A 57,671-nucleotide genomic window follows, 5' to 3' on the forward strand; every position below is an offset into this window, starting at 1 on the left:
GTGGAAGTGGGGTCACCTTCGGGTGGCCCCACTTCTGCATTTCCGTGACCATCCGTTGGTGGTCCATGGCCATCAGCCGTCCACAGGGCCCCGTCTGCCGGCGTCCTCCACAGCCGCCGTGCCGTCGCCGGCGCTGCTGTCGCACCTGACGACGAGGGTCGTCGCAGGAGGTGCACTGTGACGAAGACACAGAACAGCAGAGACGACGATGGCGACGTCGTCGCCAACGAGGTACGACTAGTGGGCCGGATCAGCGGCGAGCCGACGACGGTCGAGCTGCCGAGCGGCGACACGCTCGTGACGTTCCGGATCTCGGTGCCGCGTGGCGCCGCGGCGAAGGGACCGGCGGACCCACGCGCAGGCGGGCCGGCCAGTCGTTCCGCGGCACGCAGGGTGGACTCGGTGCCCTGCACCGCCTGGGCCCCCCGGCTGCGTCGCAGCATCGCCACCTGGCGCGCGGGGGACCTGGTGGAGGTGACCGGCGCCGTGCGCTGTCGCTTCTACCAGGCGGGCGGAGCGACTCGCTCCCGCGTCGAGGTCGAGGCGACCGCCGCGAGGATCATGCGTCGTTCATCGGCCGCATCATGACGCCCAGGCTCGGCTTGGGCTGGAAAGACGTGGCCTTCTCGGGCAGCAGCCCGCCGGACTCGACGAGTGCGCGCACCTGCTCGAAGTCGGGGCTGGGCAGGAGCACCGCCGGCGCGGTGGGCGACGCAGCCTCGAGCGCCTCCTCGACGCTGTGGTGGTGCTGGATGCGGGTGACCGGCACGGCGAGACCGGCCAGGACCCGGTGATGGAGCCAGGACACGGCGGCCTCGCGCTCCAGCTCGAGCGGTTCCACGGTGCGCCAGGTGTCGCCGTCGGTGATCACGAGGTGCGTGCTGTCGAGCGCGTTCAACGCCTCGTGGCGGTCCTGCGCCGCCACGACCGCGCCCGCCCCCTCCGCCGCCGACGTCAGGTCGTCGACGGAGGTGCCGGGCAGCGTGCGGTGGATCGCGCCGAGGAAGAGCGGTGTGTCGCGCTGGTCGACCAGCATTGCGAGACCGGCGTCCCAGGCGGTGCCCGGGTGCTGCTGCTGCAGGCGCAGGTAGGCGGCGTAGCGGTGGTGCCCGTCGGCGAGCAGGCAGCGGGTCTGGGCCAGCAGGTCGCAGACCGTGGCGATCAGCGCGTCGTCGCGGATCGCCCAGATGCGCTGTCGCTGACCGGTGCGGTCGAGGAAGCGCCAGTCCGGCGCCGTGCGAGCCACCTGCGCGACGATGTCGCGGAGGCCCTGCGGTCCGTCGTGCACGAGCAGGATCGGCGCCGGGTTCAGCTCCATCTGGAGCATCCGGTCGGCGAGCTCGCCGGCCTGCTCCGGATGGATCGCCTCGTGTGGCCACACCGCTCGGTCAGCGAGGGTCTCCGCGCGCGCCGACACCCGCAGCGCGCCGACGAGACCACGCACCGTCAGCCCGCCGGACGTGTACTCGTGCAGGTAGAGGGCAGGCGCGCTGTCCGCGCTCGCGAGGCCGCGCTCGATCCACTGCGTCAGCCGCGCGGCGACGTCGCGATAGGGTCGCGCCAGGGCCCGGGCGGAAGCCGGGTCACCCACGCGCGCCGGAGCGAGCATCAGCGCGCGGAACGGGAGGAGCTCCAGCGGCTTCGCCACGTAGGGCGGCACGACGGTGGAGTCCATCGGAGCATCGTAGGGGGACGCTCGTCACGGTCCGGGAAGGGGTGGAGCATGCTCGAGGAGTCCACGACCCCTCTCGTGCAGGCGCACGACCTGGTCATGTTCGACCTCGACGGGGTCGTCTACGTCGGCGGTCACGCCGTCGACGGCGTGGGTGAGCGCATCGACCGCATCCGGCGCACCGGCCGGCACGTCGCGTTCGTGACCAACAACGCCTCACGCACCCCTGACCAGGTGGCGCGAAAGCTCCGCGGCGTGGGCGTCGAGGCGACGGCGAGCGACGTGGTGACGTCGGCACAAGCCGCCGCCCGCCTGCTCGCCGAGCAGCACGGCACAGGCGCGAGGGTGCTCGTGCTCGGTGGCGAAGGGCTGCGGGTCGCGCTCGTCGACGCGGGCCTCGAACCGGTCACGGACGCCGACGGTGCTGTCGCGGTGGCGAGCGGCTACGGCCCCGACGTCCGGTGGCGCGACATCATGCGGGTGGCGACGCTCGTGCGCAACGGGTTGCCCTACGTGGCCAGCAACGCAGACTTCACGGTACCGACGCCCGACGGCCTCGCGCCGGGCCACGGTGTGCTCGTCCGGGCGATCACCGGCTTCGCCGGCGTCGCGGCCACGGTCGCCGGCAAGCCGGAGCGGCCCCTCATGGAGGAGACGGTCCGGCGCGTCGGCGGCGAGCGGCCGATCATGGTCGGCGACCGCCTCGACACCGACATCCAGGGCGCGCACGCGGTCGGGATCCCGTCGCTGCTCGTGCTCACCGGAGTGACGTGGCTGGAGGAGCTCGCCGCGGCCACTCCCGGGCTGAGGCCGACCCACCTGTCGCCGACGCTCGAGGGGCTCTTCGAGCCGCACCCGGTCCCCACGGTCGTCGACCGCGACGTCCGGCTCGGTGGGTGGAACGGAAGGGTCGAGACGGGCCGCCTTCACGTCACCGGTGACGGCGACGACGCCGACTGGTGGCGGGTCGCGGTGACCGCGTGCTGGCTGCACCTCGACACCACCGGGACGCCGGCCGACGTCTCCGACACGACTCCGCCCGCACCGGTGCGGACGTTGGGCGCCGAGTAGGCTCGCCGCCATGGACGACCGCGACGAGCCGACGTACGCCGAGGGGGCGGGCCCCGTCGGTTCCGGGGGGGCTGCCGCCGCCGGTGCGGGCGCGGCCGACACCGTGGGCGGCTCCGGTCCCCGCGCGATCGACCACGAGCCCACGGGCGTCGAGGCGGTGGACCGGGTGCTCGCCGACGTCACGTCCGTCGTCGACGCGCCGGTCGGCGACCACGTCGCGGTGTTCGAGCGGGCCCACGAGGAGCTGCGGCGCGCGCTCGACGCCCGCCCCGACGCGGCGCGCCCGGGGTCGGGCGCCGACCGGGACGCCTGAGCCGTCGTGCCGCCGAGACGACTGCGCCTGGACCAGGAGCTCGTCCGCCGTGGCCTCGCGCGCTCGCGCGAGCACGCCAGCGAGCTGGTGGCGGCCGGCAGGGTGAGCGTCTCGGGCGCACCGGCGACCAAGCCGGCGACCGGGGTCACGACCGACGTGGCCATCGTGGTGCGCGAGGACCCGACGACGGTGGACTACGTGTCGCGCGGCGGGCACAAGCTCGCCGGCGCCCTCGAGGCCTTCGCCGCCCACGGCCTGCGCGTCGAGGGCAAGCGCTGCCTCGATGCCGGCGCGTCGACGGGCGGGTTCACCGACGTGCTGCTGCGGGCCGGTGCGCGCGAGGTCGTCGCCGTCGACGTCGGCTACGGACAGCTCGCATGGTCGCTGCAGAGCGACGACCGGGTGCAGGTGCACGACCGGACCAACATCCGCGAGCTCACCCTCGACGTCGTGGGGGAGCCCGTGGACCTGGTGGTCGGCGACCTCTCGTTCATCTCCCTGGCCCTGGTGCTCGACCCCCTGCTGTCGGTGACCCGCCCCGACGGCGAGCTGGCGCTGATGGTGAAGCCGCAGTTCGAGGTCGGCAAGGACCGGGTCGGGAAGGGCGGTGTCGTGCGCGACCTGGGCCTGCGCGCCGAGGCCGTCACGACGGTGGCTGAGCTCGCCGCCCAGCGCGGCTGGGGCGCGGTGGCGGTGACGGTGAGCCCGCTCCCGGGACCCTCCGGCAACGTGGAGTTCTTCCTGCTGCTGCGCCGCGGCCCGGCGCACATCGGGGCGGCAGACGTGCGCGCCGAGGTCGAGCGCGCCGCCTCGCTGGGGGTGGCGGGTGAGAGGGTGGAGCAGTGACCACCCAGAGCCCCCCGCGGCGCGTCCTCGTGCTCGCGCACACCGGTCGGGCGGACGCACGTGACGTCGCGCAGGCCTGCGTGCAGGCACTCACCACCCAGGGCATCGCCGTCCGGCTGCTCGAGGACGAGGCGGCCGACCTCGGCCTCGAGCCGTGCGACGGGCTCCTGGAGGTCACCCGGCACGACGACGCCCCCGGGGAGGGTTGCGAGCTGGTGCTGGTCATCGGCGGCGACGGGTCGATCCTGCGTGCCGCGGAGCTGACGCGCGAGACCAGCACCCCGCTGCTGGGCGTGAACCTGGGCCACGTCGGGTTCCTGGCCGAGGCCGAGCAGGACCACGTGGACTCCACGATCAGCTCGATCGTCGACCGCGACTACACCGCCGAGGACCGGCTGACCCTGGACGTGCGGGTGCTGGTCGGCAACGACGAGAAGTTCGCGACCTTCGCGCTCAACGAGGCGAGCGTGGAGAAGGCCGCCCGCGAGCGGATGCTCGAGGTGGTCGTGGAGGTCGACGGCCGTCCGCTCTCGAGGTGGGGCTGCGACGGCGTCGTGTGCGCGACCCCGACGGGCTCGACCGCCTACAACTTCAGTGCCGGCGGACCGGTCGTGTGGCCCGAGGTCGAGGCGCTGCTGATGGTGCCGCTGAGTGCGCACGCGCTGTTCGCGCGGCCGATGGTGGTGGCCCCGACCTCGGTGCTCGCCGTCGAGGTGCTGTCCAACACCGAGGGGTCCGGCGTGCTCTGGTGCGACGGCCGCCGTACGGTCGACCTCCCGCCCGGCGCGCGCATCGAGGTGCGCCGCGGGGCCCGTCCGGTGCGGCTCGCGCGCCTGCAGCAGGCGCCGTTCACCGACCGCCTGGTCGCGAAGTTCGACCTGCCGGTCGAAGGCTGGCGGGGCGCCGCCGAGCGCCGGCGCCGCGACGGAGGGGAGAGCGATGCTTGAGGAGCTGCGCATCAGCCAGCTCGGCGTCATCGAGTCGTCCACGCTGGAGCTCGGGCCCGGCCTCACCGTGATCACCGGCGAGACCGGCGCGGGCAAGACGATGGTCGTCACCGCGTTGGGCCTGTTGCTCGGCGGCCGGGCCGACTCGGGTGCCGTGCGCTCGGGCGCCCGGCAGGCGCGGGTCGAGGGCGTGGTGGCGACCGGCTCCCTCACCGGGTTCCGGGAGGCGGTCGAGCGGGCCGGGGGCGAGGTCGAGGACGGCGGCGTCGTGCTGGCGCGCAACGTGGCGGCGCAGGGCCGCTCGCGCGCGTGGGTCGGCGGGGCGTCGGTGCCGGTGACCACGCTGGCCGAGGTGGCCGAGCCGCTCGTGGCGGTGCACGGCCAGTCGGACCAGCACCGGCTGCTCAGGCCCGGGGCGCAGCGCGCCGCCCTGGACCGCTTCGGTGGCGCGGCGCTCGCCGAGACGGCGGCGGCCTACGGCCACCGGTGGGCCGAGCTGGCCGCGACCGAGCGCACGCTCGCCGAGGTCGTGGGCTCGGCGCGCGAGCGGGCGCGCGAGGCCGACCAGCTCAGGTTCGGGCTCGGCGAGGTCGAGGCGGTCGACCCGCGACCGGGCGAGGACGCCGAGCTCGCCGCGGAGGAGACCCGGCTCGGGTTCGCCGACACGCTCCGCAGCGCCGCCGAGACCGCGCGCGAGGCCCTGTCGAGCGAGGACGGCGCGACCGACGCGCTGGGCACCACCAGTGCCGCCCGCCAGGCCCTCGAGGGCGTGCGCGAGCACGACGCCACGGCCGGCGAGCTCGCCGACCGGCTCGCCGAGCTCGGCCACCTGCTCGTCGACGTGGCCGGCGACGTGGCCTCCTACGCCGCCTCGCTGGAGACCGACCCGGCCCGCCTGGCGGCCGTGTCGGAGCGGCGGGCGGCGCTCACCGCGCTGACCCGGAAGTACGGCGAGACGATCGACGAGGTGCTCGCCTGGGCCGAGGAGGGCGCCAAGCGTTTGCTCGACCTCGAGGACACCGACGGCCGGATCAGCGAGCTCCAGGCGCGGCGCGACCGGCTGCGGGCCGAGCTGGGTGACCTGGCGTCGACCTTGTCGCGGCAGCGCGCTGCGGCCGCGGAGCGGCTCGGCGCAGCCGTCAGCGACGAGCTCACCTCCCTCGCGATGCCCCACGCCGTCGTCACGGTCGCGGTGACCCAGCAGGAGGCCCCGGCCCCGGAGGTGCCGGCGGGTCCGCAGCTGCTCGTCGAAGGCCGCTGGGTCCGGGCGAGCGCGCACGGCGTCGACGACGTGGAGCTCCTCCTCGCCGCCAACACGGGCGCCGACCCGCGGCCGCTGCACAAGGGCGCGTCGGGCGGCGAGCTCTCGCGGGTGATGCTCGCGCTCGAGGTGTCGCTGGCCGAGACCGGGTCGGTGCCGACGTTCGTGTTCGACGAGGTCGACGCCGGTGTCGGCGGCAGGGCGGCGATCGAGGTCGGCCGGCGGCTGGCCGCGCTGGCCCGCACCTCCCAGGTCCTGGTCGTGACCCACCTGCCGCAGGTCGCGGCGTACGCCGACCGCCACGTCGTGGTCCACAAGGCGAGCGACGGTTCGGTGACCACCTCCGGGCTGGTCGCCCTGTCCGAGGAGGACCGCGAGCGCGAGCTGTCACGGATGCTGGCCGGCGTCGAGGACTCCGACAGCGCCCGGGCGCACGCCCGGGAGCTGCTCGACGCCGCCGCGCCCGAGCGGGCGTGCCTCCCCGAGGGGCGGGGTCGCGGCTGAGACCATGGCGCGGTCATGAAGTTCGCAGTCCGCTCCCGCCCAGCCCCCGGCCGCCCCGGCGTCCAGGGCCCCGCCCGGATCCACCGCCGCACGGCCAGCGTCCTCGGTCGTGTGCGCGCCGGTGACGTCGCGGTCCTCGACCACCTCGACATGGACCGCGACACCGCCCAGGCGCTCGTCGACGCCGGCGTCGTCGCGGTGGTCAACGCCGGCCCGATGATCTCGGGCCGGTACCCCAACCTGGGGCCACGGCTCCTCGTCGACGCGGGTGTCGTCGTCGTCGACAGCGCCGGCCCCGAGATCTTCGACCGGGTCAAGGACGGCACCCGCCTCCGCATCGACGGGGGAGTGGTGCATGCGGGGGACACGCTGGTCGCGCCAGCCCGCGAGCTCACACCCGACCTGGTCCGCTCCGAGATGGACAAGGCGCGCTCCGGCCTCGCCGCCCAGCTCGAGAGCTTCACCCACAACAGCACCGAGTTCCTCCGGCGCGAGCAGGACCTGCTGCTGCACGGGCACGGGGTGCCGCAGATCGCCACCGAGATGGCCGGTCGACCGGTCGTCGTGGCGGTGCGCTCCCACGGCTGGGAGCAGGAGCTGCGCGGCATCAAGGCGTTCGTCCGCGAGCAGCGTCCGGTGCTCGTCGGCGTCGACCGGGGAGCCGACGCCCTCGCCGGCGCCGGGCACCGGCCCGACGTGGTCGTCGTGACCGGGGGCACCGACGACCTGCCGGCCGCGTCGGTGCTGCGCAAGGCACGCGACGTGGTCGTCCTCGTCGAGCGCGGCGCCCCCCGCAGCGCCACCGAGCAGTTCGAGCGGCTCGGCATCCGTCCCCTGCGCTTCGAGACCACCGCGACCACCGAGGACGCCGCCCTGCTGCTCGCCTCGGCGCGCGAGGCGTCCCTGATCGTCGGCGTCGGGATGCACGCGACCCTCCACGAGTTCCTCGACCGACGCCGCGCCGGCCTCGCCAGCACGTTCCTGACCCGCCTCAAGCTCGGCCCCGACCTCGTCGACGCCGCCGCCGTGCCGCGCCTGTACGACGGCGCGGTGCGCCCGCGCCACCTGGCCGGCGCGCTCGCGGCGGGCGTGCTCACCCTCGCGGCGGCCGTCAGCGTGACCCCGGTCGGCCAGCAGTGGGTCGACGAGGCCTCGCCGGCCGTCACCCGCACCACGTCCGACCTGATCGACAACGTCCGAGGAATCCTCCCGTGATCACCCTGCGCCACCACGTCCTGACCATCGTCGCCGTCTTCCTCGCGCTGGCCGCCGGGATCGTGCTCGGCGGCGGTCCGCTCTCCGACGTCGGAGCGACGGTCGCGACCTCCCGGAGCGACACCGACGCTCCGCCCGCCGAGGACCGCTCGGGCACCGACTACACCGAGAGCTTCGTCTCCACCCTCGGCCCGTCGGTCGTCGCGGACCGGCTCGCCGAGCGCTCCGTCGCCCTCGTGACGGTCCCCGGCGCCGACGAGCAGGTCGTCACGGCGCTCGCCGGGCAGGTCGAGGCCGCGGGCGGGACCGTCAGCGCTCGCTACGACCTCACCGAGGACATCGTGGACCCCGGCCAGAAGTCGCTGGTCGACACGCTCGGCAGCCAGCTGCTCACCCAGCAGGCCGACGGCGACGTCGCCCCCGACGCGTCGACGTACGACCGGGCCGGGCAGCTGCTCGGCCTCGCGATCGCCACGAAGGAGCCCGAGGGCCAGGAGGTCAACGGCAAGGCCCGCGCCGTGCTCGACGCGGTCACCGGCGCCGGCCTGGTCGCCGGACCCCACGAGGTGCCGCAGCGCTCGCCGCTCGTGCTGGTGGTCCTCGGGACCGACGCCGGTGACGAGGGGTCCGACGCGATCCTCGCCGGACTCGCCCAGGGCCTCGGCGCCCAGGCCCTCGGGGTGGTCGTCGCCGGGACGACCCAGGACGGCCGGTCCGGGCAGCTGACCCGCTTCCGGGCCGACCCGGCCACCGCGGGCGTGGCCACCCTCGACGGCGTCGACACCGTGGCCGGCCGGATCGCCACGACGCTCCTCCTGCAGCGCTCGCTCAGCACCCAGGGCGGCGCCTTCGGTGCGGCGGGTGCCGACGGACCCGTCCCCCTCGGGTAGGATCGAAGTCCGTGAAGAGCCGTACGCCGACCAAGCACGTATTCGTGACCGGGGGCGTCGCCTCCTCCCTCGGCAAGGGGCTCACCGCCTCCAGCCTGGGCAACCTGCTGAAGGCGCGCGGACTGCGCGTGACCATGCAGAAGCTGGATCCCTACCTCAACGTGGATCCCGGCACGATGAACCCGTTCCAGCACGGCGAGGTCTTCGTGACCAACGACGGCGCGGAGACCGACCTCGACATCGGTCACTACGAGCGGTTCCTCGACACCGACCTCAACCAGGTCGCCAACGTCACCACCGGTCAGGTGTACTCCCGGGTGATCGCCAAGGAGCGGCGGGGCGACTACCTGGGGGACACCGTGCAGGTGATCCCGCACATCACCAACGAGATCAAGGACCGCATCCTCGCGATGGGCGGGCCCGACATCGACGTGGTGATCACCGAGGTCGGCGGGACGGTCGGCGACATCGAGTCGCTGCCGTTCCTCGAGGCGGCGCGGCAGACCCGCCACGAGATCGGCCGGGACAACTGCTTCTTCATCCACGTCTCGCTGGTGCCCTACATCGGCCCGTCCGGTGAGCTGAAGACCAAGCCCACGCAGCACTCCGTCGCCGCGCTCCGCTCGATCGGCATCCAGCCCGACGCGATCGTGTGCCGTGCGGACCGCGAGCTGCCCGAGGGCATCAAGCGCAAGATCGCGCTGATGTGCGACGTCGACGACGAGGCGGTCGTCACCGCCGCGGACGCCCCGTCGATCTACGACATCCCCAAGGTGCTGCACCGCGAGGGCCTCGACGCCTACGTGGTGCGCCGCCTCGATCTGCCGTTCCGCGACGTCGACTGGACCGACTGGGACGACCTGCTCCGCCGCGTGCACCACCCCACCGAGGACGTCACGGTCGCGCTGGTCGGCAAGTACATCGACCTGCCCGACGCCTACCTCTCCGTCAGCGAGGCGCTGCGCGCAGGCGGCTTCGCCCACGACGCGAAGGTCCACATCCGCTGGGTCGCCTCCGACGAGTGCCAGACCGAGGCGGGCGCGGCCAGGCACCTCTCGGACGTCGACGCGGTGCTGGTGCCCGGCGGCTTCGGGGTGCGCGGCATCGAGGGCAAGCTCGGCGCGCTGCACTACACCCGCACGCACGGCATCCCGACGCTCGGGCTGTGCCTGGGGCTGCAGTGCATGGTGATCGAGTACGCCCGCAACGTCGCCGGGCTGACGAAGGCGGGGTCGACCGAGTTCGACCCCGACACCGTCGAGCCGGTCATCGCCACGATCGAGGAGCAGAAGAAGTACGTCGAGGGCGCGGGCGACCTGGGCGGCACGATGCGGCTGGGCCTGCAGAAGGCCGACCTGGCCGAGGGCAGCGTGGTGCGGGCGACGTACGGCGCGGCCACCATCGAGGAACGGCACCGCCACCGCTACGAGTTCAACGACGCCTACCGCGAGACGCTCGCCCGGGCGGGCCTGGTGTTCTCCGGCGTCAACCCCGAGCTGGGGCTGGTGGAGTTCGTCGAGCTGCCGGCCGACGTGCACCCCTACTACGTCGCCACGCAGGCCCACCCCGAGCTCCGCTCGCGCCCGACCCGACCGCACCCGCTGTTCGCCGGTCTCGTCGGTGCCGCCATCGAGCGGCAGCGCTCCGAGCGCTTCCCGCTCGACGAGTCGGGGCTGCGCCGCCGGGACGACGCCGCCGAGGACTGACGTCCCCGGCCGAGGACCTGGGTCAGAGCCAGGTCAGAGCCGGGTCAGAGCCGGCGCGCCCGGAGGATGCGGCCGAGCACGAACGAGTTCGACCGCAGCTGGTTGCGCGCGTAGGCCATGAGCCGGGTGTCCTCGGCGGCTGCCTCCGCGGCGGCGAGGAAGTCCTCGTCGCCGGCACCGAGCGGGTACATCGCCCGGATGGTCAGGCCCTGGTTGAGCAGGCCGCCCTTGAGCGTGTGCAGCTCCTCGAGGTAGCGGTGCGCGAACGGCGCGAGCAGCTCGGCCTGGCGCGGGCGCCAGAACGTCGAGCCGAGCACGAGCGTCTCGCGGCTGGCGGGCACGGCGTAGTCGACGAAGAACGCCCGCCACACCTCCTCCTTGGCCTCCACGCTCGGGTGCGCCGCGAGGACCGCCAGGCGGCGCATGCCGGCGTCGGGGTCGGGGTCGGACTCGAGCAGCCGAGCCACCGCGTCCTCGTCGTAGTCACCGAGCTCGGAGCGCCGCACGGCCATCCGCCACGCGAGGTCGAGATCGGTCGCCTGCTCCGCAGCGGCCTCGAGCACCGACCAGTGCGCCTCGGTGGACGCCGACGCGGCGAGCGTGCGCAGCGCGGCCTGCCGGGCGTCGGGCAGCTCCACGAGCCCGACGACGGCGTCGGCCAGGGCGCTGAGCAGGCCGGGGGACTCCGGGGCGGGCGCCCAGCGGTCCGCGACCTGCAGGGCCTGCGCGAGGAACGGCTCGACGAGCGCGGGGCTGGTCTCAGTGGACAGCGCACGGGTGAGCGAGGCGGCGACGTCGCGCGGCGCCACGTCGCCGAGCAGCAGGAGCTGCCCCGCCGTGGCCGCGACGAGCGCCCGGTCGAGCGGGTCCGCCAGCTGCTGCACCCGCTCGAGCATCGCGGTCAGCGACGCGGGATCGGGCTTCACCGCGGCGAAGGTGTGGTCACCGGCGTTCACCAAGCGCAGCCCCCCGGCGGGCAGGTCGACCGGGGTCCGCCGGCCCGTGACCTCGTGCGACGTGCGGCCCACGGGGACGAGGTCCTCGCCGGAGGTGTCGAACACGGCGACGTCGAGCCGGTGCGGGCGCGGCTCCTGGTCGTCGGCGGGCTCCACCACGAGCTCGTCGCCCACCAGCGAGATGACGTCGGTGCCCGCCTCGTCGAGCCACGCCCTCGTCCACGCGGACAGGTCGCGGCCGGCCGCGCGGGAGTAGCAGTCCATGAGGTCGTCGAGCCGGGTGTTGGCGTAGGCGTAGCGGCTGAAGTAGTCACGCAGGCCCTCCACGAAGGCCTCCTCGCCGATGTAGGCGACGAGCTGGTGCAGGACGCTCTGGCCCTTGACGTAGGTGATCGCGTCGAAGTTGGACATCGCGGCCGACACGTCCGGGACGTCGCTGCGGATGGGGTGCCGCGCCGGGCTCATGTCCATCTCGTACGCGGTGCGCTTGGACGCGGCGAGGAACGTCGCCCACTGCTCGGTGAACTCGGTCGCGCGGGCCATGCCCCAGTTGGCCGCCCACGACGCGAAGGCCTCGTTGAGCCAGAGGTCGTCCCACCACTGCATCGTCACCAGGTCGCCGAACCACATGTGGGCCATCTCGTGCAGGACGAACTCGGCGCGCACCGCACGCTGGGCGTGCGTCGGGGGAGTGCGGAACAGCTGCCCGTCGCCGTAGGTCACGCACCCCCAGTTCTCCATCGCACCGCCGAGGTTGGGCACGAAGACCTGGTCGTAGCGCTCCTGGGGGAACGGGAAGCCGAAGCGCTCCCCGAAGAAGGCCAGGCCCTGCCGGGTCAGCGTCACGAGCTCATCGAGGTCGCGCTCCAGCACGGGCGCGAGCGACTGGCGGCAGTAGAACCCGAGGTCGTGGCCGTCGTGCCGCCGGCGCACCTCGTGGAAGGGACCGGCGTTGACCACGACGACGTACGTCGACAGGCGGGGGGTGTCGGGGAAGGTCCACACCCGCGCGTCGGCCCCGTGGGCGTCCTCGACCGACTCCGGCGCGCCGTTGGAGGTCACCAGCCACGACGAGGGGGCGGTGACGACGAAGCGGTGCGGCGCTTTGAGGTCGGGCTGGTCGAAGCACGCCCACACGCGCCGTGCCTCGTCGGGCTCGAGGCTGGTCCACACGTAGACCAGCTTGTCGGTGGGGTCGACCGTGCGGAGGATGCCCTCACCGGTGCCGGTGTTGGTGGTGCTGGCCTCGACGACCAGGACGTTGTCGGCCGACAGCGGGGGCAGCGGCAGGCGGCCGTCGGCGGCCGCGGAGACGTCGACCGGCTGACCGTTGAGCGTCGCGCTCCTGACGTCCATGGCGACGTCGACGAAGGTCGTGGCGCCGGGCTCGGAGCAGGTGAAGGCCATCGTGCTCACCGACGACCACACCTCGTCCTCGAGCAGGCCGGTCATGTCGACGGCGATGTCGTAGCGCTGGACCTCGAGGAGCGAGGACCGCGCGGCGGCTTCGGACTTGGTGAGGGTCGACAACGTCATAGGGGCGACCGTACTCATCGTGTCCATTCGCTAGCGTTCGAGGCATGCCCGATGCGCACGAGGACCGCCCCGCCGCACCGATCGCCGACCGGCCGATGTCGTGGCCGGTCGTGTCCAGCCGCGACCTGCACCGCGACGACTGGGTCGTCGCCCTCCGGGAGGACCGGATCACCCGTCCCGGGCACTCCGAGCAGTTCACCCGGCTCAGCCTCGAGCACCCCGGCGCCGTCGTCGTCCTGGCGGTCGACGAGGAGGAGCGGGTGATCTGCCTGCGGCAGTACCGCCACACCACCCAGCACGAGTTCGTCGAGCTCCCTGCCGGGCTGCGCGACGCCGGGGACGAGCCGGCCGTGGAGACGGCGAAGCGCGAGCTGCGCGAGGAGGTCGAGCTCGAGGCCGCGCAGTGGCGGCCGCTGCTGAGCACGTACGCCAGTGCCGGGATCACCGACGAGGTGCACGAGATCTTCCTCGCCCGTGGCCTCACCCACGCGCCGCGCGGGGACTTCGAGATGCGCCACGAGGAGGCCGAGATGGAGCACTTCTGGGTGCCCATGGCCGACCTGCTCGACGCCGTGCTGGGGGGCCGGGTGCGGCAGGGTCCGCTGGTGCAGGCGGTGCTCGCCTACGAGGTGCACCGGCAGCGCGGCACCCTGGAGGCGGGGTAGGCGCCGCCGGGAGTAGTCTCGCTCCCGCTGTGAGGCGAGCCACACCGTGGTGGCCCCCTGACCCCTAGGAGCAAGGCATGAAGGTCGGCGTACCCAAGGAAGTCAAGAACCGCGAGTACCGCGTGGCCCTGACCCCCATCGGCGTGCACGAGCTGGTCCAGCACGGTCACGAGGTGTTCGTGCAGGCGACGGCGGGCGCCGGCTCGCTCATCCCCGACGAGGAGTACGTCGCCGCGGGCGCCACGATGCTCGACACGGCCGACGACGTGTGGGGCACCGCCGACATGGTGCTGAAGGTCAAGGAGCCGATCGCCGAGGAGTACGACCGGATGCGGGAGGGCCAGACCCTCTTCACCTACCTCCACCTCGCCGCCGACAAGCCGCTGACCGAAGAGCTGATGGCGCGCAAGGTCACCGCCATCGCGTACGAGACCGTGCAGCTGCCCTCGGGCGGGCTGCCGCTGCTCTACCCGATGTCGGAGGTCGCCGGCTGCCTCGCGCCCCAGGTCGGCGCCCACGCCCTGCTCAAGGCCAACGGCGGCCGCGGCGTGCTGATGGGCGGCGTCGGCGGGGTCGCCAACGCCAAGGTCGTCATCATCGGAGCCGGTGTGTCGGGCCAGAACGCCGCCAACATCGCCCTCGGCATGGGCGCCGACGTGACCCTGCTCGACACCGACCTCGACAAGCTGCGGATGTCGTTCTGGCGCTACAACAACCGGGTGCACGGCCTGGCGTCGTCGAAGCTCGCCATCGAGCAGCAGGTCATGGAGGCCGACATGGTGATCGGCGCGGTGCTGATCCCGGGCGCGGCCGCGCCGAAGCTGGTCAGCAACGACCTCGTGTCGCGGATGAAGCCGGGCTCGGTGCTCGTCGACATCGCGATCGACCAGGGCGGCTGCTTCGAGGACTCCCACGCCACCACCCACGACGACCCGACCTACGAGGTCTACGACTCGGTGTTCTACTGCGTGGCCAACATGCCCGGAGCGGTGCCCAACACCTCGACGTACGCGCTCACGAACGCGACGCTGCCCTATGCCGTGGCGCTGGCCGACAAGGGCTGGGAGCAGGCGCTGCGCGACGACAGGAGCCTCGCGCTCGGCCTCAACACCCACGCGGGACAGCTGACCAACGCTCCCGTCGGCGAGGCGGTCGGCATCGAGTCGGTGGGCCTCGACACCGTCCTGGGCTGAGCGCCGGATGACCTCGGGGGTGGCGCTGGGCCGGGCCGTGCGCACGTACCTCGACCACCTCGCGGTCGAGCGCGGCCTCGCCGCCAACACGCTCAGCTCCTACACCCGTGACCTCGGCCGCTACGCCGAGTTCCTGGCCTCCCAGGGGATCGACGACCTCGACGCGGTCAGCGAGGCGACGGTGGCCGCCTTCCTCGTGAGCCTGCGAGAGGGCGGCCAGGCACACCCGCCGCTGAGCGCGACGTCGGCCGCGCGGACGGTCGTGGCCGTACGAGGCTTCCACAAGTTCGCCGTGTCCGACGGCCTCGCCGCGGCCGACCCGGCTGCCGCGGTGAAGCCGCCGACGCCGGCCAAGCGGCTGCCCAAGGCCCTGCCGCTCGCGGACGTCGAGGCGATCCTCGACGCGGCCGGGGCCCCGGACACGCCGCTCGCGCTGCGCGACCGGGCGCTGCTGGAGCTGCTCTACGGCACGGGCGCCCGGATCTCCGAGGCGGTCGGCCTCGACGTCGACGACCTCGACCCGGTCGACGGCACCGTCCTGCTGAGCGGCAAGGGCGGCAAGGAGCGGCTCGTCCCGGTCGGCGGGTACGCCCGCGAGGCCGTGGCGGCGTACCTGACCCGCGCCCGCCCTGACCTCGTCGGGACCGGCCGCGGGGGGCCGGCGATGTTCCTCAACTCGCGCGGCGGCCGGCTCTCGCGGCAGAGCGCCTGGGCGGTGCTGGTGAAGGCCGCCGAGCGGGCCGGCGTGACGGCGTCGGTGTCGCCGCACACGCTGCGCCACTCCTTCGCCACGCACCTCCTCGACGGTGGCGCAGACGTGCGCGTGGTGCAGGAGCTGCTCGGCCACGCGTCGGTCACCACGACGCAGGTCTACACGCTGGTCACCGTCGACAACCTGCGGGAGGTCTTCGCGACGGCCCACCCGCGGGCGCAGGGGTGACCGCCGCCCGGGCCCACGGTCCTGGTCGCCGAGCCGGCGGTTGCGCGCCCCCTCCGCGCCTGGGACCGGCGGGTGGTTGGATCGACGCATGCCCGCTGCAGCGCGCCTCGACACGAGGGTCCCCACAGGCGCCGACCCGGACGCGGTGTACGACGCCTTCTCGGGCTGGGTGAGCGACCAGGGGCTCGACCTGTACCCGCACCAGGACGAGGCCGTGATCGAGCTGCTCGGCGGCAACCACGTGGTCCTGGCGACGCCGACCGGGTCCGGCAAGTCGCTGGTCGCCATCGGGGCGCACGTGGCAGCGATGGCCCGCGACGAGGTCAGCTTCTACACCGCCCCCATCAAGGCGCTGGTGAGCGAGAAGTTCTTCGCGCTCATCGAGGTCTTCGGGGCCGACAACGTCGGGATGCTCACCGGTGACGCCGCGGTCAACCCCGACGCCCCGATCATCTGCTGCACCGCGGAGGTGCTCGCCAACATCGCGCTGCGCGAGGGCCGCTCGGCCGACGTGGGGCTCGTCGTGATGGACGAGTTCCACTTCTACTCCGAGGGCGACCGCGGGTGGGCCTGGCAGGTGCCGCTGCTCGAGCTCGTGGACGCGCAGTTCCTGCTGATGTCGGCCACCCTGGGTGACGTCTCGTTCTTCGTCGAGGACCTGTTGCGGCGCACGGGGCGGGACACCGCTGTCGTCGACGACGCCGAGCGCCCCGTGCCGTTGAGCTTCCGCTGGTCGATGGAGCCGCTGGACGACACCCTCGAGGAGCTCGTCGTCACGGGTCAGGACCCGGTCTACGTCGTGCACTTCACGCAGGCGGCCGCGGTCGAGCACGCCACCAACCTCCTGCGGCACCCGCCTGCCAAGGTCGACAAGGACGCGATCGCCGAGCGGATCGGTGCGTTCCGCTTCGGTGCCGGCTTCGGCAAGACCCTGTCGCGGCTGGTGCGCAACGGGATCGGCGTCCACCACGCGGGCATGCTGCCGAAGTACCGCCGGCTGGTCGAGACGCTCGCCCAGGCCGGGCTGCTGCGGGTCATCTGCGGCACCGACACGCTGGGGGTCGGCATCAACGTGCCGATCCGCACGGTGCTCTTCACCGGCCTCGCGAAGTTCGACGGGAACAGGCAGCGGGTGCTGCGGACGCGGGAGTTCCAGCAGATCGCCGGCCGGGCCGGGCGTGCCGGCTACGACACCGCGGGGTACGTCGTGGTCCAGGCGCCGGAGCACGTCATCGAGAACGAGCAGGCCAAGGCCAAGGCGGCGGCGCGTGTCGCGGCCGGGAGGAAGAAGTCCAAGGCGCAGCTCAAGAAGGCGCCCGAGGGCACGGTCGTGTGGACCGAGCAGACCTTCGACAAGCTGGTCGCCGGTGTGCCGGAGCGGTTGACGAGCCGGATGAAGGTGGACAACGCGATGCTGGTCAACGTCGTGTCCCGCGAGGAGGACGCGTTCGCGGTGATGCGCCGGCTGACCACCGACAACCACGAGGACCCCCGCGGCCGCGCGCGCCTGGCCCGTCGCGCCCTGCGGCTCGCGCGGTCCCTCGTCCGCACCGGCATCATCACCCGCCTCGACGAGCCCGACGAGCACGGCCGGCGCTACGTGCTGACCCTCGACCTGCCCGAGGACTTCGCGCTCAACCAGCCGCTGGCGCACTTCGCGCTGGCCGCCTTCGACGTGCTCGACCCGGAGTCCGAGACCTACGGCCTCGACGTGGTCTCGGTGGTGGAGGCCGTCCTCGAGGCGCCGCGCCAGATCCTGATGGCCCAGCAGCACGCCGCCCGCGGCGCGGCGATCGCCGAGATGAAGGCCGACGGCCTCGAGTACGACGAACGGATGGCGCTGCTGGAGGAGATCACCTGGCCGCAGCCGCTGCGCGAGCTCCTCGAGGCCCTCTACGCCACCTACCGCGAGACCCACCCGTGGCTTCCCGACGACGCCCTCGGGCCGAAGTCGGTCGTGCGCGAGATGTGGGAGGACGGCATGGGGTTCACCGACTTCGTCGGTCGCTACCAGCTGGCCCGCTCCGAGGGACTCGTGCTGCGCTACCTCACCGACGCCTACCGCACCCTGAGGCAGACGGTGCCGGAGGCGCACCGCTCACCCGAAATCGACGACGTGATCGAGTGGCTGGGCGAGACCGTGCGGCAGACCGACTCCTCGCTGCTGGACGAGTGGGAGGCGTTGTCGGACCCCGACCACGCACCCAGTGCCGTCGCGCACCACGAGCCGCCGCCCCCGCCGCGACCCCTCTCCCGGCAGGAGCGGCCCTTCCGCGTCATGCTCCGCAACGCCATGTGGGCGCGCGTCGAGGCCGTCGCACGCGACGACCTCGACGGGCTGGTCCGTCTCGAGCGCGCCGCTGCGGACCGCACCGACCCGCCTCGCCGGGTCGTCGTCGGCCGCTCCGTGTGGGACGCCGCCCTGGAGGACTACTACGCCGAGCACGACACGGTCCTGACCGACGCCGACGCCCGCGGCCCCGACCTGCTGGTCGTGGGGGAGGAGCGGACCGGCGAGGCCGTCGGCGCCGAGGACGGCACGACGGCGCGGCTGCGCGACGTACGCCAGACCCTCCACGACCCCGAGGGGCACCACGACTGGGTCATCGAGGCCGTCGTCGACTGCGACGCGACCGACGAGGCCGGCGAGCTCGTGCTCGCGACGGTCGCCATGAGACGTCTCGGCTGATCGCCACGCCGGGCGCCCCAGCCCTCTCTCCGCGCCGGTCCTCGGAGGTCCGACGTCCCCGATTTTGGGGGAGCGGAGGGCGGAACCGGGACGTAGCGTGCGAGGAGACGACCGCTCTCCGGGGGTGACAGGCATGCGCGACGAGCAGGACGACCGCCAGCACGACGAGCAGGACGAGGTCTACGAGCACGACGAAGCGCGCGACCCCGACGAGGCCTACGACGGCGCCGGTGCGGACCCAGCCGGAGCGACGTCGTCCGACGAGTGGCGCGACGGCGACACGGCAGAGGACGGCTGGACTACTCCAGCCGGCGGCACGAGCCGCGGGGCACTCGTCGCTGCGGGTCTCGTCGGCGTGGCCACCACCGTGGCCCTGGTGCTGATCTGGAGCGCCCTCACCGGAGGAAGCGACGACCCGGCGCCGACCGCGGACGCCGAGTCCGTGTCGGCGGAGGTCCAGGGAGAGGCTGAGGCGACCGATTCGACCGTCCGCACCGTCGCTACCCGGCTCTCGCGCTGCGTCAGTGCCGAGCAGTCGCTTCGCAACCCCCTCGAGGCGGCCCAGCCCGCGCTCGACCAGTGGGCCGTGCACGTCGGGGCGATGAACAAGCTGGTGCTCGGCGAGATCACCCTGCAGCAGGCTACGGAGTTCTGGGAGAGGACGCGGCTCGGCGCCCAACGACGCGTGCGAGCGTTCGACGCCGCCGTGGCAGAGGCGCGCCAAGAAGGCGTCGACTGCCCGACTCCCGGACTGCTGGCCCCCGGCGCCGAGGAGCTCCCGGGGTGTGCGCGGGACGTGCAGGCGGCGATGGACGCCCTCACCGCGGCCCAGGTGTCGGTCGGCACGTGGAGGGAGCACATCCACCACATGGACATGCTGCGCCTGGGCCAGCTGACCCCGGAGGAGGCCACCAGCATGTGGCTGGACAGTTGGGAGCGGGGAGTGCGGGACCTCGACGCCTACGAGGCGGCCGTCGCGCGGGCGCTGCGGCTCGACGGGTGCACCCGGGTCAGCTGACCGACTGCACCCCGCGGCGGCCCTCGGGGCCAGTCGTCTCGCGCGCGCACGTACCCGGCGCCGCCGCAGTGCGGTGTTCGCCGCTGCGCTGCGCTGCGCGTGCGGCGCTGCGCCCAGGTCCGGCCGGCCGTCGGGGCGGGACGAGAGGTGTGCGCCCACTCGGCCGCGCGCCCTGGAGCTGGCGCGAAATCGGTCGCGGAACTGTCGACGTGTCGACAAAGCGGGTGGCCCTCGGCGTGGTCCAATCGGTGCCTGGAATCGATGCGTGCGCGAGCGCGAAGGAGCTGACACATGAGCGGTGCGGGACTTCCTGGTCCGGACGGCGGCAGCGCCCCCGAGATGCCACCGCTCGTGCGACCACCGCAGCCGGATCCAGCCGCCCAGCCCCGCCCGACGCCTCGAGACGAGCACACCGTGACCCAGCCGATCCCCTTCGAACGCCCCCTCGAGAGCCCGTCCGCCGGCCCTGCCGCCGACGTCGCGCTCGGCCCGACCGGGCGGCCGATGCCGCTCTTCCCCGAGCCGGGCCCGGTGGCCGAGCACGGACGCGCGCGGGTGATCGCGATGTGCAACCAGAAGGGCGGCGTGGGCAAGACCACGACCACCATCAACCTCGGTGCCTCGCTGGCCGAGTTCGGACGGAGGGTGCTGCTGGTCGACTTCGACCCGCAGGGGTCGCTGTCGGTCGGCCTCGGCCTGAACCCGCACGAGATGGACCTGACCATCTACAACCTGCTCATGGACCGCGAGGTCACCCTCGACGACGTCGTGGTGCCGTCCGGGATCCCGGGCATGGACCTGCTGCCCTCCAACATCGACCTCTCGGCCGCCGAGGTGCAGCTGGTGCACGAGGTGGCCCGCGAGCAGACCCTCCAGCGGGTGCTGGCGCCGGCGCTGGACCGGTACGACGTCGTCCTCATCGACTGCCAGCCCTCGCTGGGCCTGCTCACGGTCAACGCGCTGACCGCCTCCGACGGGGTCATCGTCCCGCTGGAGTGCGAGTACTTCGCCCTGCGTGGCGTGGCGCTGCTCAAGACGACCATCGACAAGGTCCGCGAGCGGCTCAACCCGAAGCTCGAGATCGACGGCGTGCTGGGGACGATGTTCGACGGACGGACGCTCCACAGCCGTGAGGTCATGGAGCGCCTCGTGTCAGCCTGGGGCGACAAGGTGTTCCACACCGTCATCCGCCGGACGGTCAAGTTCTCCGACGCGACGGTCGCGGGCGAGCCGATCACGTCGTACGCCTCGTCCTCGACCGGCGCCGAGGCGTACCGCCAGCTCGCCAAGGAGGTGTTGACCCGATGGCCCGCCGCGTGAGCATGCCGGCCGCGGACGACCTGTTCCGGCCGACCGTCGACCCGACCGACGCCGGCGGCGGCAGCGACGCCTCGGGCGCGGCCGGTGCGGCCGGCGCGAGCGAGGCCGGGTCGTCGGCCGGCGGGCAGCGATCGCGGCGGGTGCGCGCGGTCGCCGACGCCGCTGAGCCTGCCGGGCCCCGCAGGCCGAGCGGCCGGGTCCGCCACGACGAGAAGATGACGGTCTACGTCACCTCCGACGAGCTCCTCGACATCGAGCACGCCCGGCTGACCCTGCGTCGCTCGCACGGCCTGGCCGTCGACCGGGGCAGGCTGGTGCGCGAGGCGCTGGCCCTCGTGCTGGCCGACCTGGAGACCCGCGGCGCGGACAGCGCGCTGGTGCAGCGGCTGCTCGACGAGTGAGCCCCGCACCCCGACTCGTCACCGGTCCCGCCGACGCCCCGCTCGAACCGGGCAGCGACCCGCCGGCGTTCGCCGTGCGCCTGGACAACTTCGAGGGACCGTTCGACCTGCTGCTCGGGCTCATCGCCAAGCACAAGCTCGACATCACCGAGGTCGCGCTGTCGCAGGTCACCGACGAGTTCATCGCGCACGTGAAGAACCTCGGCGACGCCTGGGACCTCGAGCAGACCACGTCGTTCCTCGTCGTCGCAGCGACGCTGCTCGACCTCAAGGCCGCGCGCCTGCTGCCCCGGGGCGACGTCGAGGACGAGGAGGACCTCGCGCTCCTGGAGGCTCGCGACCTGCTGTTCGCCCGGCTCCTGCAGTACCGGGCCTTCAAGCAGGTGGCCTCGGTATTGGAGGAGCGGCTCGCGGCGGAGTCGCGGCGCCACGCCCGCGCGGTCGGTCTCGAGGAGCGCTTCGCCTCGCTCCTGCCGGAGGTGCTGATCGGCATCGGCCTCGAGCAGTTCGCGCAGCTGGCGGCGAAGGCGATGGAGCCCAAGCCGGTGCTCGAGGTGTCGCTGCAGCACATCCACGCCGCCAGGGTCAGCGTCCGCGAGCAGGCCCAGCTCGTGGTCGACCGGCTGCGCCGCGGCGGCACGATGACGTTCCGCGCCCTGTGTGGGGACTCACCCGACCGGCTCACCACGGTCGCGCGCTTCCTGTCGCTGCTCGAGCTCTTCCGCGAGGGTGCCGTGTCCTTCGACCAGGTGACCCCGCTGGGGGAGCTGACGGTGCGCTGGACCGGCGCCGAGGAGGGCGACGTCGAGATCACCGACGAGTTCGACGGCGCGGCGCCGGACGACGAAGATGGACAGGCACGTACGCCGCCGGCGACCGCCGGCGAGCCCGAGGAGGACCAGTGACCGAGCAGCCCGACCCGTCCCGCGAGGCCGAGGTCGACGCACCGCCGGCGCACGAGGACGCCGACCAGCACATCGACACCCTGGCCGTCGCCGTGGTCGAGCTGCGTCCTGCCCTCGAGGCGATCCTCATGGTCTCTGACGAGCCCCTCAGCACCGTCCGGCTGGCCTCGGTCGTGGGGCACCCGGTGGACGAGGTCGCCGCAGCGCTGGAGGCGCTCGCCGCGGAGTACACCGCGCAGGGCCGCGGGTTCGACCTGCGTGCAGTGGCCGGGGGCTGGCGCTTCTACTCCCGCCCCGAGCTCGCCGGGGTCGTGGAGGCCTTCGTCCTCGACGGCCAGCAGGCCCGCCTCACCCAGGCGGCGCTCGAGACGCTGTCCGTCGTCGCCTACAAGCAGCCCGTCTCCCGGGCGCGGGTGTCCGCGATCCGCGGCGTGAACGTCGACGGCGTCATGCGCACCCTGCTGAGCCGCGGGCTGGTGGAGGAGGCCGGCCGGGACGAGCAGAGCGGGGCGAACCTGTACCGGACGACGTCGTACTTCCTCGAGCGCATCGGGATCACCTCCCTCGAGGAGCTGCCCGAGCTGGCGCCGTACCTCCCCGACATGGACGACCTCGAGGACGAGCTCGCGAGCGTCGCGGCCCTCGACGCGCCCGCAGCCACCGAGCCGGTGCCCGGGCGCGCCCGCGCCGAAGCTCCGTCGTCGTCCCCGGCGGCGCCGACCCGGGACGGACACCACGCGTCCCCGCACAGCGGTGCCGGCACCGAGCCCGACGGCGGGACGGAGATCGCATGAGGCCCCACGACGCACCCGACAACGACCAGCCGGCCTCGCAGCGTCCGGACACCGACGACGACGGGCTCATCCGCCTGCAGAAGCTCCTCGCCCGGTCCGGCGTCGCGAGCCGCCGCAAGTGCGAGGAGCTGATGCTCGACGGCCTCGTCGAGGTGGACGGCGAGGTCGTCACCCGGCTCGGCACCAAGGTCGACCCGCGCACCGCCGTGATCCGGGTCGACGGCAAGCGGCTGCCGCCGATCAGCGACAAGGTCTACCTCGTGCTCAACAAGCCGCGCGGGGTGGTCTCGACGATGTCGGACCCCGAGGGGCGGCGCACGCTGGGCGACCTGGTCGCCGACCGGCCCGAGCGGCTCTTCCACGTCGGTCGCCTCGACACCGACACCGAGGGCCTCATCATCCTCACCAACGACGGCGACTTCGCCCAGCACCTCGCTCACCCCTCGCACGAGGTGGACAAGACGTACGTCGCCGAGGTCGAGGGCGAGGTGCACGTCCGCACCGTCCGCCAGCTCCTCGCCGGCGTCACGCTCGACGACGGTCCGGTCACGGTGACCCACGCGCGCGTCGTCGGGGGCGACCCGCGCCGCGAGGGCAGCCAGCGCTCCATCGTCGAGCTCACCATCCACGAGGGGCGCAACCGGATCGTGCGACGTCTGCTGGCCCACGTGGGGCACCCGGTCCGTCGGCTGACCCGCACGCAGATCGGTCCGATCACCCTCGCCCGGCTGCGCTCGGGGGAGATGCGCGAGCTCACGGTCGCCGAGCTCGGCGAGCTGATGGACAGCGCGCGGCTCTGAGCCGGCGAGCCCGTAGGCTCGTGGCCGTGGCAGTGAGGGCAGTGCGCGGGGCGACCCAGCTCGAGGTGGACACCCGCGAGCACATGTTGGACCGGGTGGCGGAGCTGGTCACCGACGTGATGGAGGCCAACGGCCTCGAGGTCGACGACTTCATCTCGATCATCTTCACCGCGACCAGCGACCTGACCAGCGAGTTCCCCGCGTACGCAGCGCGCCAGCTCGGCTTCTCCGACGTCCCCCTGGTCTGCGCCCGCGAGCTGGAGATCGAGGGGTCCATGCCGCGCGTCGTGCGGTTGATGGCCCACGTCGAGACCGACCTCGCGCGCTCGGACATCACCCACGCCTACCTCCACGGCGCCGCCAACCTGCGCCGGGACCTCGCGCGGACGACCAGCCATGACTGAGGACGACCTGCCCGCGCTCGTCGGGCCGGTCGAGGTCGTCGGCGCCGGCCTGATCGGCACGTCGATCGCGCTGGTCTGCAGCCGCCTCGGCATGGAGGTCGTGCTGCGCGACACCTCCGCCGAGAACGTGCGCACCGCCCACGGGCTCGGTGCCGGCCGGGCGGTGGCCTCGACCGACCGGCCGCAGCTCGTCGTCGTGGCCGTGCCGCCCGCGGCCGTGGCCGACGCCGTCGTCGACGCGCTCGGCCGCACCGACGCGGTCGTCACCGACGTCGGCAGCGTCAAGGCGGCCCCGCTCGCGGCGGTGTCCGCCCGGGTCGGCCCGACGGAGCTCGTCCGGTACGTCGGGTCCCACCCCATGGCGGGCAGCGAGCGCTCCGGCCCGCTGGCTGCCAGCGCCGCGCTGTTCGACGGGCGTCCGTGGGCGATCACCCCGCACCCGTCGTCGTCGCCCGACGCGGTGGGGCTGGTCGAGGCGCTCGTGCTCGAGTGCGGCGCCGCGCCGCTGCGGATGGACCCCGCCGAGCACGACCGGGCGGTGGCCCGCACCTCCCACCTGCCGCACCTCGCCGCGGTGCTGGTCGCCGGTCGCCTCGCAGCGGCACCGGCCGAGCACCTCGCGTTGTCGGGGCAGGGCGTGCGCGACGTCACGCGCGTGGCCGCCAGCGACCCAGCGCTGTGGCAGCAGATCCTGGGTGCCAACAGCGAGGCCGTGCTCGACCTGCTGGGCGAGGTGCGCTCGGACCTCGACGCCCTGATGGCGGCGGTGGCCGCGGGCGCGGAGACCGGCCTCGTCGAGATCCTCACCCGGGGCAACGCCGGCACCGCGGCGATCCCCGGCAAGCACGGCGGCCCCGCCCGGCCGACCCGGTCGGTCTTCGTGGCCGTCCCCGACCACCCCGGGGAGCTGGCGCGCCTCTTCGGCGACGCCGGCGAGATCGGCGTCAACATCGAGGACGTGCGCATCGACCACGACCCGGCACGTCCGGTGGGCCTGACCGAGCTGGTCGTCGAGCGGGGGAGCGCGGAGCGGCTGCTGGCGGCGCTGGAGTCCCGCGGGTGGACGACCCACCGGTAATCTTCTCGCCCGTGACCCACGCCGACACCCCGTCCCTCGTCATCGCCGTCGACGGCACGTCCGGCTCCGGCAAGTCGAGCACCTCGCGAGGGGTCGCCGAGCGCCTCGGCCTGCGCTACCTCGACACCGGCGCCATGTTCCGGGCGCTCACCTGGTGGCTGCTGCGCGAGGGCGTCGACGTCCGCGACGAGGCGGCGGTCGCCGCCGTCGCGCACCGGCCGGCGATCGAGTCCGGCACCGACCCGCTCGCCCCGACCATCACCGTGGACGGCGAGGACGTGTCGGTAACCATCCGCGGGGAGGACGTGACGGCAGCCGTGAGCCCCGTGAGCGTCGTCCCCGAGGTGCGGGCCCGCCTGCTCGCCCTCCAGCGCGAGGTCATCGGTGACGGCGGCATCGTCGTCGAGGGTCGCGACATCGGCTCGGTGGTGTGGCCCCAGGCCGAGGTGAAGGTGTACCTGAGCGCCGACCCCGACGCGCGCGCCCAGCGGCGTACGGCCGAGCAGGGCGGCACCGACGTCGCCAGCACGCAGCAGTCGCTCCTCGAGCGCGACCGGATCGACTCCGGCCGGGCGACGGCGCCGCTGACGGTGGCCGAGGGCGCCGTGCACGTCGACAGCACCCACCTGACGCTCGCGGAGGTCATCGACCGCATCGTCGGCCTCGCGTCGGAGGCTGGCCGGGCGTGACGCGTGCGGAGCTCCCGGCGAGCGCCGACGCGCACCCGCCGACCCGCCCGCTCCGCGCGGTCCGGCCCGTGGGCGCCTGGCTGGTCCGCCGGCTCTGGCGGGTGCAGGTGCACCACGCGGAACGGGTGCCGGCGACTGGCGGGGTGATCCTGGCCGCCAACCACCTCGGCGTCGTGGACGGCCCCCTCCTCGCGGTCGTCGCGCCGCGAGCGGTGCACGCGCTGACCAAGGCGGAGATGTTCGCCGGACCGCTCGCCGGCCTCCTGCGGCGCACGGGGCAGATCCCGCTGGACCGGTTCCACCCCGACCCGGGTGCGGTCCGCTCGTCGCTGCGCGTGCTCCGCGACGGGGGAGTGCTGGGCATCTTCCCCGAGGGCAGGCGCGGCGACGGCGAGCTGCACCGGTTCCACCACGGTGCGGCCTACCTGGCCCTGGTCACCGGCGCGCCGGTCGTGCCGGTGACGCTGGTCGGCACCCGCCCGCCGGGCGGGGGTCTCGGCGCGCTCCCGCCTCGCGGCGCGCAGATCGACGTGGTCGTCGGTGAGCCGTGGCGCACGACACAGCAGCCCTGGCCGCGCACGCGGGAACACGTCGCCGCCACCTCGGTGTTGCTCAAGGGGCACATGCTGTCCGAGCTGGCCCGAGCGCTGGCCGACACGCGCCGATCCTTGCCCGGGCCCCTTCCTGCGGGACAATCCCAGGACGACCCCGACACCGGGCTCGTCGAGCCTTCCAGAGAGCTGTGAGCACCATGACTGAGCACGACGCCGCACGCGTCGAGTCGCCGTCCGCCGGCGGTCCCGCCGGCGCCGAGCACCCGACCGGCCCGACCCCCGTCCTGGCGGTCGTCGGCCGGCCCAACGTCGGCAAGTCCACGCTGGTCAACCGGATCATCGGACGCCGCGAGGCGGTCGTCGAGGACCGGCCCGGCGTCACCCGCGACCGCGTCTCCTACGACGCCAACTGGAACGGCCGGGCCTTCACCGTCGTCGACACCGGCGGCTGGGACCCCGACGCCCGCGGACTCGCCGAGCGCATCGCCGCCCAGGCCGAGGTCGCCGTCTCGCTCGCCGACGCGGTGCTGTTCGTGGTGGACGCGACCGTCGGGATCACCGACTCCGACGAGGCGGTCGTCCGCATCCTGCGCAAGTCCGGCAAGCCGGTCGTCCTGGCCGCCAACAAGGTCGACGACCAGCGCACCGAGGCCGAGGCCCACGGCCTGTGGAACCTCGGGCTCGGGGAGCCGTTCGCGGTGTCCGCGCTGCACGGCCGGGGCTCCGGCGACATGCTCGACGCGATCCTCGAGGCCCTGCCCGAGACGCCTGCGGAGAGCTTCGACGAGGTCGGGGGACCGCGCCGCATCGCGATCGTGGGCAAGCCCAACGTGGGCAAGTCGTCCCTGCTGAACATGCTGGCCAAGGAGGACCGGGTCGTCGTCGACAACGCAGCCGGCACCACCGTGGACCCGGTCGACGAGCTGATCACCCTCGGTGACCGCACCTGGCGCTTCATCGACACCGCGGGGATCCGCAAGCGGGTCAACCAGGCATCGGGCCACGAGTACTACGCCTCGCTGCGGACCTCCACCGCGATCGACCGGGCCGAGGTCGCCGTCCTGGTGCTCGACGCCAGCCAGACCGTCTCCGAGCAGGACATGCGGATCATCCAGACGATCCGCGACGCCGGCCGCGCGATGGTCATCGCCTTCAACAAGTGGGACCTCGTCGACGAGGAGCGCCGCTACTACCTCGAGCGCGAGATCGAGCGTGACCTCGTGCAGGTGCGGTGGGCGCCGCGCATCAACTTCACCGCCCGGACCGGCTGGCACGTGGACCGGCTGGTGCCGGCCATCGACAAGGCCCTCGAAGGCTGGGAGACCCGCGTCGGCACCGGTGCGCTGAACACCTTCCTCGGCCGCCTCGTCTCGGAGCACCCGCACCCCGTGCGCAGCGGCAAGCAGCCCAAGATCCTGTTCGCCACCCAGCCGTCGACGGCTCCGCCGACCTTCGTGCTGTTCACGACCGGCAAGCTCGACGCCGCCTACGAGCGCTTCGTCGAGCGGCGGCTGCGCGAGGAGTTCGGCTTCGTCGGCACCCCGATCGTCATCCAGCAGAAGCCGCGCGAGAAGCGCAAGCGCTGATCCTCGCGGCCCGCCGCGTCAGGGCGTGAGCCCCTCGGCCCGCAGCCAGTCGGCCGGGTCGACGGGGCTGCCCCCCGCCGGTCGTACCTCGAGGTGCAGGTGCGGCCCGGTGGAGTTGCCGCTCGAGCCGACGCTGCCGATCACGTCGGCGACCGCGACGGACTGGCCGGTCGTGACCGTGGCGTCGCTCTGGTGGCAGTACCAGACCTCGGTGCCGTCGGGGAGCGTGACGATCGTCCGCAGCCCGTACGGCCCGGCGTCGGCCACCTCGGTGACCACGCCGGCGGCCACCGCGACGATCGGCTCGCCCGCCGCCGCGCCGAAGTCCTGGCCCCCGTGCTCGGCCTCCCACAGCGGGCCGGTCAGGCCGAAGCCCGCCGACAGCCGGTACGACGCCAGGGGCAGCACCGTGCGCGCCCGGTCGGGGTCACCGGTGTAGCCGTAGGTGGCGAGGACGGCCTGCCGCCCGACGAGCGCCCGGTCGTGTGCGTCGGCGCGGCGGTTGAGCGCGAGGAGCGTGCGCTGCCGCTCACTCAGCTGCAGCGCGAGCCGGACGGCCTCCGCGGTCCGCGCGTCCTCACGTACGGCGACCTCGGGCGCGGCGTCGGCGCGCGGCGCGGTCGCTCCGAGCCCGGCAGCAGCCGCGATGACGGCCGCCACCAGGCCCGCTCGGTGCGGCATCGGTGACACGTCCACCCCCACAGGTCGATGACCCATCGTGGGGCGGTGGGCGGTTGCGGCGGCGGCGAACGGCTGCAAATGGCCCGCTCGGACTACCGCGACCGGCCCGTCGGGACCCGCCGACCGGCGGCATCGCGTCCGCGGGCGGGTCGATTCCGTGCCCGTGCCGGGCCTGCGGTAGTGTTCCCCTCGCTCCGCGGGCCTCGTGCCGGGGGCACTCGGGCTGTGGCGCAGCTTGGTAGCGCACTTGACTGGGGGTCAAGGGGTCGCAGGTTCAAATCCTGTCAGCCCGACCGAGAGAACGCCCCTGACCTGCGGAAGGCGGGTCAGGGGCTTCTCGTTCCCGGCCCTTGTGTCGTCGCGGCGGGCTCGTGGCAGCAGAGCGGACGATGAGCCGTTCGCGCCTGAGGTCGCTTGCCTACTCGTATCCGTACCGGGCGAGAAGCGGCTGCTGCAGCTGGGTGACGCGCGACACCACGCCGTCGTCCATCGCGGAGAGCCAGGTCTTGTTGCGGTCCGGGAACTGCAACCTGTCCAGCTCGTCCCGCCAGACCGAGCTGACTGGCAGGTCACCGAAGTCGGCAACGCGTCCGAGGACGGCCAGCGGGTCGGCCATCATGTCCTCGTACCGCAGTTCCATGCGTTGCTCGCTCGGCACATGGGAGAGACCGTCCTCTACTGCGCGAACCTCTTCCACCCAGTGCCGGGCGCACAACGTCCAGGGATCCCCGCCGTGCTCGGCCCACGCTCGCGGCGTCGTCCGTTGCCACCACACCTCGGAGTCGAGCCACCAGTCCACACGTGACAAGGAGTGGGCAACCGCCCTGCCGTCGCGCACCAGGTACACGAACTTGGCCGACTCAAAGGCACTGGCGAGCAGCGGGATGCGCAAGTTGTGCGCGATCCGCTTGCTGATGAGCACCCGCCCACCCGCTGCGGTGCTGACCACGTGGAACGTGCGCCGCAGTCGGTCCAGGTCCGGGGTACTGCCTGGCAGACAGCCGCCGGGTACAGCGTCGATCCCGCAGCGGGTGAAGACTGGCTCTCCCTCCACCGGCGCGGGAAACGCGCGACGCACCGCCGACCTCGGGCTGCCGTACACGTAGGCGTTCGTGCCGTCCCCGAACCACGCCTCCCGGCGCATCGTCGGCAGGATCGGCGGAATGCGGTTGAGCACACCGAGTGCAGGCAGGGCGGGGAAGCGACGAACCCAGTTCGACAGGTACGCCACGTCCGGGTGGAGGCACAGTGCCTTGTAGAGCAGTGACGTGCCTGACCGAGGTGGTCCCACGATGAAGAGGGTCTCGACCACGTCATCCGCCCACACTCAGGTGAACAGCACGGCGCGAGGTCGCCGGCTCACGGACGAGCTCGAGGTAGATCTCGCGCATCTGTCGGGCGGCCGTGTCCCAGCAGTGGTCGGCGAGCACGCGTTCGCGAAGCCGCGCCGCGGCCGCACGCTCCGCCTGGCCGCCCGCCAGCACCCGCAGGAGTGCTGCGGCCAAGGCCTCCTCGTCCCCAGTGCGGAACAGCCGGTAACCCGCCTGCTCGCCGGCGATCTCCCGGTTCGGCGCGATGTCGCTGGCGACGACGGGTAGGCCATAGGAGACCGCCTCGAGCAGGGTGAGCGCCATGCCCTCGAGGTTCGAGGGGAGGACGAAGGCTGCGGCGTTCGAGTACAGCTCCGCCAGCCGGTCGCCGTAGACATACCCGGAAAGCACCACCCGCTGGTCCCGCCGGGCGAGTCGGTGGAGCGAGGCGACGTAGTCGTCGGTGAACGAGGAGCCTCCGGCGATCACGAGCCGCAGGCCGCCCGGGACACGTCGGTACGCGCGGATCAGGAGATCCGCGGCCTTCTCCGGCACGAGCCGTCCGACGAAGAGCAGGTATCCTCCGGGCCGGAGCCCGTACTGCGCCAGAGCAGCACCCGACGGGCAGGGTGACCGGGGTACGACGCCGTTCGGCACGTACACGGCCTCCCTGCCGAACTCGTGCGCGTAGTGCTCGACGAGCGCGTGTGACACCGCGACGGTCACGTCCGGCACGCGTGCGCTCATCCAGTGCGCGGCGCCCAGAGCAGCACGTGCCGCCCCGCTCCACTTCGACCGTTCGTTGTCCAGCCCATGCACCGTCAGCACGACCCCCGCGCGAGACAGCATCCGCGGTGCCGGCGCGAGGAGGCCCGGCCCGAGAGCGTGGTAGTGCACGATGTCGGCGTGCATGTGCATCGCCGCGGCAGTCGATGCCGCGCTGTGCGTGATGGCGTCCAGGTGCTTGGTCCCGAGCGCAGCCACAGGACGCAGGTGCATGCCACGGTAGGTCCCGTCCGTGGCGACGCCGTCGACCCCACCTCCATGCCCGTCGCCCCAACGTCCCGTGTAGCTGGAGCGGCAGTAGACGGTGACGTCGTCACCCAGGTCGGCGAGGCGGGCACCGATCTCCTCGACATGTCGCTCCACGCCGCCATGCGTCGCGGGGAGGCCCTTCTGTCCGATCATCGCTATCCGCAGCGGACGTTCCCCGTCACTCGTCGGCCGGCGACGCCGCTGCAGAGCCGGGAAGCTGCCGTTGCGCGGGTTGACAATCATCAGACCTCCTCTCGCCGGATAGGAGCAGGCCGAACTCCGCTCAGATACGGCGTATCTGACCGCCGTTTCGCGGCCTCTTCTCCTTGAGGGACACGTGTGCGAGCCTTGAAGAGGGAGAATTGTGGAGATCGTCGACTACCTGCGGATCGCGAGGCGCAATCTGTGGGTCCTGGCGGGAGTTCCGCTCCTGGCGTCAGAGCTCGCCCTCGCCTACGTCCTGGTGACCCCTCGGCCGTCCGTCGCCGCCGTCCACGTGTCGGCGCCGTCGTTGATGGGCAGCCAGTACGGCACGTACCCAGCGCAGGGGGCAAGCCAGTTCGCAGGCAACTTCGTCGCGCTGGCGTCCTCACCCGAGGTGCAGGACGCCGTGGCGGAGGAGACGGACGTGAGCGTGGGGGACCTACAGGACGGGCTGAGCATGGAGCAGGTGGGCTCCAGCTCCGTGGTCGCGCTCACCTACACCAACAGTGACTCGTCCACGACAGGTCTGGTTGCGGCCGCAGTGGCGAGGCAGACGCTGACGGCCATGTTCGGCAGCCAGGTCCCATCCGCCCAAGCTGCCGTCGACGCGGCCAAGGACTCGGTGCACGACGCGAACGCCGCCCTCGCCGCGTTCGCCGGGAAGCACGGCAACCTGCCCCTCTCCGAGCAGTACGAGACGCTGACGGCGCAGATCACGGCGCTCGAGAACGACGAGGCGCGATACGCGGCCGAGGGTCTGGCCGGAAGCGCGGACGTGCTCTCCCAGAAGCTCACCAAGCTCAGGAGCAGGGCTGCCCAGCTGGCGCCCCTCACCACCGAGCAGGCGGACCTGCTCGCCCAGCAGCAGGCCGCCATGGGCGCTCTCACGACGAGCCAGCAGGTGCTGGCGCAGGCTCAGGCGCAGCTCGCAGCCGCCGACCCGAACCAGGTGCAGGCGCCGGCTGTCAAGAAGATCCCGCTTGGTCGTCTCATCGTGATGACCGTGCTTCCCGCTGCCGCGGTCGGCGTCTTCCTGGCCATCGCGCTCGTCGCCCTCCTCGAGCTGATCGCCCAGCGGCGTGCCGCGACAACTCGCAACCGCCTGCAGCTGCGCCACGAGTCCCCGGTCGGGGCGCCGGCGGCGGCCGCGGCTGGTGGGCGGACGCCGCGTGGGGACGTGAAGCGCAGGTCTCGTGTCAGTGCGCCCGCGTCGGAGGCGGCCGGCAGGCCGGCGCCGCGTGAGGAGGTGAAGCGCGGGTCTCCGGCGAAGGCGCCGGCGACGGCCGCGGCTGGTGAGCCGGCGCCGCGGGAGGAGGTGAAGCGCGGGTCTCCGGCGAAGGCGCCCGCGACGGCCGCGGCTGGCGCGCCGGCGCCGCGGGAGGACGTGGAGCGCGAGTTCCCGGCGAAGGCGCCCGCGACCGCCGCGGCCGGCGCGCCGACACCGCGTGAGGACGTGAAGCGCAGGCCCACGCCCAAGACGGTCGGGGTGAGCTCGGCTCGCAGGCCGATGCCGCCGGATCGTCCGAGAGCAGCGAAGTGAGCGACACGACCCTGCCGCTGAGCGGGGGTCGCGTTTCGGTGACGGTCGCCACCACGGCCGCAGCCGTGTGTTGCGGCATCGCCGCGGCACTCACTGCTGTTGGCATCGCAGGTCGATCGACGCTCCTCGCGTTGGTGCCCGTCGTCGTCTGCGCGGGGATCATCATCGGCGCGATAGCGCTCGCCCGGTTCGCGGTGTTCGTGCTGCTGATGCTCCTGATCCGCGCCAGCATCGACGCGTTCCAACTCTCGCCGGGCGCCGGCTCGCGGCTGTTGACCCCGTCGACGATCGTGGGGGTCTTCTTCATCGCCGCGGCCGCACTGTGGCTCGTCGTGGCCTACAGGCAACGGGGCGGGTTGCCGGGTTCGCGACTGCGTACAGCGCTGGTGGCGCTGGTGTGCGTGAGCCTCGTCAGCGTCCCAGGTGCCGTGAATCCGCAGATGAGCCTGACCAGCGTCATGCGGCTGCTTGCCATCGTGCTGATGTTCGCCGTGCTCGAGCAGCTCATGGTCGATCCGAGGATGATGCGTCGCGCTCTGGTGGTCGTCTTCTGCTCAGCGATCTTCCCGATCGCCTACACGGTCGCCGGTCATGTGACCGGCAACCCGCCCGTCGAGGTCAAGGGAGACGTCACGAGACTCGTCGGTACGTTCGCGCAGTCGAACGCGTTCGGCGCCTACCTGATGCTGCTGATCATCATGGGCGTCGCCGTCTTCTCGCACACACCGGGCCGGATCCGAGCCGGGCTGTCGCTGCTGCTCGCCGCGTGCGCGGTCTGCCTCGTCCTCACCTACACCCTCGCCGCGCTGCTGGGCGTGCTCTTCGGGCTCATCGTGGTGGGGATCAGGCAGAGCAGACGGCTGCTGCTCTGGGTGGGGACGGTCCTCGGGCTCGCCGTCATGATCGTACCCACGCTGTCCGACCGGCTGGGCGCCGTCGCGGCTTCGTCGACGTACGCCGCGCAGGGGTCGGCCCACGCCGGCAACTCGCTGGCGTGGCGACTGTCGTACTGGTCGGAGATCGCCCATCTCGCGGACAGGAACCCGGCTACCGGCGTCGGGTACGGCATGACGTCGCACCTCACCCAGGAGGGCAAGCAGCCGCACAACGACTACCTGCGCGCCTACGTCGAGACCGGAGTGCTCGGTCTGCTGGTGTACCTCGCCGTCATCGTCCTGCTGATCCGCCTCGGGTTGGGCGCCGTGCGGAAGGCGCCGCCAGGCACGTTGGACCGTGCGATCGCGGTCGGCTACCTCGGCTGTGCGGTGGCCCTGGCCCTCACCAGCGTGGCCTCCAACAAGATCAACGGTGTCGCCCAGCTGTGGTACTTCGTCACGTTCGCCGCCGCGGCGAGTGCGGTGCTCCGCCGAGGGCCCAGCGCACCGACGCCGGAGCACGAGGCGACCGCACGGGAGGTCTAGGTGCGGGGAAGGACGAGGAGCGAGCGCGAGTCGGCGTACGGACCGGCCCATGAGGCGATGTCGGCAGCCGCCCGTCGAGGCCTGCTGGAAGCGCTCGCGGTCGTGCTCTGGCTGGCGTTGATCTCCGGCTGCACCGCGGCCCGGGAACCCGCGGGCGCGCCCACCCGCTCGGACGGGACGCTGAAGCCGATGGGAGCCGGGCTCTACTTCACCGGGGAGCCGCAACCGGGCTTCGACGCGATCGATCACTCAGTGGTCGGCGGCGCCTGGGCCGACTTCGAGCCCCTGCCGGGGGAGTTCTCCGGGCCCGGATGGGACCGCGTCGATGCCGCACTGCGCGAGCGGCCCGACCATGCGTTCCGGCTGCGCATCCTCGCGGGCCGGATGGCGCCGGAGTGGGCCACGGAGCTCGGCGGCGGCTGCGTCGAAATCGAGGCGCCCAGCAGCCAGATCGCCGCGTGCGTCCCCCGCTTCTGGACCGACGAGTTCCTGGCGGCGTACGAGCGACTGATGGCGGAGGTGGCCCGCCGGTACGACGACGATCCCCGGATCCTGGACGTCGTCAACTCGGCCTGCACGACGACATGGGCCGAGCCGTTCATCAGGAGCGGCCACAACCCGGCCGCCAACAAGGCACTCTGGGACGCAGGGCTCAACCCGGAGAGCGATCAGGCGTGCTTGGAGCGGAGCGTGGAGATCATGGACGCGGCGTTCACCTCGACCAGGATCTCCCTTGCCACGCATGGGGTGTGGCAACTGGTGGTCGGTCCGGACGGCGCTCCATCGGGGATGCAACCGTCGTGGGCGAAGCAGCGTGCTCTGCTCGAGCAGCTGCGATCGCGCTACGGCGCCAAGCTCGTGCTCCAGAACAACGGCCTGGGCGGCGACGAAGGCTGTTCGGACGGTGGACCGCTCGCCGGGACCAGCCCGATGTGGTGCTGGATGGCCTCGCTGCCTCCGCCGAAGGGCTTTCAGACCGAGGGCGGGCTCAAACTCCGAGCGCGCGGGTTCGTGGTCCACGACGCCGTGCGGCGTGCAGTCGACATGGGCGCGTGCTTCGTCGAGCACGACGAGTTCGGCGACGACCCGGCGGCCGCGGCAGAGTTCGACCTCCAGCTCAAGGCGAACTGCCCCGAGCCACCGTGAGCGCGGGCGCGTAGGAGGCCCGGGACGCGGGCCTAGGGCGTGGTGTACACCTTCACGTCGTCGACGTAGGCGGTGGTGTCCCAGGCCCGCACTCCGATTCGACCGTGGGTGTACGTCGAGTCGTGGACGCTGCCGAGCGTCGTGTAGGTCGCGCCGCCGTCGGTGGAGATGGCTGCTGTGAGCAGGCTGCCCTGCATGTCGAGCCTCAGCCGATACTGCTGGTTCGCCACCCACGGGTACTGGCCGAACGCGAGGTCGACCCAACCGCCGCCGGCGCCATCCCTGCGGTGGATGAACCACCCGTGGGTCCTCCGGTACTGCTTGAGCTGGAGCATGTAGAAGTGGTTGTTGTCCACGGCACGGCCGATGATCGCGATGCCACCATCGATGCCCGTGACCTCGACGGTGGCCTCGACGCTGTAGTCAGCCCAGTTCCCGGCACCTGCGGGGTTCGCGAAGGTCTTCGGATACGCGGCGCTGTCGCTCACGCAGAAGGCGAGGTCCTGCCCGGGCGGCTGGCACACCTGCCAGGGGCCGGTCCGTGCGGTCCAGCCGTTCGCGTTGCCGTCCTGGAAGTCGTCGCTGAAGGCCAACGTGGCCGCCTGGGCCGCCGGCGCCGTTGCCAGCGCTCCCGCCAGGAACAGGCAGAGGCTGGCTGCCCCCACCACTCGCCGTCGATCACGCCGCCGCGTCCGGGCGGCCTGCCTGCTGAAGGTAGATGAGGTCCGCATACAGGGAGAGAGGCGCAGGACCGGCCCGGTGATACTGCGACGGGTTCACAGTCTCCCAGTATCAGCGTACGGCGCGCGGCGCTCTCTCGTTGCATGGACCGCGTCGCGCTCGGAGGGCAGATCATGCCCATGGCCAGGGGAGCGAGCCTGAACCTCGCCGGCGCCATCTGCACCAAGGTGGTGCTCGTCGCGATCATCGCGGTCCTGTCGTGGCAGCTGGGTGCTGCCTCGCTCGGCAGGTACGCCCAGGCGTACGCGCTCCTCACGGTGCTCGTCGCGGTGGCCGGGCTGCCCTTCAGCGCCGGAGCCAGCCGGTTCGTGGCCATGCACCTGACCAACAGCGACGACGGGGCGGTGCGCGGCACGGCGCGGTTGGCGGTGGGTGGGACCCTGGTGTGCTCCGTGCTGCTCGCCGCACCGCTGTTCGCCTTCGCCGACGTCGTGGCCCACCATGTCTTCCACGACGCCGGTCTCGTCACGCCGCTGCGCCTCGTGGCGGTGGCACTGCCCGCGGCTGCGCTGACCGAGGCTGCGCTCGTGATCACCGTCGGGTTCCGCCGGATGCGCGCGCGGGCGGCGATCAAGCTGGTGCTCGAGCCGGTCCTGCGGCTGGGCCTGACGACGGGCCTGGTACTGGTCGGCGTCGGGTTGAACGGCGCGATGGTGGCGCTCGTCGCGAGCAGCACCGTGGCGGCACTCCTCGCGCTCCGGGCGCTACGCCGTCACCTGCGACCCCTGACCGGGGTGCCACGTTACGAGCCGCGTGCCCTCATCGCCTTCTCGGCCGTGAGCGGCACCGCCTGGCTCGCCACCACCGGCCTGGTGTGGGCGGACACGCTCATCCTCGGTGCGCTGAGCAGCAGCGCCGACGTGGGGGTCTACACCGTCGCCACCAAGATCGTCGTGCTCGCGACCTTCGCGATGCCGGCCGTCACGCAGGCGTTCAGCCCTCGCATCACCGACCTGTACGAGCGCGGCCTCGACGCGGAGCTCCGGCACGCCTACTACGTGGTGACGGGCTGGAACCTGGTGCTCTCGCTGCCGGCGTTCGCCTTGCTGCTCGCGTTCCCCGCCGAGCTGCTGTCGTTGTTCGGTCCGGGGTTCTCCTCCACCACGGCGGTCACCGTGACGATGGTCCTCGTCGTCGGACAGATCGTCCACGTGGCCACCGGCCCGGGCGGGATGATGCTCACGATGTCGGGCCGACCGGCGTGGAACCTCGTCGACAACAGCGTGACCCTCGCGCTCAACGTCGCGCTCAACCTCGTCCTCATCCCGCTCTACGGGATCCTCGGCGCGGCAGTCGCGTGGGCGGTCTCCTTGACGGTGGGCAACGCCGCGCGACTCGTGCAGGTGTGGCTGCTCATGCGGATGGGCCCGTTCGCGCCGGCGCAGCTGCGGACCGTGCTGGCCACTGCTGTCGCCGGCAGTACCGCGTTGGTCGCGACACATCCGTTCTCCGGTGCCGCCCGACTCGTGATCGGTGCCGCGACGCTCGGTGCGACGTACGCGCTCGCCATTGCCGTCCTGCACCGCCGCACCGAGGACCGGCTGGTCGTCCGGATGCTGACGAACAGGACGCTGGCCGTGCTGAGGCCCAGGGGACAGGCATGAGCAGCCGCCTGCTCGTCCTGACCTGGCACAACGTGCACCCGACGTGGTGCTTCCCCGCGTCACCCGGTGCAGGGGCGCAGGGGCTCGCCCGCCAGCTGGCCTTCTGTCGTCGGGCGGCCAACGTCGTGCCGCTGGAGCGAGCTGCGCACGCTCTCGCTGCCGGTAGACCGCTGCCTCGGCGCGCTGTCGCGCTCACCTTCGACGACGGGTACCGGGACAGCTTGGACGTCGCAGTCCCGATGCTGCGGCAGCTCGGGCTGCCTGCGACCTTCTTCCTCGTACCGGGCCTGCTGGACGGCACCACGTCGTCCTGGTGGGAGGTCGTCGCGTGGGTGTGCCGCTGCGCTCGTGCGACCTCGTTCGAGTTCGAGGGCGCAGTGCTGCCCCTGCGGACGGAGGCGGAGCGCAGGCGCGCGTCCGGCACTGTCGCGGAGCTGCTCAAGAAGCGCAGCTCTGCAGCGCGCAGTGCGGCGATCGAGGAGCTCCGGGAGAGGTGCCGTCCCGCGGGCTCACCTCCTGGACACGACATGTTCCTCGACTGGACCGGCGCAGCAGAGCTCGCGCGGATGGGCTTCGAGATCGGCTCGCACAGCTCGGCGCACGACATCCTGTCCAGGGAGGACGGGGCAGCCCAGCGCGCCGACCTCGTCCGGTCCCGTCGCGACCTCGAGGACAACCTGCAGGTGCCGGTACGCCATCTCGCCTACCCCAACGGCAAGGGCGCCGACTACGACGACGACACGATCGCCGCCGCGCGCGACGCGGGCTTCGAGGGCGCGTGGACGACGCACGGAGGGCGGAACGCACCGGAGACGCCGACGTTCGAGCTGCGGAGGTACGTCGTGGAGCCGCAGCGGGGGCCAGCGGCGTTCGGGCTGCTCGGCAAGCAGTGGTGGGATTCGAGATGCGCATCCTCCACGTGAACAAGTTCCTGTACCGCCGGGGCGGCGCCGAGGCCTACCTGTTCGACCTGGCCGAGATGCAAGAACGCGCCGGACACGAAGTGACGTTCTTCGGCATGGCGCATCCGCAGAACCCGTCGTTGCCCTACGCGGCTCACTTCCCGTCCCAGATCGACCTCGAACCGCCGCCACGAGGCATCGCGGCACGCACGAGGGTCGCGGGGCGGATGCTGTACTCGTCGGCGAGCCGGAGCGGCATGCGTCGCGTGATCCGTGAGTTCTCCCCGGACATCGTGCACCTCCACAACATCTACCACCAGCTCTCGCCGTCGGTTCTCGGCCCGATCGCCGAGGCCGGTGTTCCGGCCGTGATGACGCTGCACGACTACAAGCTCGCCTGCCCGTCGTACCTGCTGCTCGACCACGGGCACGTCTGCGACGCCTGCGTCGGTGGATCGTTGCTCAGCCCGGTGAGGCGCCGGTGCAAGGACGGATCCCTCGCGGCAAGCACGCTGCTGGCGGTCGAGTCGGTCACGCACCGGGCGACCGGCGCCTACGCGTCGATACCGGCCTTCATCTGCCCGAGCCGGTTCTGCGCGGATGTGATGACCCGCGCCGGCGTCTTCCCCGATCGGTTGTCCGTCGTCGGCAACTTCATCGACTCAGCCAGCGTGAAACCAGCGGACCAGCCGGGACGCGACCTCATCTACGTCGGCCGGCTGAGCCACGAGAAGGGGGTCGACACGCTCGTCGACGCGGTCGGTCGACTGCCCGGGACCGTCCTGCACGTGTTGGGCACGGGGCCCACGCTGGCGGCGTTGCAGCGACAAGCCGACGCGGTTGCGCCGGGCCGGGTGCGGTTCCACGGCCATCTGCCGAAGCCGGCCGTGCTCGACCTCCTGATCCGGAGTGCAGTCGCGGTACTGCCTTCGCGTTGCCACGAGAACCAGCCCATCGCGGTGCTCGAAGCATTCGCGTGCGGCGTACCGGTGGTCGCGACCGCTCTCGGCGGCCTGCCGGAGCTCGTCGGGGACGGCGAGCGCGGCACAGTCGTCCCCAACCGACCGGACGCGTTCGCCGACGCCCTGGAGGCGCTGCTCAGCGATCCAGACATGGCCTTCGCGATGGGACGGCGGGCGCGCGCGTACGTCGAGAGCGAGCACGCACCGGATGAGCATCTGCGCCGTCTGGAGGACATCTACTCCGCGGTCAGCTGATGCGGGGCGAACGGCTGACGCGCGCGGCCGTACCTGGCAAGCATCCGCCGCCCGGCACGGCCGCCGACGCGCCGGCACATCAGCCCGAACGGACGTAGGTCGTCCCAGGCGAACCAGGCCAGCTCGTCGACGTCTCGCACGGAGCTCAGCCACCGACGGGGATCCAGCTCGCCGCGGCGCCAGTAGTCGAACGAGGCGGGCACGTCGTAGTTCTCCACGAGGAACACCCGGCCGTCGATCTGATCAACGGGGGGCACCGGCCGACCGGTCAGGTCCAGGTGCGCAGCGACCGCGACGTCCACGCCCGCGGAGTCACGGAACACTCGGGACTGCGCTCCCAGACGCGGGTTGAAGTCCAACAGCTTGTAGCGGTTGTCACGAGGGTCCAGGCGGATGTCGATGTCGAGGATTCCGCGGTAGGACAGGCGCGCCAGCAGGTCCCGGACCTCGGCCACGAGCTCGGGGTTCGTCGCGGCACGGCCCAAGGCCGTGGGGCCGGCATGGGCAGGGTAGGACCGTTCCTTGACGCCGGTGAAGGCAGGCCGACACCGCGAGGCGCCGTCGCAGTAGCCGTGGAAGAACCAGTCGTGACCAGCGCCGCCCGGGATGTGCTCCTGCACCAGCATGCCGTCCTCGGCGCTCACGTGGGTGAAGACCGCGGCGAGCTCGGGTCCCGAGCAGACGATCGTCGTCCGCCGGACCGGTCCGCGGTCCGGGCTATGCCAGGGCACACGCACCTTGACGAGGAGTGGGAACCCCACCCGAGCGGCGAACTCCTCAGCCTCCTCGACCGACCGGACCAGCTCCGTCGCGACACAGGGCACGTCCAGGTCCCGGCAGAGCGAGAAGAGCGTGTACTTGTCGATGACTCGCCGCGGCAGATCCGGCGGCTGGTCAGGGAAGAGGAAGTAGGGGCGCAGTCCTGCACCCTCCTCCGCGAGGAAGACCGCGCTCAGGTCGTCAGTGGGGACGAGTACGGAAGGCCGCCCGATCCGCTCCGCCAGCCGCATCAGTCCCTCGCGCACCTGGTCCGTGTCGTCCACGTTGGGCTGCCACACCCAGCGGCCACGTACGTACCGGGACGCGAGGGGCGGTGTGCCGGCGCTCCGGTCCACCGCGTACACCGGCACGCCGAGCCGGCCGAGGCTTCGTGCGGCGCCGAGGCCCCCATGGTCGAACGGGTTGTCGCCGAGCTTGAGCACGACCGCCGGCGTCGCGGTGTCGACGTCCGGCACCGGGCCGCGGGCTGCCCTCGCCGACCGAGCCGGCACCAGGAAGGCGGACACTAGCGGTATCCCCAGTAGTCCAGCTCCCGCGACAAGCACGACTCCATGGCCGCCACCGAGGCCGGGTCGAGATCCCGCCTGAACGCCTCCACCCGACCGGGTTCGAACGTCGTGGCAGCGAGGGCCGCGCGGAACCGGGGGTGCTCGGGGAGTCCGGCGAACTCCGTCATCTTCTTGAACTGTGTCCCGGGATCGGCGAGCAGGTCCTCGAACCGCACGTCCAGCCATCGGTCGGCGGGAACGAGGCCACGCGCCGCCTCGAAAGCGTCCATGACCGTCTTCCAGCTCAGCGCCGCCAGCACGGGGAAGGACCGGCCCGACTCTTCCCACACGGCGGTGTACGACGGAGCGAGGGCACCGAAGTTGAGCCCCGCCGGCCCCTGCCAACCACTCCACCACGAGGTCTTGAGGCCCGATGCGGCGACGGCGCGAGGATCGCGGACGATGTGGATGAAGCGCGCGCCCGGAAGGGCTGCGCTGATGAACCCGCTGCGGGGCCATCCGGTGAACTTGTGGATGAACAAGGGCTTGCGCTGTGCCTCCCGCCGAGCGGTGAACAGGTCGCGGAAGCGCCCGGCGAGCCAGGGCTCGGCATCGCCGGCTAGGAGGTCGCGACACGAGCTCACCAGCGCGGGTGAGACCCGCCGCTGCAGGAGCCGGTAACCTTCCGACGGCGCATAGCGGATCCGGCCCTTCTGGGTGAGTGCTTGTGGGACGCGCCGGTAGAGCTCGTTGTTGTGGCGACCGACACGCGCCGGCAGCTGTGGGAAGCGATCCTCGATGTTGGAGATGAATCCGACGTCCGGGTGGCGCGCCAGCAGCTCCTGCACCAGGCTGGACCCCGATCGGCCGTTGCTCAGCAGGAACACATAGCTCGGTGTCGTCGTCACAGGTCCGCCTCCTCGGGATCTCGCCACGCCGGCGCCAGAGCCGCTTGGTCGAGCCGGGCTCGCATGGCGACGCACATTGCCCTGGCCGCCGGGTCGATGTGCGCGGGCCGGTGCACCGGGTGGCGACGCTCGACGTGGGAGAACAGCTCGTCCCGCCAGGGCAGGCCGAGAAACGCACAGAGCTCCCGGCCCACGCGATCCGGCTCATCCACGAGGTGGTCGTAGCCGAGCAGGAAGACATCGCGGCGCCGGTCCAGACCGAGGTCGAAGTAGAGCGAGTTGCGCGCGTACCAGAGGAGCGCTGCCGCGGTCTCGCGTGTCAACGTCTCGGCTCGGAACTCGCGCAAGCGGGTCAGCGTCTCGGGTCCGAGCCGTCGACCCTGCCAGATCTCCTCGCCGTCGCCGGCGATGATCTGTCGGACCGCTTCCAGACCAGAGTCGCCGAACTTGGCGATGCTCGAACGCGTTCGGTCGTCGACGTCGCGGAATATCCAGATCGCCTTGCCGGCGCGGACCCCGGAAAGCCCCAACAGTTCCGCGGTGCGGTGCGAGTCACACAGCGGCTTGAAGAGCACGTAGGGGTGACGGCTGCGTCGGATCGTCTCGATCACCGCCTGGTCGGACCGCAGCTGGTAGCGGCGGAACACCCGCCGGTCGCTCTCGTTGTGCACCTCGATCTCAGGTGCGCGGTCGAGACCCCGAAGCACCATGTTGGTGCCGGATCGCTGCAGACCGACCACGTAGACGGGGGTGGCGGAACCCGGCGCAACGCCGTGCCGGCGACGCCACCGGTGCTTGGCGTGGGCGACGCGTGCACGGTCGACGGGGTGCAATCGCTCTTCCTCGACCAGCGCGCCCACTCCCTGGGTCCGTGCCCAGGACAGTCGCCTCCGTAGCCGCAGCGCGAGGTACGCCACAGCCGACGGCTCGCCAACCGAACTCGGCATCGTTCCTCCTCCGCGTCGCGCCGTCACCCAACAGACCGAGCACACCCTGGTTCTGATACCGGTATCTCCGAGCCTCGACCGTGCTCGTATCGGGCATGGGCGACATGAGCAGCGCACCAATCTTCATCGTCGGTTGTCACCGGTCGGGCACGACTCTGCTCCGACTCATCCTCGACTCACACCCTCACATCAGCTGCGGACCCGAGACCCGGTTCCTGACCGAGTTCGCCGACCGCATCACCGGGGAGCGGCACTGGCAGCACTTCGAGCACTACGGGTTCTCCCGGGAGTACTGGCTGCAGCTGGTCGCCGCGATGTTCGACCGCTTCCAGTCCGACTACGCGGCACGCCGCGGCAAGACCCGGTGGGCTGACAAGACCCCGCGGTACGCGCTGTCCGTTCCGCTGATCGCAGAGATGTACCCGGACTGCCAGATCGTCCACCTCATCAGGGACGGCCGCGACGTGGTGGCCTCGCACCGGACCAGCTGGGGCTACCTCTCCGGGATCAAGGCGACCGCGAAGTGGCCGTACTACATCCGGATGGCACGCGAAGCCGGACGCCAGCTGTCACCGGACAGGTACCACGAGCTGCGCTACGAGGACTTGGTACTCGACACGAGGGCCACCGTCGGCCGGCTCCTGGAGTTCCTCGGAGAGCCGTGGGACGACGCTGTCCTACGCCACGACGAGCAGGAGCACGACGTACAGGCGCGCTACTACGAGCGGTCCGCCAGCCGGCGAGCCGCGTCCTCGAACGGCGGCGCGGTCTATCGCGCGAGGGTCGCAGCTGCGGGTCGCGACCTCGACCCGGTGCTACGAGCGATCACGACGCTGACCGCCCGCCGGACGTTGCGGGAGCTGGGATACCGGTGATGGTTCGAATCTGCGGCTCGCCCGGCGGCTCGCTACAAACGTCGAGCGCCGGCTCGTGGGAATGAGTGTCGACCCGGCATGTGCCCCATGCCGGCCGAGGAGGTCACGATGAACGACGACGTGCGGGTGCTCTACCTCGCCGGCTCCGGTCGCACCGGCAGCACCATCGTCGCCAACATCCTGGGTCAGGTCGACGGCTACTTCGCTGTCGGTGAGCTCTGGAACATCTGGCGTCGCGGCATCATGGAGGCGCGGCGGTGCGGCTGCGGCGAGCCGGTCGTCTCCTGCCCGGTGTGGAGCAGCATCCTCGAGAGCGCCTTCGGACGGCGTCTCGAGCGTCACGAAGCGGAGCAGCTCGACGCGCTCACGCACCTGTACCTGCGGACCAGGTGGGTACGGGCGCTGCGGGACGCGCGCAGGAACCCGTCGCCCGAGGGCGACGCGTACCGTGGCGCGCTCGCCGCGTTGTACGGCGCGATCCGCGACGTCACCGGTTGCCGCGTGATCGTGGACTCGTCCAAGTCTCCCGTCTACGGGGCGCTCCTGGCGACGCTGCGGGGCGTCGAGCTGCACGCGGTGCACCTGCTCCGCGATCCACGGGCGACCGCCTTCTCGAGCACCCGCGTTCGTACGCTTCCCGACTTCGGTGACGCCAGACTGATGCGCCGCGAGCGTCCGTACGTGGCGGCCCGCCGGTGGACGAAGAACCACACGCTCTGCGGCCTGTTGCTGCCAGCCCACGCAGCCTCGTTCACGCGGGTGCGCTACGAGGACTTCATGGCTCGTCCCGGTGACGAGATCGCCCGCCTGGTCGCAACGACGGGCGTGCACGCGGCCCTGCCGTTCACCGACGAGCGTACGGTTCGCCTGGCCGCCACCCACTCGGTGTCCGGCAACCCCGGACGGTTCACGGTCGGCGACGTGTCGCTACGTCCGGACGACGAGTGGCGCACCGCGATGCGGCTGTCGGACCGTGCCACGGTCACGGCGTTGACCTGGCCGCTGTTGTTGCGGCACCGCTACCCGCTCCCGGGGGGACGCCCGCACACGGTGTGATCGCTCCCGAGCCGCGTCAGGCGTCGAGCAGCACTCGCAGCCGATCGAGGCAGCGACCACGTGTCGGTCCTATGCTGCCGATGGGCAGGCACAGCCTCTCGGCGATCTCCGAGTACGGCAGGGGCGGGTCTGCCATCAACAGGTACATCAGGTCCTGCCAGTGCGCGGGCAGCTGTCCGATGGCCGCTCGGACGTCGCGGACGCGCTCGCCCGCGAGGAGCTGCTCGTCCACCGCCGGCTGAGGAGCCTCCTTCGCCTCGAAGACGTCCCCGCCATGGGTCAGGACGACCTTCTTGCGGAAGGCGACCTGGCGGAGGCACTCCCTCCGCGCAGTGGTAGTCAGCCAGGCGCCCACGCGGCTTGGATCGTCGAGGCGGTCGATGTGCTCGTAGAGTCGCAACCAGGTGGTCTGGGTGACGTCCGCACGGTCGCTCTCGGCGAGGTTGAAGCCACGAGTCACTCGCCACACCAAACCGACGTAGCGTTCGACGAGCTGCTCCCACGCGGCTCGGTCACCCTCCGATGCCCGGACCACCAGGTCCGCCACCTCGGAGTGCTCGGGGTGGTGCGCGAGCCTCCGCGAAGTTGTCATGGTTCCTCCTAGCTGGTGCGCAAAGAGTCACTGCGGGTCGTCGGCGGGCGTGCGGCCGGTGTCGCGTGTGTGCGCCGGGAGCGCGCCGCGAGCTGTCGCGTCACGGTGCGAGCCGTGAACCGCGCACCGAGCACGAACCGCGCCACTGGCCCGAAGCTGGCAGCCGCCGCGGCGCCGACGAAGTAGAGGTTCGGCACCGAGGCCTCGAAGTGGCGAGTGAGCGCAGGGAATGCCCCCTCGCTCCGGAGCGACGCGCGGAGATCCGCGTCGAGGAACGGGATCCGATCGAGGTCGACGCGGTAGCCGGTCGCCGAGATCACCTGGTCGGCCCGGATCTCCCGACGCTCGCCGTCGACAGCGAGCTCCAGCGAGACCTGTGAGCCCTCGACGCGGGCCGATCGCGTCTCGTGCCCGTAGAGGATCTGCACCTTTCCTTCTATTCGGTCACGCAGCCACCACGCGCCCGAAGGGCCGAAGGACGACGTGGCGAGGTGCAGGCGCGTGCGGTTGGGGAGCGCGTGGAACGCGAGCGGACCGTGCTCGGCCATCCAGCAACGCATCCCGGTACACAGTCCGCCCACGGGCCGGCGTAGCTGCTGCCAGGTCGGCCGGTCGAGTGGATGAGGCAGGGGATTCCACGTCACCGAGCCGCCTCGCGCCACAACGCGCACGTGGGCGCCGTGCTCGTGCATCAGCGCCGCGTTCTCGAGCGCGGACTGGCCGGCGCCGATCACGACGACCTCGCGTCCGGCGAACGTCGAAGGTTGAAGCTGCTCACCGGCGACGCCGGACGTCCCGATCCCGCCCCGCACCGAGGACGAGTGCGCACAGAGCTCGGACGGCAGCCCGGTGAGCGCCGCGGGCACGTGCCGGAAGTGCGTCAGCCCGACTGCGACCACCACCTGACGGGCAGCCACGCTGTCGCCGTCGGCAAGATCCAGCACGAAGCCACGTCCCGCGCGCGACAGCTGGAGGACATGCGTGTCCTCGACGCACACCTTCGTCTGCTCGACGAACCACTCGCCGTACTCGCAGTACACCTCCAGGGGGACCGGCACACCCCACCCGCCGACGTCGTACCCGTGGTCACCGCAGAAGCGAGCCAGCGAAAACGCGTCATGGGGGTCCGAGAGGTTGGACGCGAATCCCTCCGAGCGCAGCCACATCCCCTCGGGCATGTGGTGGCGCCACGTGTGCATGGGAGTACCGAAGAGCCGGTAGCCGATGCCGCGGTCGGCGAGGTGGGAGGCGACGGACAGGCCGTACGGCCCTGCGCCGATGATGACGACGTCGGCCGAGTCAGAGGTCATGGGAGCGAGCTCCTCGCGCCCGTCGTCGTCCGCGCCTCGCTTGAGCGGGTTGGATCACGATGCATTCGTCGCCCCCCGGATGTGGACGAAGTGGGTGTCCGTGAGGAGGCTGCCCTCACGCACTCAGGCAACGTCTCAGACTCGCAACGGCCAGGACCGGGTCCGTCGGCGAGATCCCCAATACTCGGGAGTCGCGCTGGGGCGTCGGCCAGCTTCCACGGAGTGTCGAACGCGGACGGACCAGCGGGAAGGTCCGCGGGCGCCGCGGGCGGGCGCGGACGCCGCGGGACGCTGCCGAGCTCCTGCGGGAACTCTGGCTGCGCCCTGACGGCGCGCGTCCCTGTGGGAGTACCACCCATCCTCATGCACGCCACGTCGACGACCTGGACCGACAGGCGAGACGCCGCACCAACCTCCCGGTGGACGACATCCTCAGGGTGCGCGACGGCATCTCGCTGTCCTGGTCGGACGCCATCGCCGCCAGGCTCCGGGCGATGGACGCGAGCGCGAGTGCCTGCACCGAGTCCCAGCTGCCGGGCTCCAGCGTCGCGGCTACCTCGTTCGCGTGGTCAGCGCGGGGGTGGGCAGCTCGCACCGAGCAGCTCCCCGTGCCGCGGCGTACCCATCTCTGCATGCCGGGGGAACAAGCCGTGGTGGGGGCCGCGACGCGAACAGGTGCAAGGCTGGAGCCATGATCGATGTCACTTTCGACGAGCTCATGGAACTGGTGGTGCACGGCTTCGAGATCGGTGGCGTCACGGTCCTGGTGCTCGGCGCCCTCGGCGCCTTCGCGCACGCGGTGATGGTCGCGCGGCGGACCGGTCTTCGCGATGCCTATGAGACGGCACGACGGAGCGTGGGCCGCGCAATCCTGCTCGGGCTCGAGCTGCTCATCATCGCGGACATCGTCCTGACCATCACGGTCGATCCCACCTTGGAGAGCGCGTTGGCACTGGGACTCATCGTGCTGGTGAGGACGTTCCTCAGCTTCTCCCTCGAGGTCGAGCTCGAGGGCACGTTGCCGTGGCGTCGAGGTTCGGGCGGGACGGGCACCCCGGCGCACCAGCGCGACACCCCGGCTTGACCGGCCACCCGGTCGGACCGCCGCTCCTCCGAGACGGGATACCGTGGGCGCCGGAGGACCCGCCCGGAAGCGGTTGCCGGGGCCGCTCAGCCCCTAGAGGACCGCGCCGCGGGGCGCGACCTCCACGGTGGAGACACCCCGTGCGAACAGCACCACGAGCCGATCGCCGTGACGGCAGCGGAGCACGCCTGACTCGTTCGAGAGCGTGCTGACGACGTGGTCGATGAGCTCCTCCTCGCTCCCCGCACCAGGGTCGTCGTACGAGACATCCATGCTGTCACCGCTGACGAGCCGGACCCGAAGCACAAGCCCCTCCATACCTCGCACAGTAGACGCGCGCGACGGCCACCCGCCATCGATCTGCGCCACGAGAGGCACGGCGCACGTCGGTCAGCACCGCCATCTAGACCGGTACGACCCGGCTGAACTCGTTCGAGCCAGCACCCCTAGTCATCGGAGGACCGACATGACACGTTGGACGTCTGCGGGTGACAACCCGGGCGCCCGCGGACCCACGAACGAGCGACAAAGGAGTCCTCGATGGTCAGCAAGCGTTCTGGACGATCTCTGGGCGTTGCGACAGCCGCCCTGATGATGGCATCGGCAGGTGCGGTGGTGCCGCTCACGGCCTCGTCCTCGGCCGCAGCACCCAACGACAAGGCGTGCGACAGCCGCAACAACAACACGTACTCGAAGCTTCTCGGATGCATCTCGGCCGAAGGGGTGACCAAGCACCTCGAGGCCTTCCAGGCCATCGCCGACGCCAACGGCGGTACCCGCGCCACCGACACGCCCGGCTACCAGGCCAGCGTCGACTACGTCGTCGGGGTGCTCGAGAAGTCGGGGTGGTCGGCCGAGGTCGTGCCGTTCACCTACAACGCCACCGACACGGTCCTCCAGCAGATCTCGCCGACCTCGGTGGCGCACCCCCACACCGGTGCCACCGGCACGGGCGAGGGCGACGTCACCGCTGCCGTGGTGCCGGTCGACGTCAAGCTGACCGGCGACCGGCAGAACACCAGCGGCTGCCAGGCGACGGACTTCGCCGGCTTCCCGGCCGGCTCCATCGCGCTCCTGCAGCGGGGCGGATGCAACTTCTCCGTCAAGGCGATCAACGCCGAAGCCGCGGGCGCGGCTGGGGCGATCATCTTCAACCAGGGCGACACCATCGGCGCCGGCGACCGGTTCGGCCTGTTCAACCCCACGTTGGGCGGCAGCGACGTCGTCGACATCCCAGTGGTCGGCACGACCTTCGCCGCCGGCCAGTCCCTCGCCCAGGCCGGTTCCACGGCACGGGTCGCGGTCGAGTTCCGCCCGGTGACCGACTACAACGTCATCGGCGAGCTGGAGGGCGAGGTCGACGACAACGTCGTCATGGCCGGAGCCCACCTCGACTCGGTGCCTGCGGGCCCCGGCATCAACGACAACGGCAGCGGCTCGTCCGGGCTGCTCGACCTGGTGGAGGCGATGGGCAACTCCAAGCCCCACAACACCGTGCGGTTCGCATGGTGGGGTGCCGAGGAGATCGGCCTGCTCGGGTCCACCGCCTGGGTCGCGCAGCGCACCCAGGCCGAGAAGGACGAGATCGCGCTCTACCTCAACTTCGACATGATCGGCTCGCCGAACTACTACTTCGGCATCTACGACGCCAACGAGTCGAGCTTCGTGGCGCCCGTGCCTGTGCCGGAAGGGTCGGAGCACATCGAGCGCACCTTCGAGTCCTTCTACACCCTGCGCAGCGAGCCGTACGACGACTCGGCGTTCAGCGGCCGGAGCGACTACCAGGCCTTCATCAACAACGGCATCCCGTCCGGTGGTCTCTTCACGGGAGCGGAGGTCGTCAAGACCCCGCAGCAGCAGGCGATCTGGGGCGGTGTCGCCGGCGAGTCCTTCGACCAGTGCTACCACCTGGCCTGCGACACCATCGACAACGTCAACCAGGAGGCGCTGGACGTCAACTCCGACGCCGTCGCGTTCGCCGTGCTCACCTACGCGTACTCGACCGAGGGCGTGAACGGCGTCGAGGGACGAAAGGTGCCGGGCACGTTCACCATCCCGGCCCCTGCCGGCCCGGAGCACACCTTCGCCGGGCCTCTCGGCGGCGACGACGAGCACGACCACGACCACGACCACGTGGCCAGCTGAGCGCAGCGAAGGTCCAGCACGCAGCAGCACCGTTCGGCCGGGGAGGGTGACCACGTCGCCCACCCCGGCCGATCCTCGCGTCACCGCCCTCGCAGCGGGCGGACCCGCGATCCCTCGCTCCGGCGTGCACCTGGCCCTAGGCTGCGTACGTCGCTCCCGGGGCGTCGTCCCGCACCACCGACCTCGAGTGGAGGCCACCTCGTGCCCGTCCGCAGTCTTCGGCAGGAGGAAGCCGTCGAGCGTGCGGCCCTGCTGTCGGTCACCTCCTACGACATCGACATCGACCTCACCGACCTGGTCGACGGTCCCGCGTTCCGGGCCGTCAGCAGGGTGCGCTTCACGGGCGCCGCCGGCGCGTCGACGTTCGTCGACTGCTGTGCGGAGGTGGAGTCGGCCACGCTCAACGGCGCGGCGCTGCCGGCGGCGCAGGAGGGGCGGATCGCCCTGTCCGGCCTCGCCGAGGACAACGAGCTGGTGGTGGCCACGGTGCAGCGCGACACCACGCACGGGCGGGGGGTCCACCGCGCCGTCGACCCCGGCGACGACAACGTCTACCTGTGGACCACCTTCGAGCCCGACGAGGCGCGCTTCGCGTGGGCCTGCTTCGACCAGCCCGACCTGAAGGCGCCCCACGCCTTCACGGTCACGGCCCCCGCGGCCTGGACCGTGGTGAGCAACTCGGGCGACCCGGTGGTCGAGGACCTCGAGGGGGCGCGCCGCTGGACGTTCGCGCCGACGCCGCCGCTGTCCACCTACAACCCGGTCGTCGTGGCCGGCCCGTTCGTCGAGGTGCGCCAGGAGGCCGGCGGCTACGACCTCGGCCTCCACGCCCGCCGGACCCTGGCGTCCGCGCTCGAGCGCGACGCCGAGCAGCTGTTCACGATCACCGCGCAGGGCCTCGCCTTCTTCGGCGAGCGCTTCGACATGCCGTTCCCCCAGCGCACGTACGACCAGGTGTTCCTGCCCGAGTTCGGCGGGGCGATGGAGAACTACGGCTGCGTCACCTGGTCCGACACCATCCTGCGACGACACGAGCCGACGACCGGCGAGTGGCAGATGTTCACCAACGTGCTGCTGCACGAGATGGCGCACATGTGGTTCGGCAACATCGTCACCATGCGCTGGTGGGACGACCTCTGGCTCAACGAGGCGTTCGCGGAGTTCGCCTGCATGTGGGCAGCCGAGCGGGCCACTGCCTACGGCGACACCGCCGCGAACAACCTCGTGGGAGACAAGCTGAACGCCTACCTCGCCGACCAGGGCCCCAGCTCGCACCCCATCCGCCAGCCGGTGCCGAGCGTGGCGCACGCCGAGTCGATCTTCGACTCCATCACCTACCCCAAGGGCGCGGCAGTGCTCAAGCAGCTCATGCACTTCGTCGGCGAGGACACCTTCTGCCGCGGCATGAGCGCCTACTTCGCGGAGCACGCGTGGGGCAACACGACCCTCGACGACCTCGTCGGCGCCCTCGAGCGGGCCAGCGGCCGCGACCTCCACCCGTGGCGCACCGCCTGGCTGGAGACCGCCGGGGTCGACCGGCTGGGCATCGAGCGCACCGAGGCCGGTCTCGTGCTCACCGCGGCTGGCGCTCACGGTGCCCCGCACCCGCAGGTGGTCGGGGTGGGCGCGTACCGCCGTGCCGGCGACGCGCTCGAGGAGGTGGGCTCCACCCGGGTGGAGGTGGCGGGCGAGCGGACCGCCGTCGAGGGCCTCCCGGAGGCCGACCTCTACCTGGTGAACCACGACGACGCCACCTTCGCCACCACCCGCCCCGATGCCGCGGGGCGCGAGCTGCTGGTCGGTCGCCCCTCGGGGCTGCCCACCACGCTGGCCCGCGCCGTGGGGATGGCGACCGTGTGGGACATGCTGACCAACGCCGAGGCGACGGCCGCCGAGGCGGTGGGCGCGCTCACCGACGCGCTTTCGGTGGAGACGGTGGAGACGGTCGTCGAGCCGTTCCTCGAGCTGTCCGTCACCGCCGCGCAGCGGTGGGCTCCCGAGCCGGAGCGCTCGCAGTTGGAGGCGCAGGTGGGCGCCGCGGCACGACGGCTGGTGGCCGCCGGGGTGGCGCGGCACGCGGCGTTGCGCACGCTGGCCCGGACGGCGGCCGGCGAGGAGGACGTCGCCGCTCTCCGCGAGGAGGCCGGCGACGACGTCGACCTGCAGTGGTACGTCCTGCAGCGCCGGGCCGAGCTGGGGGAGGTGGACGCCGAGGCCGTGCGGGCCCTGCAGGAACACGACCCCGACCCCGACGCCTGGGTGCGTGCGCTGTGCGTACGAGCGAGCTCACCCTCAGCCGAGGCGAAGCAGGAGGCGTGGACCGCGGTGGTCGAGCGCACCGTGCCCATCCAGAACGCGCGCACAGTGTCAGAGGCCTTCTGGCGACCCGGCCAGGACGAGGTGCTGGCTCCGTACGCCCAGCGCTACATCGACGCGCTGCCCTCCTTGCACGCGGGCGGTATGATCCCGGGCCTGGCGCTCTCGTACAGCCTCTTCCCGGTGTTCGCGGTCGACGAGGGGTGGGTGGCGCACGTCCGCGAGGTCGCGGCCGCCCACGCCGCCCCCGTGGTGGTCAGCGCACTGACCGAGCGCTCCGAAGAGGTGCTGCGGATGGTGCGCACCCGCTCGCTGGGCCGGTAGGGCGCTGCACGAGGGCGGTCGTAGCAGTCGCGGGCTCAGGACGTCGCGGGCGCGGAGTCGCTCTCGAGCGAGCGGCGTGCGTAGGACCGGGCTGCTCGTACGCGGTCTCCGCACCTGACCGAGCACCACGTTCGGCGGGCATGGGTGCGCAGCAGGAGTCGTTCGCAAGAGGGCGCTCCGCAGCGGGCGACCAGTCTTCCGTCCGGCCCGGCGAGGAGGTCGGCGAGGTCGGCGGCGATCACCGCGAGCGCCCGGTCCACGAGCTGGGTGACGGGATGGGCCGCGGCTCGGTGCCACCGGCTCTCTTCGTCGTACTGCAGAAGTAGAGCCGCCGGGACACTGGTCAGCGCCGCATTGACGGCGTCGAGCGACGCCGGGGCTGCCGGGCGGTCGTCGACGCCGGCCTCGAGCAGGGCCCGGACGTGCGTGCGGAGCTCACGCAGGCGCGAGGCACACAGCTCCCGGACGTCAGCGTCGGCCGGAGCGAGCCCCACGGCGGCCAGCCAGGCGCGTGTGGAAGCCGGGCTGGCGAGTAGATCGGCTCGACCGTGCTTGGGCAGCAGGTAGGTGCTGTTGGCCAGCGCGAGCGCGACATGGTCGGCCTCGCCCGGCGCGGGCGTGGGCTCGGTCGTCGCGGTCTCGGCGTGCACGCTCTCATGGTAGTCGTTTTGCTTTGCCGTGAGAACTCCTCTACGTTCTCTCACGGAAGAAGCCCCCGCTATCCGTGAGGATGACATGTCCAGCTCTGCGCTCCCAGTCGATGTCCGCGTGCTCAGCGGCCCCACCACCGTCATCGAGATCGGCGGCCTGCGGCTGCTGACCGATCCGACGTTCGACGCCCCCGGCGACTACGGTCTCGGTGGCCCCGGCCCGGTGCTGACCAAGACCGCTCCCTGACCGGTGAGCCCCGACGAGCTCGGCGCCGTGGACGCGGTGCTGCTGTCCCACGAGCACCACCCCGACAACCTCGACACCTCCGGCCGTGCTTACCTCACCCAGGTGCCGCTGGTGGTCACCACCCCGAGCGCCGCAGACAACCTCGGCGAGCTCGGCGACGCGGCCCGCGGTCTGCAGCCGTGGGACAGTCTCGAGCTGACCCGCCCGGACGGCTCAGCCCTCGTGGTGACCGCCGTGCCCGCGCGGCATGGCCCGGTCGGCTGTGAGCCGGTGACCGGCGAGGTGACCGGCTTCGTGCTCTCCGGAGAGGGCCTGCCCACGGTCTACGTCAGCGGCGACAACGCTTCCCTCGACATCGTCGGCGAGATCGTTCAGCGTTTGGGCCAGGTCGACACCGCGGTCATCTTCGCCGGAGCGGTTCGTACGCCGTTCTTCGACCAGGCGCTGCTCACCCTGGACGCCGCACAGGCGGCCGAAGCGGTCCGCCTCCTCGGCGCCCGCCGCGCCGTGATCGCCCACACCGACAGCTGGGCCCACTTCACCGAGGACCGCGCCGCCGCCGAGGCGGCCTTCGCGGCAGTCGGTCTGGCCGGCCGCCTCCAGACCGCCTGACGCGACCGATGGGTCTCGGGGCGCTGCGCCGAGGAGCCCGGAGGCTGCCGACCGAGGAGCGGAGCGGGCATCCCAGCGGATCGGGAATGTACCCCCGGGGGGTATAATTCCCTTCGAGTCATCGAGGAAACCACCGAGAGGCAGACATGTCCCAGCGGACGACCCGTCCGGCAACCGAGCGCGCACTGGTGCCGTTGCTCGTCATCGCCACCTCCCAGTTGATGCTGGTGCTCGACGACTCGATCGTGAACATCGCGTTGCCGAGCATCCAGCGCGAACTGGGCCTCGACCCGGTGCACCTGCCCTGGATCGTGAACGCGTACATCCTCGCGTTCGGGGCGCTGCTGCTCCTGGGCGGCCGGGTCGGTGACCTGTGGGGCCGCCGCCGCACCCTCCAGGTCGGACTGGGCCTCTTCGTCCTCGGCTCCCTCGCCGGCGGCCTCGGCCAGAACGCCGAGATGCTGATCGCCGCCCGCGCCGCCCAAGGCGTCGGCGCGGCGCTGACCGCCCCCAACGCCCTCGCCCTGATCGCCACCACGTTCTCCGAGCGCAAGGCCCGTGACTCCGCCCTCGCCCTCTACGGTGCCATGTCAGGTCTGGGCATCGTGGTCGGGCTGCTGCTCGGCGGCGTCCTCACCGAGACCCTGGGGTGGCGATGGGTGTTCTTCATCAACGTCCCGATCGGACTGCTCGTCCTGCTCGGCAGCCGCACGCTGCTCGCCGCCACACCCCAGCGGGGTCAGCTCGGCGCGATGGGCGCGACCCTGGGAACCGGCGGCATGGTCGCTCTCGTCTACGCCGTCACCCGGTTCGGGGAGCACGGCTTCACCGACCCCGCCGCGCTCATCCTGCTCGCTGCCGCCGCCATCCTCCTCGTGGTCTTCGTGGTGAACCAAGCGAGCAGCCGCCATCCACTGCTGCCCCTCAGCCTGGTCCGCGACCGCAACCGTGCCGGCGCCTACCTGACCATGTTGCTGCTGGCCATCGGGCCCATGGGCACCTTCTACGTCATCACCCTCCACCTGCAGCGGGTCCAAGGGTTCACCCCGCTGCAGACCGGCGCCGCTTGGCTGCCGTTCGCCCTCGGCATCGTCCTCGGTGCCGGCGGCGCACCCAAGCTGCTGCTCCAGGCCGGACCCCGCTACGTCGCTGCACTCGGCGCCCTGCTCAGCGCCGGTGCCGCCCTGTGGTTCTCCGCCATCAGCGCCGACACCAGCTACTGGACCCACCTCGCCCCCGCCATGCTCACCCTCGCGCTCGGGTTCGGCCTCGGCGTCATGGCGCTCACCCAAGCCGCGGTCCACCAGGTGGATCCGGACAACGCCGGCATCGCCTCGGCGCTGCTCAACTCCGCCCAGCAGATCGGCGTCGCCCTCGGACTCGCCGTCCTCGCCGGGGTCGCCGCGACCGTCACCGCGCAGCCCGAGAACGCCGCTGCCGACGCCGCCACCGGGCTCGTCGCCGGCTACAGCACCGCCCTCGCCGTGGCCGCCGGGCTCCTCCTCGCCGCGGCAGCGCTGGGGCTCGCCACACTGCGCAACCGGCCCGCCGGCATCCAGGAGCCCCAGCTGGCAGGCACGTCGAGGCTGTGAGCCTGCCAGGACGGTGACGGCCGCCCCAGGGTCTCGCCGGTGGCGGACCGCGGCGCTCGACGCCGACACCGCACCTGGTCTTCGGCGTCCGCCTCCGCAGCGCTGGTTCGCACCACGGGTGTGTCCCACTGCCCGTGGAAGTGTTGCCTCATGACGAGCACACGCCAGTTGTTGGAGACCTTCTGGGGCATGCGCGACGCAGCGGTCACACCTCTCGGCGGCGGCATGAACTCGGAGACCACCGCTCATGCCGATGTGAGCGCTCCGCTTGGTGCTTCAGACAGCACAACGGCGGCGCCACCGAGCGATCCGGTAGGCGACCTCGAAACAGACACACAGCGCCAGGGCAGCAGCCATGGCGCCTCCCGTGTACACCACCATGAAGAACTCGTACGCCCCGGGCTCAACCGCATCGGGCGCGATGTCCTCCGTTAGCGTCCACCACGTTGCAGCCGCGATGCCCGCGAGCACGATGACAGCCGGATACACCAACCCTCTGTTCAGGCGTCCGCTTCGACGCGTCGTACTCCTCGGCCCTGTGCCATTCACTCGAACAGCATCGCGCATACGTTCTGGATGCTGAACGGATCTGGCGCTGGCACAGCATCCGGATCTGTCGCGATGAGCGCGCGGATCTGCCGATGAGCGGTCGTGGCGAATTCTCGTCACCAACGGCCGACGAAACCCCGAACGAAGACAACCGGACACCGCCACTCGTTCAGGGAGAGATGACCCGCATGGAACCGCTGGGTGACGTGAGTCATCGAACCGGCATGCGACGTCTCGCCGTGCTCGCGGTCGGTTCTGCCTGATGCTCAGCGGTTGTTCGGGCTTCGGCTCGGAGAACCCCAGCGCGGTGTGGACCGTGCCGCCCCGCAGGTGGGTCCCGACACGGCCACGTTCACGGCGATGGTCCGACGCGTCGGATGCAACAGCGGAGTCGCTGGAGAGCGTCCTGCTCCGACAACGACGAGGTCGCGTATGAGGTCTCGCTACCGGAGCCGCTGGGGGACCGAACGCTGGTGGATGGTGGGTGCAAGCCTGAAGCCGACGGACACGGCACTTCTCACTGTTCACCGGACGGGATTCGATACAGCCCCCCGAGTGGGGCGTCGTCGACAATGGCTCCTTGGGCCGGGCGCTGAGAGCGCTGTAGGGGGTATGTCGGCTCACTCCCACACCACGAGCGAGAGCGGGCAACGCCACCGGTTCGGTCATATGTGGACGCACTCACGTGCCGCGAGAAGCTCGCCGCGCGGATCGGGGCCTGTACGCACGTCTCGCCGCGCACCTGGAATCCGCGGCGGCTCCGCAGCCGGGTATGAGGCGGACTGGCCGATGCTTCGCTGGGTGCCGAATGGAACGCAGGAAATTTCGTGGGGACCCCGTAACACCGGTGACGCGACCGACGCTGAGGTAGTGAGCGGCCGCGTTCCGCTGAGCCACTCGTCGCGCACCCGTGCCCCGACCTCCCGCCGGAGCACGGATCCCCCCAGGTGCGACGGGACGGCTCGACCAACGCGCAGGACAGCGGCGCGGCCCTCCGGGGTCGCGCCGCTGCTGCGTCCGGCCCGTGTGTGGCGCCGTCCTGGGGACCGGCGGGCCGTCGCCGGAGCGCTAAGCGAGCGTGGCCGGGTCGGTGTTGGCCCCACAGACGACGACCGCCACCCGCTCGCCGTCCGTCGGCACGTACGCCCCGGACAGCAGCGCCGCGTACGCCGTCGCGGCGCCGTGCTCGGACGCGATCCGGTACTCGTCCCACAGCTCCTGCCGCGCCGCCACGATCACGTCCTCGCCGACCAGCACGGACACCGGCGGCTCGGCGCGGGCGGCGGCGAGCGCGAGCTCGCCGACCCGGCGGGCGCCCAGCGAGTCCGCCGCAACGCCCGACACCTCCACGTCGACCGGCCGGTCCGCGGCCAGCGCGCCGTGGAGGGTCGGGCACAGCTGCGGCTCGACCGCCACGACCCGCGCCCGGCCGCGCACCGCGG

At 72.1% G+C, this 57,671-nt stretch carries 52 protein-coding genes and 1 tRNA gene (1 of these 53 running past the window's edge); 39 read left to right on the top strand and 14 right to left on the bottom strand.

The window, feature by feature from the left end:
• Nucleotides 1–177: 177 nt before the first annotated feature.
• A complete protein-coding gene (locus tag J3P32_RS14880) occupies nt 178–588 on the top strand; it encodes a single-stranded DNA-binding protein (RefSeq protein ID WP_210440843.1) in 411 nt (136 codons plus the stop codon).
• Here J3P32_RS14880 and J3P32_RS14885 read toward each other — a convergent pair.
• Nucleotides 560–1,675 carry a DUF1015 family protein gene (locus tag J3P32_RS14885; RefSeq protein ID WP_210440844.1) on the bottom strand — a complete coding sequence of 372 codons (1,116 nt, stop codon included), beginning with the start codon at nt 1,673–1,675 and terminating at the stop codon, nt 560–562. The two genes, J3P32_RS14880 and J3P32_RS14885, sit on opposite strands and share 29 nt — an antisense overlap.
• 48 nt (nt 1,676–1,723) lie before the next feature.
• On the opposite strand from J3P32_RS14885, the gene J3P32_RS14890 reads away from it, so the two are divergent.
• From J3P32_RS14890 to J3P32_RS14925, 8 genes are read left to right on the top strand one after another with little or no spacing between them, the layout of a single operon-like run.
• Nucleotides 1,724–2,743, top strand: coding sequence for an HAD-IIA family hydrolase (locus tag J3P32_RS14890; protein ID WP_246851225.1), 1,020 nt, complete (start codon nt 1,724–1,726; stop codon nt 2,741–2,743).
• 10 nt (nt 2,744–2,753) lie between these two features.
• Nucleotides 2,754–3,056 carry a hypothetical protein gene (locus J3P32_RS14895; protein WP_210440845.1) on the top strand — a complete coding sequence of 101 codons (303 nt, stop codon included), beginning with the start codon at nt 2,754–2,756 and terminating at the stop codon, nt 3,054–3,056.
• A 6-nt stretch (nt 3,057–3,062) separates the two neighbouring features.
• Complete coding sequence (locus J3P32_RS14900; protein ID WP_210440846.1) at nt 3,063–3,902, top strand: TlyA family RNA methyltransferase; 840 nt, start codon at nt 3,063–3,065, stop codon at nt 3,900–3,902.
• Nucleotides 3,899–4,849, top strand: a complete 951-nt coding sequence (locus J3P32_RS14905; protein ID WP_210440847.1) for an NAD kinase — start codon at nt 3,899–3,901, stop codon at nt 4,847–4,849. The genes J3P32_RS14900 and J3P32_RS14905 overlap by 4 nt, the downstream gene beginning before the upstream one ends.
• A complete protein-coding gene (gene recN / locus J3P32_RS14910; protein ID WP_210440848.1) occupies nt 4,842–6,614 on the top strand; it encodes a DNA repair protein RecN in 1,773 nt (590 codons plus the stop codon). The genes J3P32_RS14905 and recN overlap by 8 nt, the downstream gene beginning before the upstream one ends.
• Before the next feature lie 15 nt (nt 6,615–6,629).
• On the top strand, nt 6,630–7,829 hold the full coding sequence (gene steA, locus J3P32_RS14915; protein ID WP_210440849.1) for a putative cytokinetic ring protein SteA: 1,200 nt from the start codon (nt 6,630–6,632) through the stop codon (nt 7,827–7,829).
• A complete protein-coding gene (locus J3P32_RS14920) occupies nt 7,826–8,719 on the top strand; it encodes a copper transporter (protein ID WP_210440850.1) in 894 nt (297 codons plus the stop codon). The genes steA and J3P32_RS14920 overlap by 4 nt, the downstream gene beginning before the upstream one ends.
• 11 nt (nt 8,720–8,730) lie before the next feature.
• Nucleotides 8,731–10,425: a CTP synthase gene (locus J3P32_RS14925; RefSeq protein ID WP_210440851.1), complete on the top strand. Its 1,695-nt coding sequence runs from the start codon at nt 8,731–8,733 to the stop codon at nt 10,423–10,425.
• 44 nt (nt 10,426–10,469) lie between these two features.
• Here J3P32_RS14925 and pepN (J3P32_RS14930) read toward each other — a convergent pair whose 3' ends face one another.
• Nucleotides 10,470–12,917 carry an aminopeptidase N gene (gene pepN, locus J3P32_RS14930; RefSeq protein ID WP_210440852.1) on the bottom strand — a complete coding sequence of 816 codons (2,448 nt, stop codon included), beginning with the start codon at nt 12,915–12,917 and terminating at the stop codon, nt 10,470–10,472.
• A 44-nt stretch (nt 12,918–12,961) separates the two neighbouring features.
• On the opposite strand from pepN (J3P32_RS14930), the gene J3P32_RS14935 reads away from it, so the two are divergent.
• From J3P32_RS14935 to der, 15 genes are all read left to right on the top strand, one after another.
• Nucleotides 12,962–13,582 (top strand): NUDIX domain-containing protein, encoded by a 621-nt coding sequence (locus tag J3P32_RS14935; RefSeq protein ID WP_210440853.1) that lies wholly within the window; start codon nt 12,962–12,964, stop codon nt 13,580–13,582.
• Nucleotides 13,583–13,659: 77 nt separating this feature from the next.
• Nucleotides 13,660–14,775: an alanine dehydrogenase gene (gene ald, locus J3P32_RS14940; RefSeq protein WP_210440854.1), complete on the top strand. Its 1,116-nt coding sequence runs from the start codon at nt 13,660–13,662 to the stop codon at nt 14,773–14,775.
• Nucleotides 14,776–14,782: 7 nt separating this feature from the next.
• Nucleotides 14,783–15,715 carry a site-specific tyrosine recombinase XerD gene (gene xerD, locus J3P32_RS14945; protein ID WP_210440855.1) on the top strand — a complete coding sequence of 311 codons (933 nt, stop codon included), beginning with the start codon at nt 14,783–14,785 and terminating at the stop codon, nt 15,713–15,715.
• 88 nt (nt 15,716–15,803) lie between these two features.
• Nucleotides 15,804–18,404, top strand: coding sequence for a DEAD/DEAH box helicase (locus J3P32_RS14950; RefSeq protein WP_210440856.1), 2,601 nt, complete (start codon nt 15,804–15,806; stop codon nt 18,402–18,404).
• 133 nt (nt 18,405–18,537) lie between these two features.
• Nucleotides 18,538–19,422 carry a hypothetical protein gene (locus J3P32_RS14955; protein WP_210440857.1) on the top strand — a complete coding sequence of 295 codons (885 nt, stop codon included), beginning with the start codon at nt 18,538–18,540 and terminating at the stop codon, nt 19,420–19,422.
• Between the two features lie 414 nt (nt 19,423–19,836).
• Nucleotides 19,837–20,742 carry a ParA family protein gene (locus tag J3P32_RS14960; protein WP_455430096.1) on the top strand — a complete coding sequence of 302 codons (906 nt, stop codon included), beginning with the start codon at nt 19,837–19,839 and terminating at the stop codon, nt 20,740–20,742.
• Nucleotides 20,727–21,143, top strand: a complete 417-nt coding sequence (locus J3P32_RS14965; protein WP_210440858.1) for a hypothetical protein — start codon at nt 20,727–20,729, stop codon at nt 21,141–21,143. Before J3P32_RS14960 ends, J3P32_RS14965 begins: the two co-directional genes overlap by 16 nt.
• Complete coding sequence (locus J3P32_RS14970) at nt 21,140–22,048, top strand: segregation and condensation protein A (RefSeq protein WP_210440859.1); 909 nt, start codon at nt 21,140–21,142, stop codon at nt 22,046–22,048. Before J3P32_RS14965 ends, J3P32_RS14970 begins: the two co-directional genes overlap by 4 nt.
• Nucleotides 22,045–22,842: an SMC-Scp complex subunit ScpB gene (gene scpB / locus J3P32_RS14975; protein WP_307861719.1), complete on the top strand. Its 798-nt coding sequence runs from the start codon at nt 22,045–22,047 to the stop codon at nt 22,840–22,842. The genes J3P32_RS14970 and scpB overlap by 4 nt, the downstream gene beginning before the upstream one ends.
• On the top strand, nt 22,839–23,642 hold the full coding sequence (locus tag J3P32_RS14980) for a pseudouridine synthase (protein WP_210440860.1): 804 nt from the start codon (nt 22,839–22,841) through the stop codon (nt 23,640–23,642). The genes scpB and J3P32_RS14980 overlap by 4 nt, the downstream gene beginning before the upstream one ends.
• A gap of 26 nt (nt 23,643–23,668) precedes the next feature.
• Nucleotides 23,669–24,046: a chorismate mutase gene (gene aroH / locus J3P32_RS14985; RefSeq protein WP_210440861.1), complete on the top strand. Its 378-nt coding sequence runs from the start codon at nt 23,669–23,671 to the stop codon at nt 24,044–24,046.
• Nucleotides 24,039–25,124 (top strand): prephenate dehydrogenase, encoded by a 1,086-nt coding sequence (locus tag J3P32_RS14990; protein WP_210440862.1) that lies wholly within the window; start codon nt 24,039–24,041, stop codon nt 25,122–25,124. The genes aroH and J3P32_RS14990 overlap by 8 nt, the downstream gene beginning before the upstream one ends.
• Before the next feature lie 11 nt (nt 25,125–25,135).
• Entirely contained in the window at nt 25,136–25,813 is a 678-nt protein-coding gene (gene cmk, locus J3P32_RS14995) for a (d)CMP kinase (RefSeq protein WP_210440863.1), read from the top strand.
• Nucleotides 25,810–26,559, top strand: coding sequence for a lysophospholipid acyltransferase family protein (locus tag J3P32_RS15000; RefSeq protein WP_210440864.1), 750 nt, complete (start codon nt 25,810–25,812; stop codon nt 26,557–26,559). The genes cmk and J3P32_RS15000 overlap by 4 nt, the downstream gene beginning before the upstream one ends.
• Nucleotides 26,560–26,564: 5 nt before the next feature.
• Nucleotides 26,565–27,953 (top strand): ribosome biogenesis GTPase Der, encoded by a 1,389-nt coding sequence (der, locus tag J3P32_RS15005; protein ID WP_210440865.1) that lies wholly within the window; start codon nt 26,565–26,567, stop codon nt 27,951–27,953.
• A gap of 18 nt (nt 27,954–27,971) precedes the next feature.
• Here der and J3P32_RS15010 read toward each other — a convergent pair whose 3' ends face one another.
• Entirely contained in the window at nt 27,972–28,634 is a 663-nt protein-coding gene (locus tag J3P32_RS15010; protein WP_210440866.1) for a M23 family metallopeptidase, read from the bottom strand.
• A 219-nt stretch (nt 28,635–28,853) separates the two neighbouring features.
• Here J3P32_RS15010 and J3P32_RS15015 point away from each other — a divergent pair.
• A tRNA-Pro gene (locus J3P32_RS15015) sits at nt 28,854–28,927 on the top strand.
• 125 nt (nt 28,928–29,052) lie between these two features.
• Here J3P32_RS15015 and J3P32_RS15020 read toward each other — a convergent pair.
• Together J3P32_RS15020 and J3P32_RS15025 are read right to left on the bottom strand one after the other, a co-directional pair.
• Nucleotides 29,053–29,946: a sulfotransferase family protein gene (locus J3P32_RS15020; RefSeq protein ID WP_210440867.1), complete on the bottom strand. Its 894-nt coding sequence runs from the start codon at nt 29,944–29,946 to the stop codon at nt 29,053–29,055.
• Nucleotide 29,947: 1 nt separating this feature from the next.
• On the bottom strand, nt 29,948–31,222 hold the full coding sequence (locus J3P32_RS15025; RefSeq protein ID WP_210440868.1) for a glycosyltransferase family 4 protein: 1,275 nt from the start codon (nt 31,220–31,222) through the stop codon (nt 29,948–29,950).
• Nucleotides 31,223–31,343: 121 nt separating this feature from the next.
• On the opposite strand from J3P32_RS15025, the gene J3P32_RS15030 reads away from it, so the two are divergent.
• Genes J3P32_RS15030 through J3P32_RS15040 form a run of 3 tightly spaced genes read left to right on the top strand, consistent with a single transcriptional unit; the run spans nt 31,344 to nt 35,290 of the window.
• Nucleotides 31,344–32,723 (top strand): YveK family protein, encoded by a 1,380-nt coding sequence (locus J3P32_RS15030; RefSeq protein WP_210440869.1) that lies wholly within the window; start codon nt 31,344–31,346, stop codon nt 32,721–32,723.
• On the top strand, nt 32,720–34,144 hold the full coding sequence (locus J3P32_RS18580) for an O-antigen ligase family protein (RefSeq protein ID WP_210440870.1): 1,425 nt from the start codon (nt 32,720–32,722) through the stop codon (nt 34,142–34,144). The genes J3P32_RS15030 and J3P32_RS18580 overlap by 4 nt, the downstream gene beginning before the upstream one ends.
• Before the next feature lie 57 nt (nt 34,145–34,201).
• The gene (locus tag J3P32_RS15040) at nt 34,202–35,290 is read left to right on the top strand and encodes a glycoside hydrolase 5 family protein (RefSeq protein WP_210440871.1); all 1,089 of its coding nucleotides are present in this window, start codon (nt 34,202–34,204) and stop codon (nt 35,288–35,290) included.
• A 32-nt stretch (nt 35,291–35,322) separates the two neighbouring features.
• On the opposite strand, the gene J3P32_RS15045 is transcribed toward J3P32_RS15040, so the two are convergent.
• On the bottom strand, nt 35,323–35,955 hold the full coding sequence (locus J3P32_RS15045; RefSeq protein ID WP_210440872.1) for a hypothetical protein: 633 nt from the start codon (nt 35,953–35,955) through the stop codon (nt 35,323–35,325).
• A gap of 159 nt (nt 35,956–36,114) precedes the next feature.
• Here J3P32_RS15045 and J3P32_RS15050 point away from each other — a divergent pair, with 159 nt between their 5' ends.
• Genes J3P32_RS15050 through J3P32_RS15060 form a run of 3 tightly spaced genes read left to right on the top strand, consistent with a single transcriptional unit; the run spans nt 36,115 to nt 39,754 of the window.
• Complete coding sequence (locus tag J3P32_RS15050; protein ID WP_210440873.1) at nt 36,115–37,635, top strand: flippase; 1,521 nt, start codon at nt 36,115–36,117, stop codon at nt 37,633–37,635.
• On the top strand, nt 37,632–38,558 hold the full coding sequence (locus J3P32_RS15055) for a polysaccharide deacetylase family protein (protein ID WP_210440874.1): 927 nt from the start codon (nt 37,632–37,634) through the stop codon (nt 38,556–38,558). The genes J3P32_RS15050 and J3P32_RS15055 overlap by 4 nt, the downstream gene beginning before the upstream one ends.
• Complete coding sequence (locus tag J3P32_RS15060; RefSeq protein WP_210440875.1) at nt 38,540–39,754, top strand: glycosyltransferase family 4 protein; 1,215 nt, start codon at nt 38,540–38,542, stop codon at nt 39,752–39,754. Before J3P32_RS15055 ends, J3P32_RS15060 begins: the two co-directional genes overlap by 19 nt.
• Here the strand turns inward: J3P32_RS15060 and J3P32_RS15065 are convergent.
• The 3 genes from J3P32_RS15065 to J3P32_RS15075 are packed head-to-tail and all read right to left on the bottom strand — an operon-like array spanning nt 39,736 to nt 42,790.
• On the bottom strand, nt 39,736–41,040 hold the full coding sequence (locus J3P32_RS15065) for a carboxylate--amine ligase (RefSeq protein ID WP_210440876.1): 1,305 nt from the start codon (nt 41,038–41,040) through the stop codon (nt 39,736–39,738). The genes J3P32_RS15060 and J3P32_RS15065 overlap by 19 nt on opposite strands.
• Nucleotides 41,040–41,930 carry a sulfotransferase family protein gene (locus tag J3P32_RS15070; RefSeq protein WP_210440877.1) on the bottom strand — a complete coding sequence of 297 codons (891 nt, stop codon included), beginning with the start codon at nt 41,928–41,930 and terminating at the stop codon, nt 41,040–41,042. The genes J3P32_RS15065 and J3P32_RS15070 overlap by 1 nt, the downstream gene beginning before the upstream one ends.
• Complete coding sequence (locus tag J3P32_RS15075; protein ID WP_210440878.1) at nt 41,927–42,790, bottom strand: sulfotransferase; 864 nt, start codon at nt 42,788–42,790, stop codon at nt 41,927–41,929. Before J3P32_RS15075 ends, J3P32_RS15070 begins: the two co-directional genes overlap by 4 nt.
• A gap of 191 nt (nt 42,791–42,981) precedes the next feature.
• On the opposite strand from J3P32_RS15075, the gene J3P32_RS15080 reads away from it, so the two are divergent.
• Nucleotides 42,982–43,752: a sulfotransferase family protein gene (locus J3P32_RS15080; RefSeq protein WP_210440879.1), complete on the top strand. Its 771-nt coding sequence runs from the start codon at nt 42,982–42,984 to the stop codon at nt 43,750–43,752.
• A 108-nt stretch (nt 43,753–43,860) separates the two neighbouring features.
• On the top strand, nt 43,861–44,808 hold the full coding sequence (locus tag J3P32_RS15085; RefSeq protein WP_210440880.1) for a sulfotransferase: 948 nt from the start codon (nt 43,861–43,863) through the stop codon (nt 44,806–44,808).
• 16 nt (nt 44,809–44,824) lie between these two features.
• Here the strand turns inward: J3P32_RS15085 and J3P32_RS15090 are convergent, their stop codons facing one another.
• Together J3P32_RS15090 and J3P32_RS15095 are read right to left on the bottom strand one after the other, a co-directional pair.
• Nucleotides 44,825–45,355, bottom strand: coding sequence for an RNA polymerase sigma factor (locus tag J3P32_RS15090; RefSeq protein WP_210440881.1), 531 nt, complete (start codon nt 45,353–45,355; stop codon nt 44,825–44,827).
• Between the two features lie 53 nt (nt 45,356–45,408).
• Nucleotides 45,409–46,710 (bottom strand): FAD-dependent oxidoreductase, encoded by a 1,302-nt coding sequence (locus J3P32_RS15095; RefSeq protein ID WP_210440882.1) that lies wholly within the window; start codon nt 46,708–46,710, stop codon nt 45,409–45,411.
• A 691-nt stretch (nt 46,711–47,401) separates the two neighbouring features.
• Between J3P32_RS15095 and J3P32_RS15100 the strand changes: the two genes are divergently transcribed.
• Entirely contained in the window at nt 47,402–47,794 is a 393-nt protein-coding gene (locus J3P32_RS15100; RefSeq protein WP_210440883.1) for a DUF1622 domain-containing protein, read from the top strand.
• A 93-nt stretch (nt 47,795–47,887) separates the two neighbouring features.
• Here J3P32_RS15100 and J3P32_RS15105 read toward each other — a convergent pair whose 3' ends face one another.
• On the bottom strand, nt 47,888–48,112 hold the full coding sequence (locus tag J3P32_RS15105) for a hypothetical protein (protein ID WP_210440884.1): 225 nt from the start codon (nt 48,110–48,112) through the stop codon (nt 47,888–47,890).
• Between the two features lie 273 nt (nt 48,113–48,385).
• Between J3P32_RS15105 and J3P32_RS15110 the strand changes: the two genes are divergently transcribed.
• On the top strand, nt 48,386–49,939 hold the full coding sequence (locus J3P32_RS15110; RefSeq protein WP_246851226.1) for a M20/M25/M40 family metallo-hydrolase: 1,554 nt from the start codon (nt 48,386–48,388) through the stop codon (nt 49,937–49,939).
• 201 nt (nt 49,940–50,140) lie between these two features.
• Nucleotides 50,141–52,579: an aminopeptidase N gene (pepN, locus tag J3P32_RS15115; protein WP_210440886.1), complete on the top strand. Its 2,439-nt coding sequence runs from the start codon at nt 50,141–50,143 to the stop codon at nt 52,577–52,579.
• A 35-nt stretch (nt 52,580–52,614) separates the two neighbouring features.
• Here pepN (J3P32_RS15115) and J3P32_RS15120 read toward each other — a convergent pair whose 3' ends face one another.
• Nucleotides 52,615–53,229, bottom strand: coding sequence for a CGNR zinc finger domain-containing protein (locus J3P32_RS15120; protein WP_210440887.1), 615 nt, complete (start codon nt 53,227–53,229; stop codon nt 52,615–52,617).
• A 118-nt stretch (nt 53,230–53,347) separates the two neighbouring features.
• On the opposite strand from J3P32_RS15120, the gene J3P32_RS18265 reads away from it, so the two are divergent.
• From J3P32_RS18265 to J3P32_RS15130, 3 genes are all read left to right on the top strand, one after another.
• Nucleotides 53,348–53,476, top strand: coding sequence for a hypothetical protein (locus tag J3P32_RS18265; protein WP_282594220.1), 129 nt, complete (start codon nt 53,348–53,350; stop codon nt 53,474–53,476).
• A 3-nt stretch (nt 53,477–53,479) separates the two neighbouring features.
• A complete protein-coding gene (locus J3P32_RS15125) occupies nt 53,480–54,088 on the top strand; it encodes an MBL fold metallo-hydrolase (RefSeq protein WP_210440888.1) in 609 nt (202 codons plus the stop codon).
• A 146-nt stretch (nt 54,089–54,234) separates the two neighbouring features.
• Nucleotides 54,235–55,680: an MFS transporter gene (locus J3P32_RS15130; RefSeq protein ID WP_210440889.1), complete on the top strand. Its 1,446-nt coding sequence runs from the start codon at nt 54,235–54,237 to the stop codon at nt 55,678–55,680.
• Nucleotides 55,681–57,297: 1,617 nt separating this feature from the next.
• Here the strand turns inward: J3P32_RS15130 and J3P32_RS15135 are convergent.
• On the bottom strand, nt 57,298–57,671 hold the final stretch of the coding sequence (locus J3P32_RS15135) for a threonine/serine dehydratase (protein WP_210440890.1). Its footprint extends 553 nt past the window's final position; 374 of the gene's 927 nt are visible here — the last part of the coding sequence; its start codon lies off the right edge, out of view; it ends in the stop codon at nt 57,298–57,300.

Source organism: Nocardioides xinjiangensis, from assembly GCF_017916385.1.
In the GTDB taxonomy this organism is placed as follows: domain Bacteria; phylum Actinomycetota; class Actinomycetes; order Propionibacteriales; family Nocardioidaceae; genus Nocardioides; species Nocardioides xinjiangensis.

Coding starts and splice junctions, on each gene's coding strand:
- J3P32_RS15110 (WP_246851226.1), top strand. CDS start 48,386: ATGATGGCATCGGCAGGTGCGGTGGTGCCGCTCACGGCCTCGTCCTCG.
- der (WP_210440865.1), top strand. CDS start 26,565: ATGACTGAGCACGACGCCGCACGCGTCGAGTCGCCGTCCGCCGGCGGT.
- J3P32_RS14950 (WP_210440856.1), top strand. CDS start 15,804: ATGCCCGCTGCAGCGCGCCTCGACACGAGGGTCCCCACAGGCGCCGAC.
- ald (WP_210440854.1), top strand. CDS start 13,660: ATGAAGGTCGGCGTACCCAAGGAAGTCAAGAACCGCGAGTACCGCGTG.
- J3P32_RS14895 (WP_210440845.1), top strand. CDS start 2,754: ATGGACGACCGCGACGAGCCGACGTACGCCGAGGGGGCGGGCCCCGTC.
- J3P32_RS15080 (WP_210440879.1), top strand. CDS start 42,982: ATGAGCAGCGCACCAATCTTCATCGTCGGTTGTCACCGGTCGGGCACG.
- J3P32_RS15105 (WP_210440884.1), bottom strand. CDS start 48,112: ATGGAGGGGCTTGTGCTTCGGGTCCGGCTCGTCAGCGGTGACAGCATG.
- J3P32_RS14935 (WP_210440853.1), top strand. CDS start 12,962: ATGCCCGATGCGCACGAGGACCGCCCCGCCGCACCGATCGCCGACCGG.
- J3P32_RS15055 (WP_210440874.1), top strand. CDS start 37,632: ATGAGCAGCCGCCTGCTCGTCCTGACCTGGCACAACGTGCACCCGACG.
- J3P32_RS15085 (WP_210440880.1), top strand. CDS start 43,861: ATGAACGACGACGTGCGGGTGCTCTACCTCGCCGGCTCCGGTCGCACC.
- J3P32_RS14885 (WP_210440844.1), bottom strand. CDS start 1,675: ATGGACTCCACCGTCGTGCCGCCCTACGTGGCGAAGCCGCTGGAGCTC.
- J3P32_RS14965 (WP_210440858.1), top strand. CDS start 20,727: ATGGCCCGCCGCGTGAGCATGCCGGCCGCGGACGACCTGTTCCGGCCG.
- J3P32_RS15130 (WP_210440889.1), top strand. CDS start 54,235: ATGTCCCAGCGGACGACCCGTCCGGCAACCGAGCGCGCACTGGTGCCG.
- J3P32_RS14980 (WP_210440860.1), top strand. CDS start 22,839: ATGAGGCCCCACGACGCACCCGACAACGACCAGCCGGCCTCGCAGCGT.
- J3P32_RS15095 (WP_210440882.1), bottom strand. CDS start 46,710: ATGACCTCTGACTCGGCCGACGTCGTCATCATCGGCGCAGGGCCGTAC.
- J3P32_RS14990 (WP_210440862.1), top strand. CDS start 24,039: ATGACTGAGGACGACCTGCCCGCGCTCGTCGGGCCGGTCGAGGTCGTC.
- J3P32_RS15040 (WP_210440871.1), top strand. CDS start 34,202: ATGTCGGCAGCCGCCCGTCGAGGCCTGCTGGAAGCGCTCGCGGTCGTG.
- J3P32_RS15010 (WP_210440866.1), bottom strand. CDS start 28,634: ATGCCGCACCGAGCGGGCCTGGTGGCGGCCGTCATCGCGGCTGCTGCC.
- J3P32_RS15050 (WP_210440873.1), top strand. CDS start 36,115: ATGGACCGCGTCGCGCTCGGAGGGCAGATCATGCCCATGGCCAGGGGA.
- xerD (WP_210440855.1), top strand. CDS start 14,783: ATGACCTCGGGGGTGGCGCTGGGCCGGGCCGTGCGCACGTACCTCGAC.
- recN (WP_210440848.1), top strand. CDS start 4,842: ATGCTTGAGGAGCTGCGCATCAGCCAGCTCGGCGTCATCGAGTCGTCC.
- J3P32_RS14890 (WP_246851225.1), top strand. CDS start 1,724: ATGCTCGAGGAGTCCACGACCCCTCTCGTGCAGGCGCACGACCTGGTC.
- J3P32_RS15060 (WP_210440875.1), top strand. CDS start 38,540: ATGCGCATCCTCCACGTGAACAAGTTCCTGTACCGCCGGGGCGGCGCC.
- pepN (WP_210440852.1), bottom strand. CDS start 12,917: ATGACGTTGTCGACCCTCACCAAGTCCGAAGCCGCCGCGCGGTCCTCG.
- J3P32_RS15100 (WP_210440883.1), top strand. CDS start 47,402: ATGATCGATGTCACTTTCGACGAGCTCATGGAACTGGTGGTGCACGGC.
- J3P32_RS15025 (WP_210440868.1), bottom strand. CDS start 31,222: ATGATTGTCAACCCGCGCAACGGCAGCTTCCCGGCTCTGCAGCGGCGT.
- J3P32_RS14955 (WP_210440857.1), top strand. CDS start 18,538: ATGCGCGACGAGCAGGACGACCGCCAGCACGACGAGCAGGACGAGGTC.
- steA (WP_210440849.1), top strand. CDS start 6,630: ATGAAGTTCGCAGTCCGCTCCCGCCCAGCCCCCGGCCGCCCCGGCGTC.